This is a genomic window from Yinghuangia sp. YIM S09857 (assembly GCF_051388915.1).
Lineage (GTDB): Bacteria > Actinomycetota > Actinomycetes > Streptomycetales > Streptomycetaceae > Yinghuangia.
The window spans coordinates 325,500-366,858 of the sequence record NZ_JBPKBH010000006.1; the positions used below are offsets into that span (position 1 = coordinate 325,500).

At 71.4% G+C, this 41,359-nt stretch carries 43 protein-coding genes; 27 read left to right on the forward strand and 16 right to left on the reverse strand.

What is annotated here, in order from left to right; translation table 11 throughout:
- Window positions 1-250: 250 nt before the first annotated feature.
- Window positions 251-754 carry a hypothetical protein gene (locus ACRX5S_RS15330; protein ID WP_436773457.1) on the forward strand — a complete coding sequence of 168 codons (504 nt, stop codon included), beginning with the start codon at window positions 251-253 and terminating at the stop codon, window positions 752-754.
- Window positions 755-893: 139 nt separating this feature from the next.
- Here the strand turns inward: ACRX5S_RS15330 and ACRX5S_RS15335 are convergent, their stop codons facing one another.
- From ACRX5S_RS15335 to ACRX5S_RS15355, 5 genes are all read right to left on the reverse strand, one after another.
- Window positions 894-2,012 carry a LysR family transcriptional regulator gene (locus ACRX5S_RS15335; RefSeq protein WP_436773458.1) on the reverse strand — a complete coding sequence of 373 codons (1,119 nt, stop codon included), beginning with the start codon at window positions 2,010-2,012 and terminating at the stop codon, window positions 894-896.
- Window positions 2,013-2,272: 260 nt separating this feature from the next.
- Window positions 2,273-2,881 (reverse strand): nucleoside triphosphate pyrophosphatase, encoded by a 609-nt coding sequence (locus ACRX5S_RS15340; protein WP_436773459.1) that lies wholly within the window; start codon window positions 2,879-2,881, stop codon window positions 2,273-2,275.
- A gap of 124 nt (window positions 2,882-3,005) precedes the next feature.
- Window positions 3,006-3,128 (reverse strand): morphogenic membrane protein MmpB, encoded by a 123-nt coding sequence (locus tag ACRX5S_RS15345; RefSeq protein WP_436773460.1) that lies wholly within the window; start codon window positions 3,126-3,128, stop codon window positions 3,006-3,008.
- Window positions 3,129-3,266: 138 nt separating this feature from the next.
- On the reverse strand, window positions 3,267-3,464 hold the full coding sequence (locus ACRX5S_RS15350; protein WP_436773461.1) for an acyl-CoA carboxylase subunit epsilon: 198 nt from the start codon (window positions 3,462-3,464) through the stop codon (window positions 3,267-3,269).
- 235 nt (window positions 3,465-3,699) lie between these two features.
- Complete coding sequence (locus tag ACRX5S_RS15355; RefSeq protein ID WP_436773462.1) at window positions 3,700-5,286, reverse strand: acyl-CoA carboxylase subunit beta; 1,587 nt, start codon at window positions 5,284-5,286, stop codon at window positions 3,700-3,702.
- 155 nt (window positions 5,287-5,441) lie between these two features.
- Between ACRX5S_RS15355 and ACRX5S_RS15360 the strand changes: the two genes are divergently transcribed.
- The 4 genes from ACRX5S_RS15360 to ACRX5S_RS15375 all read left to right on the forward strand — a co-directional run bounded on the left by ACRX5S_RS15360 (window position 5,442) and on the right by ACRX5S_RS15375 (window position 8,973).
- Window positions 5,442-6,296: a biotin--[acetyl-CoA-carboxylase] ligase gene (locus tag ACRX5S_RS15360; protein ID WP_436773463.1), complete on the forward strand. Its 855-nt coding sequence runs from the start codon at window positions 5,442-5,444 to the stop codon at window positions 6,294-6,296.
- 242 nt (window positions 6,297-6,538) lie between these two features.
- Entirely contained in the window at window positions 6,539-7,150 is a 612-nt protein-coding gene (locus ACRX5S_RS15365; protein WP_436773464.1) for a PH domain-containing protein, read from the forward strand.
- Between the two features lie 51 nt (window positions 7,151-7,201).
- Window positions 7,202-8,440 carry an adenylate/guanylate cyclase domain-containing protein gene (locus ACRX5S_RS15370; RefSeq protein WP_436773465.1) on the forward strand — a complete coding sequence of 413 codons (1,239 nt, stop codon included), beginning with the start codon at window positions 7,202-7,204 and terminating at the stop codon, window positions 8,438-8,440.
- Window positions 8,441-8,520: 80 nt separating this feature from the next.
- The gene (locus tag ACRX5S_RS15375) at window positions 8,521-8,973 is read left to right on the forward strand and encodes a pyridoxamine 5'-phosphate oxidase family protein (RefSeq protein ID WP_436773466.1); all 453 of its coding nucleotides are present in this window, start codon (window positions 8,521-8,523) and stop codon (window positions 8,971-8,973) included.
- A gap of 156 nt (window positions 8,974-9,129) precedes the next feature.
- Here the strand turns inward: ACRX5S_RS15375 and ACRX5S_RS15380 are convergent, their stop codons facing one another.
- Complete coding sequence (locus tag ACRX5S_RS15380; RefSeq protein WP_436773467.1) at window positions 9,130-9,582, reverse strand: SRPBCC family protein; 453 nt, start codon at window positions 9,580-9,582, stop codon at window positions 9,130-9,132.
- A gap of 453 nt (window positions 9,583-10,035) precedes the next feature.
- Between ACRX5S_RS15380 and ACRX5S_RS15385 the strand changes: the two genes are divergently transcribed.
- Window positions 10,036-11,889, forward strand: coding sequence for a sensor domain-containing diguanylate cyclase (locus tag ACRX5S_RS15385; RefSeq protein WP_436773468.1), 1,854 nt, complete (start codon window positions 10,036-10,038; stop codon window positions 11,887-11,889).
- A 41-nt stretch (window positions 11,890-11,930) separates the two neighbouring features.
- Here ACRX5S_RS15385 and fdhD read toward each other — a convergent pair whose 3' ends face one another.
- On the reverse strand, window positions 11,931-12,755 hold the full coding sequence (fdhD, locus tag ACRX5S_RS15390) for a formate dehydrogenase accessory sulfurtransferase FdhD (protein ID WP_436773469.1): 825 nt from the start codon (window positions 12,753-12,755) through the stop codon (window positions 11,931-11,933).
- A 402-nt stretch (window positions 12,756-13,157) separates the two neighbouring features.
- On the opposite strand from fdhD, the gene hutH reads away from it, so the two are divergent.
- Both hutH and ACRX5S_RS15400 read left to right on the forward strand, forming a co-directional pair.
- The gene (gene hutH / locus ACRX5S_RS15395; RefSeq protein WP_436773642.1) at window positions 13,158-14,726 is read left to right on the forward strand and encodes a histidine ammonia-lyase; all 1,569 of its coding nucleotides are present in this window, start codon (window positions 13,158-13,160) and stop codon (window positions 14,724-14,726) included.
- Window positions 14,727-14,801: 75 nt separating this feature from the next.
- The gene (locus ACRX5S_RS15400; protein ID WP_436773470.1) at window positions 14,802-15,767 is read left to right on the forward strand and encodes a MurR/RpiR family transcriptional regulator; all 966 of its coding nucleotides are present in this window, start codon (window positions 14,802-14,804) and stop codon (window positions 15,765-15,767) included.
- Between the two features lie 197 nt (window positions 15,768-15,964).
- On the opposite strand, the gene ACRX5S_RS15405 is transcribed toward ACRX5S_RS15400, so the two are convergent.
- A complete protein-coding gene (locus ACRX5S_RS15405; RefSeq protein ID WP_436773471.1) occupies window positions 15,965-16,666 on the reverse strand; it encodes a hypothetical protein in 702 nt (233 codons plus the stop codon).
- Window positions 16,667-17,066: 400 nt separating this feature from the next.
- Window positions 17,067-17,426, reverse strand: coding sequence for a hypothetical protein (locus ACRX5S_RS15410; protein ID WP_436773472.1), 360 nt, complete (start codon window positions 17,424-17,426; stop codon window positions 17,067-17,069).
- A 169-nt stretch (window positions 17,427-17,595) separates the two neighbouring features.
- Here ACRX5S_RS15410 and hutU point away from each other — a divergent pair, with 169 nt between their 5' ends.
- The 4 genes from hutU to hutI all read left to right on the forward strand — a co-directional run bounded on the left by hutU (window position 17,596) and on the right by hutI (window position 23,333).
- Window positions 17,596-19,269 (forward strand): urocanate hydratase, encoded by a 1,674-nt coding sequence (gene hutU, locus ACRX5S_RS15415; protein ID WP_436773473.1) that lies wholly within the window; start codon window positions 17,596-17,598, stop codon window positions 19,267-19,269.
- Between the two features lie 41 nt (window positions 19,270-19,310).
- Entirely contained in the window at window positions 19,311-20,579 is a 1,269-nt protein-coding gene (locus ACRX5S_RS15420) for an allantoate amidohydrolase (protein ID WP_436773643.1), read from the forward strand.
- 80 nt (window positions 20,580-20,659) lie between these two features.
- Window positions 20,660-22,021 (forward strand): formimidoylglutamate deiminase, encoded by a 1,362-nt coding sequence (locus tag ACRX5S_RS15425; RefSeq protein WP_436773474.1) that lies wholly within the window; start codon window positions 20,660-20,662, stop codon window positions 22,019-22,021.
- A gap of 142 nt (window positions 22,022-22,163) precedes the next feature.
- The gene (hutI, locus tag ACRX5S_RS15430) at window positions 22,164-23,333 is read left to right on the forward strand and encodes an imidazolonepropionase (protein ID WP_436773475.1); all 1,170 of its coding nucleotides are present in this window, start codon (window positions 22,164-22,166) and stop codon (window positions 23,331-23,333) included.
- Window positions 23,334-23,350: 17 nt separating this feature from the next.
- Here hutI and ACRX5S_RS15435 read toward each other — a convergent pair whose 3' ends face one another.
- On the reverse strand, window positions 23,351-23,554 hold the full coding sequence (locus tag ACRX5S_RS15435; protein ID WP_436773476.1) for a DUF397 domain-containing protein: 204 nt from the start codon (window positions 23,552-23,554) through the stop codon (window positions 23,351-23,353).
- Window positions 23,551-24,375, reverse strand: a complete 825-nt coding sequence (locus ACRX5S_RS15440) for a helix-turn-helix domain-containing protein (protein WP_436773477.1) — start codon at window positions 24,373-24,375, stop codon at window positions 23,551-23,553. Before ACRX5S_RS15440 ends, ACRX5S_RS15435 begins: the two co-directional genes overlap by 4 nt.
- 476 nt (window positions 24,376-24,851) lie before the next feature.
- Here ACRX5S_RS15440 and ACRX5S_RS15445 point away from each other — a divergent pair, with 476 nt between their 5' ends.
- The 8 genes from ACRX5S_RS15445 (at window position 24,852) to ACRX5S_RS15480 (ending at window position 29,370) form a co-directional block, all read left to right on the forward strand.
- Window positions 24,852-25,256 carry an ATP-binding protein gene (locus tag ACRX5S_RS15445; RefSeq protein ID WP_436773644.1) on the forward strand — a complete coding sequence of 135 codons (405 nt, stop codon included), beginning with the start codon at window positions 24,852-24,854 and terminating at the stop codon, window positions 25,254-25,256.
- Window positions 25,257-25,411: 155 nt separating this feature from the next.
- Complete coding sequence (locus ACRX5S_RS15450) at window positions 25,412-26,632, forward strand: hypothetical protein (RefSeq protein WP_436773478.1); 1,221 nt, start codon at window positions 25,412-25,414, stop codon at window positions 26,630-26,632.
- A gap of 149 nt (window positions 26,633-26,781) precedes the next feature.
- Window positions 26,782-27,039 carry a DUF397 domain-containing protein gene (locus ACRX5S_RS15455; RefSeq protein WP_436773479.1) on the forward strand — a complete coding sequence of 86 codons (258 nt, stop codon included), beginning with the start codon at window positions 26,782-26,784 and terminating at the stop codon, window positions 27,037-27,039.
- Between the two features lie 194 nt (window positions 27,040-27,233).
- Complete coding sequence (locus tag ACRX5S_RS15460) at window positions 27,234-27,683, forward strand: JmjC domain-containing protein (protein ID WP_436773480.1); 450 nt, start codon at window positions 27,234-27,236, stop codon at window positions 27,681-27,683.
- Window positions 27,684-27,724: 41 nt separating this feature from the next.
- Window positions 27,725-28,018, forward strand: a complete 294-nt coding sequence (locus ACRX5S_RS15465) for a hypothetical protein (protein WP_436773481.1) — start codon at window positions 27,725-27,727, stop codon at window positions 28,016-28,018.
- Between the two features lie 116 nt (window positions 28,019-28,134).
- A complete protein-coding gene (locus ACRX5S_RS15470; RefSeq protein ID WP_436773482.1) occupies window positions 28,135-28,452 on the forward strand; it encodes a hypothetical protein in 318 nt (105 codons plus the stop codon).
- A complete protein-coding gene (locus tag ACRX5S_RS15475; RefSeq protein ID WP_436773483.1) occupies window positions 28,449-28,709 on the forward strand; it encodes a Uma2 family endonuclease in 261 nt (86 codons plus the stop codon). The genes ACRX5S_RS15470 and ACRX5S_RS15475 overlap by 4 nt, the downstream gene beginning before the upstream one ends.
- Window positions 28,710-28,785: 76 nt before the next feature.
- Entirely contained in the window at window positions 28,786-29,370 is a 585-nt protein-coding gene (locus tag ACRX5S_RS15480; protein ID WP_436773484.1) for a hypothetical protein, read from the forward strand.
- 31 nt (window positions 29,371-29,401) lie between these two features.
- Here ACRX5S_RS15480 and ACRX5S_RS15485 read toward each other — a convergent pair whose 3' ends face one another.
- Complete coding sequence (locus ACRX5S_RS15485; protein ID WP_436773485.1) at window positions 29,402-30,247, reverse strand: alpha/beta fold hydrolase; 846 nt, start codon at window positions 30,245-30,247, stop codon at window positions 29,402-29,404.
- A 60-nt stretch (window positions 30,248-30,307) separates the two neighbouring features.
- On the opposite strand from ACRX5S_RS15485, the gene ACRX5S_RS15490 reads away from it, so the two are divergent.
- From ACRX5S_RS15490 to ACRX5S_RS15510, 5 genes are all read left to right on the forward strand, one after another.
- Window positions 30,308-30,916 carry a TetR/AcrR family transcriptional regulator gene (locus tag ACRX5S_RS15490; RefSeq protein WP_436773486.1) on the forward strand — a complete coding sequence of 203 codons (609 nt, stop codon included), beginning with the start codon at window positions 30,308-30,310 and terminating at the stop codon, window positions 30,914-30,916.
- Between the two features lie 184 nt (window positions 30,917-31,100).
- The gene (locus ACRX5S_RS15495) at window positions 31,101-32,294 is read left to right on the forward strand and encodes an acyl-CoA dehydrogenase family protein (RefSeq protein ID WP_436773487.1); all 1,194 of its coding nucleotides are present in this window, start codon (window positions 31,101-31,103) and stop codon (window positions 32,292-32,294) included.
- A 147-nt stretch (window positions 32,295-32,441) separates the two neighbouring features.
- Complete coding sequence (locus tag ACRX5S_RS15500) at window positions 32,442-33,335, forward strand: DUF998 domain-containing protein (RefSeq protein WP_436773488.1); 894 nt, start codon at window positions 32,442-32,444, stop codon at window positions 33,333-33,335.
- The gene (locus tag ACRX5S_RS15505; protein ID WP_436773489.1) at window positions 33,239-34,132 is read left to right on the forward strand and encodes an alpha/beta fold hydrolase; all 894 of its coding nucleotides are present in this window, start codon (window positions 33,239-33,241) and stop codon (window positions 34,130-34,132) included. Before ACRX5S_RS15500 ends, ACRX5S_RS15505 begins: the two co-directional genes overlap by 97 nt.
- 674 nt (window positions 34,133-34,806) lie before the next feature.
- Window positions 34,807-35,295 (forward strand): general stress protein, encoded by a 489-nt coding sequence (locus tag ACRX5S_RS15510; protein ID WP_436773490.1) that lies wholly within the window; start codon window positions 34,807-34,809, stop codon window positions 35,293-35,295.
- 39 nt (window positions 35,296-35,334) lie between these two features.
- Here the strand turns inward: ACRX5S_RS15510 and corA are convergent, their stop codons facing one another.
- Window positions 35,335-36,423 carry a magnesium/cobalt transporter CorA gene (corA, locus tag ACRX5S_RS15515; RefSeq protein ID WP_436773491.1) on the reverse strand — a complete coding sequence of 363 codons (1,089 nt, stop codon included), beginning with the start codon at window positions 36,421-36,423 and terminating at the stop codon, window positions 35,335-35,337.
- A gap of 467 nt (window positions 36,424-36,890) precedes the next feature.
- On the opposite strand from corA, the gene ACRX5S_RS15520 reads away from it, so the two are divergent.
- On the forward strand, window positions 36,891-37,499 hold the full coding sequence (locus tag ACRX5S_RS15520) for a suppressor of fused domain protein (RefSeq protein ID WP_436773492.1): 609 nt from the start codon (window positions 36,891-36,893) through the stop codon (window positions 37,497-37,499).
- 303 nt (window positions 37,500-37,802) lie between these two features.
- On the opposite strand, the gene ACRX5S_RS15525 is transcribed toward ACRX5S_RS15520, so the two are convergent.
- Window positions 37,803-38,234: a universal stress protein gene (locus tag ACRX5S_RS15525; RefSeq protein ID WP_436773493.1), complete on the reverse strand. Its 432-nt coding sequence runs from the start codon at window positions 38,232-38,234 to the stop codon at window positions 37,803-37,805.
- A 109-nt stretch (window positions 38,235-38,343) separates the two neighbouring features.
- On the reverse strand, window positions 38,344-39,561 hold the full coding sequence (locus ACRX5S_RS15530; RefSeq protein WP_436773494.1) for an MFS transporter: 1,218 nt from the start codon (window positions 39,559-39,561) through the stop codon (window positions 38,344-38,346).
- Window positions 39,562-39,731: 170 nt separating this feature from the next.
- Between ACRX5S_RS15530 and ACRX5S_RS15535 the strand changes: the two genes are divergently transcribed.
- Window positions 39,732-40,238, forward strand: a complete 507-nt coding sequence (locus ACRX5S_RS15535; RefSeq protein WP_436773495.1) for a MaoC family dehydratase — start codon at window positions 39,732-39,734, stop codon at window positions 40,236-40,238.
- 178 nt (window positions 40,239-40,416) lie between these two features.
- On the opposite strand, the gene ACRX5S_RS15540 is transcribed toward ACRX5S_RS15535, so the two are convergent.
- Window positions 40,417-41,359, reverse strand: a 943-nt coding sequence (locus ACRX5S_RS15540) for a ribokinase (protein ID WP_436773496.1), incomplete at its 5' end; no start/stop codon positions are given.

Sequence of the window (41,359 nt, forward strand, 5' to 3'; positions counted from 1 at the left end):
GCCGGCCCCGGGCCCGGCACGGCGACTTCGCACGCCTGCCGCCCCGACGAACCACCCGGCGTTTCCCGCGAGGCGCCGGCATTGACCCCGGGGAACCCCTGGTGTGTGATCGTTGCGCGGCACCGGGCCGATTCCCGCGGCCCGGGCCGTGCATCACCGAGATAATCTCCGGGACAGCGTAGATATTCTGCGGATGAGTTAATTCCCCAGGGTTATGGGGAAGGCTTTTCCTCTCCTAGACTCACGGCTCATGACAACACCGGTTTATGGAGCACAACAGGCCTACGGTGCTGGGCCGCAGGTCGGCAAGGCACACGCCACGGTTTCCTACGTCGGCATCGGCGGCGCGATTCTCGCCGCCATCGGCTCGGCCCTCGCCTGGGTCGAGATCAGCATGGGCGGCAGCAGCGAGACGCTCAAGGGCACCGACGGCGACGACGGCATGATCGTCATCATCGCCGCCATCGCCGCGGCGGTGCTGTTCGCCCTGGGCATCGGCCTCCGCAAGGCCGTGGTCAGCGCGATCGGTGCGCTGCCCGGGCTGGCGGTGCTGGTCTTCGCGGTGCTCAACGTCGCCGACGCCGAGCGCCTGCCGACCCAGAACGCCGAGGACGACGGCGTCTCCTCGGAGGAGATCACCGAAGTACTGAAGATGGTGGACGTCTCCACGTCGTTCGGCGTGTACGTCGTCCTCATCGGCGGCCTGGTCGCCGTCGCGGCGGGCGTGATGGCCTTCCTCAAGCGCAGCGCCTGACACATCAGCGCCTGACCCGAAGACGGCAACGCCGCACACAAGGGCGGCAGCGCCCGACATAAGCGCCACCGCACCGACGCATTACGCACCTCCCGCCGAATTCACCCGTATTCCGGGACCGCCGAAAAATTCCCGGCGGTCACCGTACGGCCGTCGCCGCCACGCGGTCGGCCCGGGGAATTCGGCGGGCCAGGGCGTCCCAGAGCAAATTGAGCGGATGGTCCGGGCCGACCCGCTCGCGCTCGCCTTTACGCACGAAAATCCCGACCGCGTGCTCCACCGCGTGGCCCGGACCGCGGTCGTCCACCACCGGCAGGACGCGCAGCGCCGTACCGCCCGGGATGCGGCCCTCGCGGACCGCCCTGCCGATGCCCTCGGTGACCAGCATGCAGCCGTACATCGGCAGCCGAGAGCTGAGCAGTTCGAGGCCGAACGGCACCGCGTCGATCTCCGCCGCGATGGTCAGGTTGTCCCGGTACGCGGGCCCGAACCACGTGCGCAGGAAGTCCGCGATCAGCCCGCTCCTCGGTACCGCGAGCGGCAGCGAGGGCAGTGCACCGACGGGCACGGGGCCGTCGGGCACCCGGTCGGCCGGCAGGTTCGTCAGCAAGTACAGGTCGCCGCGGGCCAGTTCCATGACCTCGCAGTCGCCGGGCGTCGCGTCCGCCCCCACGCGCGTGACGACGCTGCCGCACACCAGGTCGATCTCCTTGGCCCGCAGCCGCTCCAGGAAGTTCCGGGTGCGCACGTGCTCGACCTTCAACTCGACACCGCGCCGCGCCAGTTCATCGGCGATGTCGGCGCAGGCGTCGGCCATCAGGCTGAGCGTGTACCGCGTCGTGCCGACGGTCAGCGTCCCGTCAACGCGGCTGCGGCAGTCGCGTATGCGCTGCGCCCAGTCGCCCAGCGTCGTGTGCGCCATGTCGACGAGGGTCCGCCCGGTGCCGGTGAACAGGACGTCCCGGCCCCGGCCCTGCTTGACGACCAGGGGTTCCCCGCACATCTCGCGGAAGTTCCGGTTGAGGGTGTCGAGTTGCTTCTGCACACTGGACTGCTCCCGGTCGAGCAGGCGGGCCGCGGCGAGCGCGGTGCCGGTCGCGTGCACGGCGACGAGCGTGCGCAACTGGTCCAACGTCGTGTCGAGCAGCGGCGCCGGCGCGCTCAGCGGTGGGCGCGGCCGATCCGCACGGGGTTGCGGCACTGGTGCCGGTGTGAGGGCTTCCGTCTGCTGCGGCCTGGTCCGGCCGGGTGCGGACATGGGGGTTCCGTCCCGAGGGGGTCGAGGGCGTCGTATGGCGTGGAGCCGGGCGAAGGACGCTACCAGTGCCGACCGGATTTCTGCCGTGCGCGGTGCGATTCGACGTGATCCGGATACCGCGAGGCCGAGGTGAGGCATGTCACCCGGCGGCCCGCATCCGACCGCCCGACGCGCGACCCGCCCGAGGTCACCGGCAACCACGCGCGACCACGCGCAAACGTCCGCAAAACCACCGGTGGACCCGCGCGGCCGCGGGTGACCTACGCCCACAAGTCGGTGATGGCGATGTCCAGTTCGGCGAGCAGCGTGCGAAGCAGCGGCAGCGACAGGCCGATCACGTTGCCCGGGTCCCCGTCGATGCCCTCGATGAACGGCGCCGACCGGCCGTCGAGGGTGAACGCCCCCGCCACGTGCAGCGGTTCGCCCGAGGCGACGTACGCCGCCACCTCCTCGTCGCTCGGTGTGCCGAAGCGCACCACGGTCGACGCGGTCGCCGACACCCGGCGGTCCTTGAGGGTGTCGACCACGCAGTGCCCGGTGCGCAGGACGCCGGAACGGCCGCGCATCGCGTGCCACCGCGCGGTCGCCTCCTCGGGCGAGGCGGGTTTGCCCAGCGCCTGGCCGTCGAGTTCGAGGACCGAGTCGCAGCCGACCACCAACTCGCCGTCCGCGCACACCTCCGCGACGACGCGCGCCTTCGCCTCGGCGAGGACCAGGGCGAGTTCGGCCGGGGTCGCCGCGGTCAGGGCGTCCTCGTCGAAACCGCTCACCCGTACCTCGGGGGCGAGGCCGGCGTCGCGCAGCAGGCTGAGGCGCGCGGGGGAGGCGGAGGCGAGGATCAGGCGGCGGATGGGCGTGCGCTGGGACATGGTCCCCAACGGTAGTGCAGCCGCCGCGGCCGCAGGGACGGCGTGTGCGGCCGTACGCCCGGCCCGTCCCGCGTGCCGTGTCTCGTGTGCCGTGTCTCGCGTGGTGCCCCGGCACACGCGACGTCTACCACGACGCCAGCATCGCCACCACGACGATGATCAGGACCGGCAGCAGATAGACGACGCGGCGCAGGTGGTCCACGGCTCGGCGCAGTTCCTCCGGCGGTTCCTCACGTATGCGGCGCATGCCGTCCATGGTCCGGCCGGGGCGCGGCCGGGCTCTTGAGTACGTGTACTCAATTCATTTGGGGGCCACCTCAGGGCACTTGAGCCCCAGGGGCACCAGGAGCGGCGCGGCGGCGGAGGCGAGACACCACCGCCGCGGTCAGCGCGTCCAGCCGCTGGCCCGCCACGCGCCCGGACCGGGCCGCAGGGGTGTGCGGACGAGGCGCGCGGGGGCGTTCCACTCGGACGGGGCCGGAGCGGGCGCGGCCGCCCCGCCGCCGGACGCCTTGGCGGCGATGACGGTGACGATCGCGGCCAGTTCCTCGGGGGTCGGCTCGCCGCGGACGATCTTGATCATGGGGTTCGTGCTCCCTGCCGGTCGTGGGCCGGGGGGGGGGGGGGGGGGGGGGGGGGGGGGGGGGGGGGGGGGGGGGGGGGGGGGGGGGGGGGGGGGGGGGGGGGGGGGGGGGGGGGGGNCGGGGGTCGGCTCGCCGCGGACGATCTTGATCATGGGGTTCGTGCTCCCTGCCGGTCGTGGGCCGGGCCGTGGGACGCGCCACCGGTGGCCGGTGCCGCATCCCACGGCGCGCCGGTCACAGCGGAATGTTGCCGTGCTTCTTCGGCGGCAGCGTCTCGCGCTTGCCGCGCAGTGCGCGCAGCGCCTTGACGACGTGCGCGCGCGTCGACGACGGCATGATGACGGCGTCCACATACCCGCGCTCGGCCGCGACGTACGGGTTGCACAGCGTGTCCTCGTAGTCCTGGATCAGCTCGGCGCGGCGCGCGTCCGGGTTCTCCGCGGCCGCGAGCTCCTTGCGGTACACGATGTTGGCGGCGCCCTGCGCGCCCATGACCGCGATCTGCGCCGTCGGCCACGCCAGGTTGACGTCGGCGCCGAGGTGCTTGGAACCCATGACGTCGTACGCGCCGCCGTACGCCTTGCGCGTGATGACGGTGACCAGCGGCACCGTGGCCTCGGCGTACGCGTAGATCAGCTTCGCGCCGCGCCGGATGATGCCGGTCCACTCCTGGTCGGTGCCCGGCAGGAAGCCCGGCACGTCGACGAACGTCAGCACCGGGATGTTGAACGCGTCGCAGGTGCGCACGAAGCGCGCGGCCTTCTCCGACGCGTCGATGTCGAGCGTGCCCGCGAACTGCATCGGCTGGTTCGCGACGATGCCGACGCTGCGGCCCTCGACGCGCCCGAAACCGACGATGATGTTCGGCGCGAACAGCGGGTGGACCTCCTGGAACTCCGCGTCGTCCACGACATGCTCGATGACCTTGTGCATGTCGTAGGGCTGGTTCGCGGAGTCCGGGATCAGCGTGTCGAGTTCGAGGTCGTACTCGCTGGTCTCCAGGTCGGCGACCTCGGGGAACGCGGGCGCCTCTTCGAGGTTGTTGCTCGGCAGGTACGAGAGCAGGCCCTTGACGTACTCCAGGGCGTCCTTCTCGTCGCCGCCCATGTAGTGGGCGTTGCCGGACTTGGTGTTGTGCGTGCGCGCGCCGCCCAGGTCCTCCATCGAGACGTCCTCGCCGGTGACCGTCTTGATGACGTCCGGGCCGGTGATGAACATCTGGGAGGTCTGGTCGACCATCACGATGAAGTCGGTCAGCGCGGGGGAGTAGACGTGTCCGCCGGCCGCGGCGCCCATGATGAGCGAGATCTGCGGGATCACGCCGGACGCGATGACGTTGCGGCGGAAGATCTCCCCGTACAGGCCCAGGGAGACGACGCCCTCCTGGATGCGCGCGCCGCCGCCCTCGTTGATGCCGATGATCGGACGGCCGGTCTTGATCGCCAGGTCGAGGACCTTGACGATCTTCTCGCCGTAGACCTCGCCCAGGGAGCCGCCGAAGATGGTGACGTCCTGCGAGAACACGCACACCTCGCGACCGTCGACCGTGCCGTAACCGGTCACGACGCCGTCGCCGTAGGGGCGGTTCTTCTCCAGGCCGAAGTTGGTCGACCGGTGCCGGGCGAACTCGTCGAGCTCGACGAACGAGCCCTCGTCGAGCAGGTACTCGATGCGCTCGCGGGCGGTCATCTTGCCCTTGGCGTGCTGCTTCTCGACCGCGCGGGCCGAGCCCGCGTGCACGGCCTCATCGATGCGGCGACGCAGGTCGGCGAGCTTGCCGGCCGTGGTGTGGATGTCGGGATCGCCCTGTACCGGGTCCATTGCGCGGGCTCCTGTCAAGTCGAACAGCGGCGATCCGTAGCGTATCCGCGCGCCGAAACACGTTCTCACCGCCCCGTCCGAACGCCCTCCCCCGGCGTCCGGCACGCGCCCCCGAGCAGCACAGGGATCCGGCGGACACGACCTAGTCTTGCCACATGACCGGAGCCCCCGAAGCCCCCCAGCCCTCCCCGTGGACCGACCTCGACCGGCCTCCCCTGCGTGAGGCGGCGCTGCGCCGGGCGCTGGAGGGCGCCGGCGGCCTGTGGCGCGAGGTCCGCGTCGTCGCCGAGACCGGCTCGTCCAACGCCGACCTGGCGGCGCGCGCCGCGGAGGACGAGGGCCTGGTGCTCGTCGCCGAGTACCAGAACGCCGGGCGCGGGCGCCTCGACCGGCAGTGGACCGCGCCGCCGCGCTCCGGGATCTTCGTCTCGGTGCTGCTCAAGCCCGAGGACGTGCCGGTGCCGCGCTGGGGGTGGCTGCCGCTGCTGGTCGGCGTCGCGGCGGCGCGGGCGGTGAGCCGGGTCGGCGGTGTGGACGTACGCCTCAAGTGGCCGAACGACCTGCTCGTCGGCGACCGCAAGCTGGCCGGGATCCTCGCCGAGCGCGCGGGCACGGGTGTGGTGGTCGGTATGGGCCTCAACGTCACGCTGCGCGAGGACGAGCTGCCGGTCCCCGGCGCGATCTCGCTCGCGCTCGCCCAGTCGATCACCACCGACCGCGACCCGCTGCTGCGTGCGGTGCTGCGCGAGCTGGAGACCTGGTACCAGGGCTGGCGCGCGGCGGGCGGGGACGCGCGGGCGAGCGGTCTGCACGCCGCGTACACCGAGTCCTGCGCGACGATCGGACGCCGGGTCCGCGTCGAACTCCCGGCAGGCCGCGTGCTGGTCGGCACCGCCACGGGCGTCGACGACGACGGCCGCATCATCGTCGCGGGCCCGGACGGCCCGGAGGCGGTGGGCGCGGGCGACGTGGTCCACGTACGCCCGGCGCAGGACGCTCCGCACACCTGAGGCCGGGTCTCGGTCGGGACGGTCGTGGTCCCTGAAGACCGTGGTCCCTGAAGATCGCGCTCCTTGAAGACCGTCGTCCTTGAAGACCGCGGTCCTTGAAGGCGCGGTCCCTGAAGATCGTGGTCCTTGAAGGGCGTGGTCCGCGAGCTTCGCGTCGCCGACGCGGCTCCGGTGTCGCACGCGCCCCTCGCTTCCCGCGTGTCCGGCGGGCCGGACTGCTCCGTTCGGCGCACAATTTTCCTGTGCGGTCCCCTGCGCGGCAGGTGTGGACGGAGGTGGGGGCGGTGGCGGCTCGGCGGCACGGTGACGAGGTCGACCTCGTCTTCCGCGAGCATTGGCGGGTCCTGGTGCGGCCCGTCGTCATGCTGTTCGCCGTGGTGGCCGTCGCGGCTTTCCTGGCGTCCATCGCCCCCGGCGGCGGGAGCGGTCGCAACTGGGCCCGCATCGCGGTGTTCGTGATCGCCGTCGCGGCCGTCGTGCACTGGACGGTCGTCCCGTGGCTGCGCTGGCTGACCGACCGGCACATCGTCGCGGACGGCCGCCTCGTCGTGCGCTCGGGGTTGTGGACGCAGGAGGGCCGCGCAATAGCGCTCACCCGCATCGAGGACGTCACCTTCACGCAGGACTCCATGGTCGAACGCGTGCTCGGCATAGGCACCCTGCGCGTCCAGTCCGACGACGGGCGCGAGCCGGTCGAGATCGTGGGCCTGCCGCGGGTCACCGACGCGCAGGCCCGGCTGCTGCGGCTGGTCGACCTCGCGCGCGACGCCGAGTACTACGCGGAGCGGGCCGGGGAACCCCGCGGCGCGCCGCCCGCACGTACCGTGCAAGATCATGACGGGGGAGCGGGCTGACCGGTGTGATGCCGGACACGTAAGGTGGGCCTGACGAGACACCCTGACCCCATGGTGGAGCGCATGCCCGAGGAGAGTGCCCGGGACGGGCACCGCGTCGACGGCCGGACGACCCCGGCCCGCGATCGCGGGAACCACGGCCCCGACGAACAGGACCGCGAGGACCCCGAGCAGAACGGCAGCGCCGCCGGTGCGTCCGGCCCGGCGAACGCCAGGGCGTCGGGCGTGCAGAAGGACAGCAGTTGGCTGCCCGACCTGGACGACGCCGAGGCCGTCCAGCACTCCATCTCCGACATGGAGGAACTGGTCCTCGGCGCCCCCCGCCGCTACACCTCGGGGCAGGTCGCGCACCTGGTCGGCGTTCCGCTGGAGGAGGCGCGGCGGCTGTGGCGCGCGCTCGGCTTCCCGGACTTCGGCCCGGCCCGGGCGTTCACCGACGCCGACGTCGAGGCGCTGCGGCACCTGCTCGACCTGATCTCGACCGGGCTGCTGCCCGAGCCCGTCGCCGCGCAGTTCGTACGGTCCGTCGGGCAGACGATGGCGCGTTTCGCCGAGTGGCAGACCGAGGCGTGGGTCGAGTACATCGGCGGCGAGCTGACCGGCGAGCGCTCCGAGCAGGTCGTCGGCGGCGCGGGCGACGTGATGCCCGAGCTGGAGTCGCTGGTGCTCTATGCATGGCGCCGCCACCTCGCCGCCGCGACCACGCGCGTCATGGAGTCGCTCACCGACCACAACACCGTCGGCCAGCGCCTCGCCGTGGGCTTCGCGGACCTGGTCGGGTTCACGCGCCTGTCGCGCAGCCTCTCGGAAGCCGAGTTGGGGCGCCTCGTCCAGACGTTCGAGGACGCGGCGTCCGACGTCATCACGTCGCTGGGCGGGCGGCTGGTCAAGACGCTGGGCGACGAGGTGCTGTTCGTCGCGTTCAAGCCGGAGTCGGCGGTCGAGCTGGGGCTGCGGATGGTCGAGGTGATGGCCGAGGAGCCGGTGCTGCCCGAGCTGCGGGTGGGGATCGCGTACGGCCAGGTGCTGTCCCGCATGGGCGACGTGTTCGGGACCACCGTGAACCTGGCGAGCCGCCTGACCGCGCTGGCGCCGAAGAACACCGTGGTCATCGACCGCGACCTGGCCGCCGCGCTGGGCGAGGTCCCGGCGTACGAGCTCCAGCCGATGTGGCGCCGCCCGGTGCGTGGCCTGGGGCTCGTCGAGCCCTGGACGGTCGGACGGCCGGGCGTGCGCGAGCCGGAGGTCGACGGCACCGCGATACCCGACCAGGCAGGGCCGGTGGGCTGAGCCGGGGAGCCGACGGGCTGAGTCTGCGGAGCCGCTACGCCCCGCCCCGGGTGTCGGTGCTCGTTGTCAGACTGCCGGGCATGGCTACGTGGAAACAGTTCGAGGCCGAAGCGGGGGAGGTCGCCCGCGACGTCCGGCAGCGGTTCGAGTCGGCCGAGACCCATGTGCTTGCGACGTTGCGCAAGGACGGGGCGCCGAGGGTGAGCGGCAGCGAGGTCGACTTCCGGGCCGGTGAGCTCTCCTTCGGCTCGATGCTGGACGCCGTCAAGGCGCGCGACCTGCGCCGGGACGGACGCTGCGCGATCCACGCGCACCCCGCCGCGAACGGCGACGCGAAGATTGCCGGTGTGGCCGTCGAGGTCACCGACCCGGACGAGAAGGCCGCGTTCACCACGGGCGGCGAACCGCCTGGCGGCTTCCACTCCTTCCGGCTCGACCTGCACGAGGCCGTGATGACCGGGGTCGAGGGGGACGAGCTCGTGGTCCGGATGTGGCGGCCGGGACGCGGCGTGGAGACGTTCAGGAGGAAGTGAGCGGCACAGGGGGGTGGTGCCGGGAGGTGCGTGCGGGGGCTCTGTAACGGCGTCGGCTTCGTTCGACGCGGCGCGGCGCGGCCCGGTCCGGCCCGACACGGTTCCTGGGGTTCGGTTCTGTTCAGCTCGGCGCAGGTTGGCTCAGCTCAGCTCAGCTCAGCTCAGCTTGCGCCGCAGTTCGCGCAGCGCCGGCCGGAACAGGCTGCGTTCGAGGTGGCGCACCTGCTCGTGCCCGCCACCGGACTCGTCCTGCGGCGCCGCCCAGGCGTACCGCGCGGACCACACCACCCGCGCCATCGTGCCGCCGATGATCGATTCGACGCGCAGCGTCGCCAGACACGGTCCGTCGAAGCGGAGGCCGCAGGGGTGCCGGTCCAGGTCGAGAATTTCGTACGTATAACGGCAATCCGGGTCGTCGTGCTCCACCAGGCGCTCGCGCAGCGTCGCGCCGCCGGGGGCGTGCACGTGGCGGATGCCCGGTTCGGCCCCGTCCGGGTGCTCGGCGAGCGGCAGCGGGTACCACGGGGACGGGTCCCGGAAGTCGCGGACCACGTCCCAGACCTGGTCGGCGGGCCGGTCTATCACGGTGGTGACGGAGAGTGTCGGCACTGGTCCTCCCTGTCCGGCACGGTACCGGCTCGGTCGGGCGGCGGGGAGGGGCCTGCCGCCGCGCGCGCAATCGGGCTGCCGCACCGCGCCGCGGGACCCGCCGGTACGCGACGGTATGGACACGCGGCGTTGCCAAGTCGGTACGGAGGAGTAAGGTGCGAAGGGCGTGGACGGAGGGTCCCGTGGGGTTTCGGCGGCGCACCGCACCCATGGGGGGTTCCCAGGGGGATGAGCACCGGCAAGTGAACGCACTGTGACGAATCGTCTACAGATGTGACCTTTTTCTGCTGCGAATACGGCAAATAGCGACATACTCTGAGTGGTGTCGGGCGGGGCCGAACGACGGCCGACACGGTGGCCCGGGCGCTGTCCCAGGCTGTTCGGCGGTGCCGGAACAGCCCCTCGGACACGCGCCCCCGGGTTCTCTCGTCGGCATACCCGTAGGGAGGCGAGGTGAGGGAAGTCGTAGCGCGCGCAGGCCCGCAAGGGCACGAACGGCCCGACCCCGGCGACCGGCGTACCGCGGCGGACGCGGCCGCCTCCGAGCCCGCGTCGCCGGACTCCGGGACCCCCGGCACAGGCCCCGCGGAGCGCCCCGGCCGCGCGGACCGCGGCGGCAACGGCGACGGCTCCGCCCCGGACGCAGCCAGACGCCTGCACGCGGTCATGGAGCTGGCCAAGGCGCTCGCCACCGCACACACCCTGATGGACGTGGTCGGGATCTCCGCTCGGCAGGCCCGCCTCGCGATGGACGCCGCCCTCGCCTCGATCTCCGTGTGGGAGCGCGACTCGGGGCACCTGCGCGTGCTCGTCAACGACGGCGACCTGGCCGAGGGCGAGGAAGCGCTGCCGCACGCCGAGACGTACGCCGTCACCGACTTCCCCGAGATCATCGACCCCGCGACCTGGCCCACCACCTGGTCCAACTCGGTCGACGAGCACGACTCCGACCACGAGCGCGTGGTGGCGCTGCGCCGCCGCGGGCGGCACGGCTGCATGGTCGCGCCGATCATGGTCGAGGGCCGCGTGTGGGGCGAGCTGTATCTCGCGCGGCACGCCGAGCAGCCGCGCTTCGACGCGGTGGACGCCGAGTTCGCCGCGGTGCTGGCGGCGCAGATCTCGGCCGGGCTCGCCCAGGCGGAGCACTACCAGCGCATCGAGAAACTGGCGTTCACCGACCCGCTCACCGGCCTGGCCAACCGCCGGGCGATCGATGCGCGCCTGGACGCGGCGATGGCCCGGCACTACCGCGAGGGCACCGTCGTCAGCCTGATCGTGTGCGACGTCAACGGGCTCAAGCGGCTGAACGACGAACGCGGCCACGACGTGGGCGACCGGCTACTCGAACGCTTCGCCGACCAGTTGTCCGCGTGCAGCGCGATGCTGCCCGGGTCGATGGCGGCCCGGCTGGGCGGCGACGAGTTCTGCGTGCTCGCCGAGGGCTTCAGCCCGGACGAGGTGGTCGCGGTCGCGGAGGACCTGTGCCGCCGGGCGCTGCGCATGCACGACGGCGAGGGCGTGGCGTGCGGGGTGGCCTCGACCGGTGATCCGGTGGGGCCGGTGACGAGTGCGGACCGGTTGTTCCGACTGGCCGACGCGGCGCAGTACCGGGCGAAGGGCAGTCGGGCGATCCACCCGGTCGTCGCGGGTCGCGGGCAGCCGCCGGACCTGACGGTGTCGCTGGCGGGCGGCGAGGCACCCGTACCGACGGATTCGGCGCCGGCCGGGATGCCGCTGCGGGACCGGCGGCGGTTCCGCGGGGCGCTGCACAACGCGGACCCCGGGCGGCTGCTCGCGGCGGTGCTGGGCGCGCTCGACGAGCGCGAGCCGGGGCGGGTGCACCGGGCGGACACGCTCGGCCGCCTGGAGATCGTCGCGGACACCTTCGCGCGCGCGTTGGACGGTGTGGCGTGGTGGATCTCGTACGTGCCGCCGCACGGCCGCTCGCTGCGCACCGTGCGCTACTCGATCCACCGCATGACCGGCTCGCCGAGCGCCGCCCGGGCGCGGTACGAGGCGACCTCGACGGAGTACGACCTGCGTGCGTACCCGGCCTCGGCGGAGGCGGTGCAGGGCGGCGGCTTCGTCCAGCAGGTGGGGGACCCGGGGAACGATCCGGCGGAGGAGGACCTGCTGCTGGTCGGCGGCTACAAGGCGATGGTCGTCGCGGGCGGCACGAACGCGGCCGGGGGGTGGCTCGTGGAGGTCTTCACGGACGGCCTGAGCCTGCCGGTACAAGGGTTGGCGCCGGTGCTGAGGGCTTTGGTGGCGGTGGCGCTGACGGGCGGGGCTTCGCTGCCGGAGTGAGTCCCAACGAGTAGGCGTACGCGGAGCTCGCCACCGGCCCCCTACAGGCGGATGCGGTCCGCGCGGGCGTAGACGTTTGCGGTCTCGCCGCGCAGGAACCCCACCAGCGTCACCCCCGCGTCCTCGGCCAGCTCCACCGCCAGCGACGACGGCGCGGACACCGCGGCCAGCAGCGGGACCCCCGCCATCGCGGCCTTCTGGGTCAGCTCGAACGACGCGCGGCCGCTCACCGCGAGCAGGTGTCCGGACAGCGGCAGCCGCCCCTCCCGCAGCGCCCACCCCACCACCTTGTCGACCGCGTTGTGCCGCCCCACGTCCTCGCGTACGCACACGAGTTCGCCGTCCGCCGTGAACAGCCCCGCCGCGTGCAGCCCGCCCGTCGCCTCGAAGACGCTTTGTGCGGCGCGGAGTTGCCGCGGGAGCGCGTACAACACCTCTGGTACGACCCGCACTTCGTCGGCCGCGACATCCCATCGCGCGATCCGACGCAGCCCCTCGATGCCCGCCGTCCCGCAGATCCCGCACGCGCTCGACGTCCACACGCCGCGCTGCAAGCCCGGGTCGAGCGGCGGCACGTGCGCGCCGAGGACCGCGTCGACCACGTTGTACGTGTTGCGCCCGTCCTCGTCCGCCCCCGCGCAGTACCGCATCCCCGCGAGGTCGCGTGTCCCGCCGATCACGCCCTCCGCGACCAGGAACCCCGCGACCAGGTCGAAGTCGTCGCCCGGAGTGCGCATGGTCACCGTCAGCGTGCGCCCGCCGACGCGGATCTCAAGCGGCTCCTCCGCCGCCAGGGTGTCGGTGCGGCGCACGGAGTCGCCGCCGTCGAGGCGGAGGATCTTGTGGCGGCTGGTGACCCTGCCCACGTGGCGGCTCCTCGTTTGCTCTTCGCTCGTCGCGCGATCGTTCCTCGACTGTCCCGCGACCATCCCGCATTCGGTCCCGGGCACACACCCTGCGGATTGCCGTCTGCGTGTACACGCCGCATTGTGCCGCCCCCAGCCTTACGCACCCGGCGACTCCGACGTGCCGCCGGTCCACGCAACCATCCCGCGGGGGTGCGCCCCACCCCGCGCGACCGCCCGACCCCGCGCCCCGGACGTCCCCCTCCCGTGCCCCGAACGCCCCTTCCCCGTGCCCCGGCGCCGCCTCCCTGCGCCCCGAACGCCCCTTCCCTGCGCTGAGAACACCCCCTCCCCGCGCAACCGCCCCCACCCACCCCCCACTCTGTCGTCAACTATGCACATAATGTGCTTGTGAATAAGGATCTGCACGGCGGCTCCGCTCCCGCCGCCACCGTCACCGTCGCCGAAGCCGGTCTGACCCCGGCCGACGTCCTCGCCGTCGCCCGCCGCGGCGCCCGTGTCGACCTGTCCACACGCGCCCTCAAGGCCATGGCCGCAAGCCGCGCGGTGGTCGACGACCTCGCCGCGTCCCCGCGCCCGGTCTACGGCGTCTCCACCGGCTTCGGCGCGCTGGCCACCCGCCACATCAGCACCGAACTGCGCACCCGCCTCCAGCACTCGCTGGTCCGGTCGCACGCCGCCGGGATGGGCCCGCGCGTCGAGACCGAGGTGGTCCGTGCCCTGATGCTGCTGCGCCTGAAGACCCTCGCGTCGGGGCGTACCGGCGTACGGCCGGACGTCGCCCAGGGCATGGCCGCGCTGCTCAACGCGCGCATCACCCCCGTCGTGCACGAGTACGGCTCGCTCGGCTGCTCCGGCGACCTCGCCCCGCTGTCGCACTGCGCGCTCGTGCTCACCGGCGAAGGCGAGGCGGAGGGCCCCGACGGCACGGTCCGCCCGGCCGCCGAACTCCTCGCCGAACACGGCCTGACGCCGATCGAACTGCGCGAGAAGGAGGGCCTCGCCCTCATCAACGGCACGGACGGCATGCTCGGCATGCTCCTCATGGCCCTCGCCGACCTCGCCGCGCTTTTCACCGCCGCCGACGTGACCGCCGCGATGACCCTGGAAGCGCTGCTGGGCACCGACCGCGTCCTCGACCCGGCCCTGCACGCCATCCGCCCGCACCCCGGCCAGGCCGCCAGCGCCGACAACATGCTGCGCGTGCTCGCGGGATCGGGCATGACCGGGCACCACCAGGACCAGAAGCCGCGCGTCCAGGACGCCTATTCTGTGCGGTGCGCACCGCAGGTCGCCGGCGCGGGCCGCGACACCCTCGCGCACGCCGCCCTCGTCGCGGAACGCGAACTGGCCGCCGCCGTCGACAACCCCGTCATCCTCGACGACGGGCGCATCGAGTCCAACGGCAACTTCCACGGCGCGCCCGTCGGGTACGTCCTCGACTTCCTCGCCGTCGCGGTCGCCGATCTCGGCTCGATCTCCGAGCGCCGCACCGACCGCCTCCTCGACCCCGCGCGTTCGCACGGGCTCCCGGCCTTCCTCGCGGACGACCCCGGGGTCGATTCCGGCCTGATGATCGCCCAGTACACGCAGGCGGCGCTCGTCTCCGAGTGCAAGCGGCTCGCGGTCCCGGCGTCGGTCGACTCGATCCCGTCGTCGGCGATGCAGGAGGACCACGTGTCGATGGGCTGGAGCGCCGCCCGCAAGCTGCGTTCCGCGGTCGACAACCTCACGCGCATCCTCGCGGTCGAACTGGTCGCCGCCGCGCGGGCCACCGACATGCGCTCCCAGTCCGGCGGCCTGACCCCGGCCCCGGCCACCGCGGCGGTCATCGCGGCGCTGCGTGCGGCGGGCGTCCGGGGCCCCGACTCCGACCGCTTCCTGTCCCCGGAACTCGTCGCGGCCGAGGAGTTTGTACGCTCGGGCGCGCTGGTCCGTGCGGCCGCCGAGGTCGCGGGGCCACTGGCCTGACGCGTTGCCCCCGGCCCGGGGGCAGCCCCGCGCGGCGACGAGAGCGCACGGAGAGCGGAAGGGAGAGGGGGAGCAATGGTGGCGGTGGACGGCACGTCCGACTCCGGAGCCGACGGGACACGCGGCTCCGTACCCGAGCCGGAGTCCGACAAGGACCACAAGTCCGGTGATCCCGGCAATCCCGGGGAGTCCGACAACCACGACAGCCCCTCCTCCCGCCTCCTCGCGCTCTTCGAGCAGCACCGCCTGACCCCCACCCAGCGCCGCATCGCGCACTGCCTGGTCCGGCACGCGGGGGAGGCGCCGTACCTGTCCAGCGTCGAGGTCGCGCAACTGGCCGGGGTCAGCCAGCCGTCCGTCACGCGCTTCGCCGTCGCGCTCGGCTTCGACGGCTACCCCTCCCTGCGCGCCCGCCTGCGCACCCTCGGCCTGCCGGTACGCACCGAGACCGAGGCCGAGGTGCACCGCAACGAGTACGTCGGCGCGGTGCACGCCGAGATCGCCAACCTGACCCGCCTCGCCGAACAACTCGCCGACCCCGGACCCGTCACCCGCGCCGCCGCCCTGCTCGCCGACTCGCGCCCGCTGATCGTCCTCGGCCTGCGCACCGGCATGGCCCCGGCACGCGGCTTCGGCTACTTCGCCGCGAAGGTGCTGCCGGACGTCCGCGTCCTCGACGAAGGCGGCTCCCTGCTCGCCGACCGCCTCGACCAGGCCCGCTCCGCCGGCGCGACCGGCGTCCTGTGCTTCGCGCTGCCGCGCTACCCGCGCGAACTGACCGACGCGCTGCGTACCGCCAAGGACATGGGCCTCCGCATCGTCACCATCGCCGACGGCCCCTTCGCCCCCGCCGCGGCCCTGTCGGACGCCGTCCTGGTCGCCGGAGTCAGCGGCCAACTCGTCTTCGACTCCTGCGGCGCCCCCATGCTCCTCGGCCAGGTCCTGCTCCAGGCCATGTGCGACATCACCCCCGGCCGCGCCCAAGCCCGCCTCGAAGAGTTCGACCGCCAAGCCGCCGACCGCAACCTCTTCGAGTCCTGACCGCCGCAGCCCCAGCCCGCGGCAGACGTTTCGACCGCCGCACCACTCCGGTCCTTCAGACCAGCGATCGCCCCGGTTCCCGGTTCGCGCGGGTTCCCCATGCCGGTGCGTTCGAGCGGATTCACGGAGCGGTCGACCTCGACTGCCTCGTACGGGGCCGGACGCTTCGAAGGCGGCCACCTGGGTGAGGGGGACGGTCACAGCTGACGCCCCACCTCGGGGCCCGATGGGGGTTCGCGCGAGGATGACGCGCCGGGCCCTTGCGCGGGAGGGAGCTGCGGCGCGGCGCCGCGTTCGCGTCGTCGGAATGGGCTTCGCGGTGGGAATCCACGGGTGAGAGCGCCCAGAAAGCCCGAGTGTTTCAGCTTGGCTGATTTCGGAGCGACAGCGGGCGCTTCACGGCCGTGTGCGGGCGTATTACTAGGGGACGTTCCCGGCTCGACGCCCAGCTCCGTGTTGATTTCTTCATTCGTCCGGTAGGTCGAGGCGATTACGCTCTTCCAGGGATCCGGGGATTTCGAGTTCTTTTGGTACAGTGAGTCGGCGGTCGGCCCCACGGGATTTCCGTACTTTTTCTTGTTGCGTTTCTCGAGCTTTTTCACTTCCCTCGGATCCATCCGATTTCGGGTTACCAGCTTAGCCGAATTGCGCATGTCCACAAGCTTCCTGGCTATTGCCTCCTCTTTCTCCCCGGCATTGCGCATTCTCGCCTCGACGTTTTCCATGTCTTGGACAAGGTCAAGGTAGCTTCTCCTCACCTCGACCAGGCGCGCGCGATCGGAAGGCTGCGCTCCCGAAACTCTGGCGGCCGCTGAGGCGATTGCGCGGGTGACGCGGGCCATTGCCGCGCCGATGCCGCCGGCCGCAGTGTGACCTGGCGGCGGGTCAGGTTGACCCATATGCGAAAACATCCTTTGCTGACGGCTCGGTGGTCGGCAGGCCGACCCGGTGCAAAGAGTAGCGCCGTCGGCACGCCACAAGAATGCGTGGAAAGCGGCAGGTAATTGCCCGCGCGGATACCGCGCGCTCCGGCGGCCGGACCGACGGCCGCTGCTGCGGCATCATCCGCACACCGAATAACTACCTGAATTCGGTCGGTGAAATCGTAGAACCCGACGACCGGGTAGGGCGGTCATGGCGCATCAGGGAATGCGTACGGCCGCCATTGCAGCCTCCGAAATTCCTCACGGAGAACCGAGAAAAGCACAGTAGGCGACGTGCGTCAGGGAAATACGTCGCAGGAGAGGATGGCGACGTCGCGCGTGATCCCTCCTGCTGGGACACGCGTCACCATCCCCGCTACCTGCGCCGTGTTCGTGGCCGTGCCGGCTGGCCGCGGCGGTTCTGGGGCCGCGGATTGCGGTCGCCGCCGCCTCGGCTCCAGGCGAGGCCGACGATCACGCCGACCAGTGCGGCGCCGCCTGCGATGAGGGTGGTGGCGGCGTAGCGGGGGGTGCTGAGGAGGAAGCCGCCGGTGCAGAAGAAGAGGCCGGTGAGCAGGATCGCCAGGGCGACGCCGCTTTCGCGTACGCGGTCGCGTCCGAAGGCCAGGAGTGCGCCGGACGCCCCGACCGCCAGGGCGCCGAGTGCCGTCAGGCCCCAGATGAGCTGCTCAAGTTGCATCGCGGTGCCGCCCGGCCCTCTCCTCGTCGTGATCACAATGCGGATCAAATCTCCCAAAAGCCTAACCGGGTGGACGACAAGACCCCTGTTCGGCTCCCTGAAGACGAGATACATTCACTCTCGAAGGCTTTGAAGATTTCCATGCAAGCCGCTCGGCGGCCGGTCCCTCCGCGGGCCGGACGGGCCGGGTGGGAGGGGAAGGGACATGACGGACCCCACGGCCGGCGCGCGCCCGGTTCGCGCCCCGCGCGGCACCGCGCTCAACACGCTCGGCTGGGCGCAGGAAGGCGCCCTGCGGATGCTCATGAACAACCTCGACCCCGAGGTCGCCGAGCACCCGGACAAGCTGGTGGTCTACGGCGGCACCGGCAAGGCCGCCCGCGACTGGCGGTCGTACGACGCCATCGTCCGTACCCTCCGGACCCTGCGCGGCGACGAGACGCTGCTCGTGCAGTCCGGGCGTCCCGTCGGCGTGATGCAGACGCACGAGTGGGCGCCGCGCGTGCTCCTGGCCAACTCCAACCTGGTCGGCGACTGGGCCAACTGGGAGGAGTTCCGCCGCCTGGAGGCCCAGGGCCTGACCATGTACGGGCAGATGACCGCCGGTTCGTGGATCTACATCGGTACGCAGGGCATCCTCCAGGGCACGTACGAGACCTTCGCCGCGGTCGCCGCCAAGCGCTTCGGCGGCACCCTCGAAGGCACGGTCACCCTCACCGCCGGACTCGGCGGCATGGGCGGCGCCCAGCCTCTCGCCGTCACCATGAACGGCGGCGTGGCGATCTGTGTCGAGTGCGACCCCTCGCGCATCGAGCGCCGCATCGAGCACCGCTACTGCGACGTCCGCGCCGACAGCGTCGACGAGGCCCTGCGCCTCGCCGTCGAGGCCCGCGACGCGCGCCGCCCGCTGTCCATCGGCCTGCTCGGCAACGCCGCCGAGATCGTCCCGCAGCTCCTCGCGATGGACGCGCCGATCGACATCGTCACCGACCAGACCAGCGCGCACGACCCGCTCGCGTACCTCCCGATCGGCGTCGCGTTCGAGGACATGGCCGAGTACGCGCGCGACAAGCCCGCCGAGTTCACCGCCGCCGCGCGCGACGCGATGGCCCGGCACGTCGAGGCCATGGTCGGCTTCCAGGACAAGGGCGCCGAGGTCTTCGACTACGGCAACTCGATCCGCGGCGAGGCCAAACTGGCGGGCTACGAGCGGGCGTTCGACTTCCCGGGGTTCGTCCCCGCGTACATCCGCCCGCTGTTCTGCGAGGGCAAGGGCCCGTTCCGCTGGGCCGCCCTCTCCGGCGACGCCAAGGACATCGCGGCGACCGACCGGGCCGTCCTCGACCTCTTCCCGGAGAACGACTCGCTCTCCCGGTGGATCAAGATGGCCCAGGAGAAGGTGCACTTCCAGGGCCTGCCGGCCCGGATCTGCTGGCTCGGGTACGGCGAGCGCGACAAGGCGGGCGAGCGCTTCAACGACATGGTCGCGAGCGGCGAGCTGTCCGCACCGGTGGTCATCGGCCGCGACCACCTCGACTGCGGGTCGGTCGCGTCCCCGTACCGCGAGACCGAGGCCATGCTCGACGGCTCCGACGCGATCGCCGACTGGCCGCTGCTGAACGCCATGGTCAATGTGGCGTCCGGTGCCTCGTGGGTGTCCATCCACCACGGCGGCGGCGTCGGCATCGGACGCTCCATCCACGCCGGCCAGGTCACCGTCGCCGACGGCACCAAGCTGGCGGGGGAGAAGATCCGCCGCGTGCTCACCAACGACCCCGGCATGGGCGTCATCAGGCACGTCGACGCGGGCTACGACCTGGCCGCCGAGGTCGCCGCCGAGCGCGGCGTGCGCGTGCCGATGCGGGAAGACGCGTCGTGAGCTCGGAAGCCACTGCTCAGTCGGCTGTCCCGTTCGAGGACATGTGGCGGGACCTGCTGCCGGTCGGGCGCGACACCCGCTCCGGCGGCTACCGCCGCTTCGCGTGGAACGCCGCCGACCTGGAGTGCCGGGCGTGGTTCCGCGCCCAGGCGGAGCGCCGCGGGCTCGCGTACGAGATCGACCGCAACGGCAACCAGTGGGCGTGGTACGGCGGTTCGCCCGCCGCGGCGAACGCCGCCTGGACCCCTGCCGACGCCCGCGACGCCGTCGTCACCGGGTCGCACCTCGACTCGGTGCCGGACGGCGGCGCGTACGACGGCCCGCTCGGCGTCATCTCCTCGTTTGCGGCCTTCGACCTCCTGGTCGAGCGCGGCGCGGCGTTCCACCGCCCGCTGGCAATCGTCAACTTCGGCGACGAGGAGGGTGCCCGCTTCGGCGTCGCGTGCGTCGGCTCGCGCCTGGCTGCGGGCGTGCTCACCCCCGAGCAGGCCCGCGGCCTGCGCGACGCCGACGGTACGCGCCTGCCCGAAGCCATGGCCGCCGCCGGGTACGACCCGGACCGCATCGGTGCCGACCCCGAACTCCTCGACCGCATCGGCTGCTTCGTCGAACTCCACGTCGAACAGGGCCGCGCCCTCGTGGACCGGGACGCGGCCGTCGGCGTCGCGTCGGCCATCTGGCCGCACGGCCGCTGGCGCTTCGACTTCCGCGGCGAGGCCAACCACGCCGGGACGACGCGCCTCGAAGACCGGCGAGACCCGATGCTGACGTACGCCACCACCGTGCTCGCCGCCCGCAAGAAGGCGCGGCTCGCGGGCGCGGTGGCGACGTTCGGCAAGGTCGCCGTCGAGCCCAACGGCACCAACGCGATCGCCTCCCTCGTGCGCGGCTGGCTCGACTCGCGCGCGCCCGAGGAAGAGGTGCTGGACGCCGTCGTCGCCGAGATCGCCAGGGCCGCGCGCGAGCGGGCCGAGCGCGACGGGACGGAGGTCGACGTCGTGCGGGAGTCGTACACGCCGATCGTCGAGTTCGCGGGCGGCCTGCGGGACCGCATCGCGGGGCACCTGGGCGGCGCGCCCGTGCTGCCGACGGGGGCCGGACACGACGCGGGCATCCTGTCGGCGACGCTGCCGACCGCCATGGTGTTCGTGCGCAACCCGACGGGGGTATCGCATTCCCCGGCCGAGTTCGCGGAGATGTCCGACTGCCTGGCCGGGGTCGACGCCCTCGCGGACGTGCTGGCCGACCTGCTCGCGGACAAGGCCGCCGATGAGGTCGCCCACACGGCCGACAACACGGCCGACAACTGAGGCCGCCCACACGGCAGACAACAACCCCACCGACCAGCCCGCCGAAAGACCGCGCACCCGATCGACAAGGGACCGACCGCGTGACCGCTCTGCCCCCCACCCGACTCCTGTGGTGCGAGATCCTGCACACCCGCACCGGAATCGAACGCGACGCCGTCATCGAGGTGCACGACGGCCGCGTCACCGCCGTACGCCCCGACACCCGCACCCCGCCGCCCGGCGCCGCCGTACGCCGCGGGCTGACCCTCCCCGGCTTCGCCAACGCCCACTCGCACGCGTTCCACCGCGTCCTGCGCGGCCGCACGCAGGCCGGTTCCGGGACCTTCTGGACCTGGCGCGAGATGATGTACTCCGCCGCGGCGAAGCTGGATCCGGACAGCTACCTGGCGCTCGCCCGCGCCGTGTACGCCGAGATGGCCCTCGCCGGGATCACCTCGGTGGGCGAGTTCCACTACCTGCACCACGCGCCGGGCGGCAGGCCGTACGACGATCCCAACGCGATGGGCAACGCCCTCGTCGAGGCCGCCCGCCAGGCCGGGATCCGCATCACGCTGCTCGACACCTGCTACCTCGCCGGCGGCATCGGCGAGAACTTGGCGGGCACCCAACTCCGCTTCGGCGACGGCGACGCCGACCGCTGGGCCGCGCGCGTCGACGCGTTGGCCGGCGCGCTCAAGGGCGACGACCACGCGCGCGTCGGCGCGGCGGTGCACTCCGTACGCGCCGTCCCGGCCGACCAGATCCCCGTCGTCGCCGCGTGGGCCGCCGCCCGCGAGGCGCCGCTGCACGCGCACGTCTCGGAGCAGCCCGCGGAGAACCACGCGTCGCTGGACGCGTACGGCAAGACCCCCATCGGGGTCTTCGAGGACGCGGGCACCCTCGGCGGCCGCTTCACCGCCGTCCACGCGACCCACCTCACCGACCGCGACATCGCCGTGCTCGGCACCTCGGGCGCGGGCGTGTGCCTGTGCCCGACCACCGAACGCGACCTCGCGGACGGCATCGGACCGGCCGGGGAACTGTCGCGGGCAGGCGTACCGCTGTCGCTCGGCACCGACAGCCAGGCCGTCATCGACATGTTCGAGGAGGCCCGCGCGGTGGAGCTGGACGAGCGCCTGCGCACCGGCAGCCGCGGCCACTTCACCACCGCGCGCCTCCTCGCGCACGGCACGGTCATGGGACAGGCCGCCCTCGGCTGGGACGACATCGGCCGCGTCGAACCCGGCATGCGGGCCGACCTGGTGACAATCGGCCTGGACTCGGTACGCCTCGCCGGCACCCTCCCGCGCCTGGCCTCCGAGTCAGCCGTCTTCGCCGCCTCCGCCGCGGACGTCACCCACGTCATGGTCGGCGGCCGGACGGTCGTCGCCGACGGCGTGCACCGGACGATCGAGGACGTCCCCGGCAATCTGAACCGGGCGATCAGAGCGCTGGTCGAGTAGTCCGACAGGCGCGCCGAGGTCCAAACACGTCCCCGTGCGGCCCGCGCCCGAAAAGTGCACGTCCGCAAAACCACCGCCCGCTCGACCGCCCCCGATCCGAGTCGCCGACCTCTCCACCCACTACCTCCCGGAGTCAGCGCCCGTGGCGTCCATCCTCATCGACAACATCGCGTCCCTCGTCACCAACGACCCGTCGCTCGGGGACGGGCCGCTCGGCGTGGTCCGCGACGCCGCCGTCGTCCTCGACGGCGAACACGTCGCCTGGGTCGGGCCGTCCGCCGCTGCGCCCCCCGCCGACACGCGGCACGACGCGTCGGGCCGCGCCGTCATCCCGGGCTTTGTCGACTCCCACACACACCTCGTCTTCGCGGGCGACCGGACCGAGGAGTTCGCCGCGCGCATGGCCGGGCAGGCGTACGCGGCCGGAGGCATCCGTACCACCGTCGCCGCGACCCGCGCCGCATCCGACGAAGCCCTCGCCGCCAACCTCGAACGCCTCGTCGCCGAGGCCGCCCGCCAGGGCACGACCGTCATCGAGTGCAAGTCCGGCTACGGCCTGACCGTCGAGGACGAGGCCCGGGCGCTGCGCCTGGCCCGCCGGGTCACCGACGAAGTGACCTTCCTCGGCGCGCACATCGTCGCTCCCGAGTACGCCGACGACCCCGCCGCGTACGTCGACCTCGTCACCGGCCCCATGCTCGACGCCTGCGCGCCGCACGCCCGCTGGGTCGACGTCTTCTGCGAGCGCGGCGCGTTCGACGGCGACCAGGCCCGCGCGATTCTGACGGCCGGGATGGCCACGGGGCTGGTCCCGCGTGTGCACGCCAACCAACTTGGCCCCGGCCCCGGCGTACAACTGGCCGTCGAACTCGGCGCGGCCTCGGCCGACCACTGCACCCACCTCACCGACGCCGACGTCGCCGCCCTCGCCGGATCTTCGACCGTGGCGACCCTGCTCCCCGGCGCCGAGTTCTCCACCCGAGCTGCCTACCCCGACGCCCGCCGCCTCCTCGACGCGGGCGCGACCGTCGCCCTCTCCACGGACTGCAACCCGGGATCGAGCTTCACCACGTCCGTCCCGTTCTGCATCGCCGTCGCCGTACGCGAGATGGGCATGACCCCCGACGAAGCAGTCTGGTCCGCCACCGCCGGCGGCGCCGCAGCCCTCCGCCGCACCGACGTAGGCCGCATCACCCCCGGCGCCCGAGCCGACCTCATCGAACTGGACGCGCCTTCCCACGTACACCTCGCCTACCGCCCCGGCGTCCCCCTGGCCCACACCGTCTGGCACCAAGGAGCCCTGATCGCCTAGCAAATGCGTACCGCGTCCTACACAGTCAACCCCGCCGTCAGCGCCACCCACGCCACACCGGAGACCAGGATCACCGGACTCGCGGCGTCCTTCGAGTCGCGGACGCCCACAACGGCCGCGCTGAAATGGGCTGCCTCCACACACTCGTTGCCACCCCCACTGCTGTGGGTGGACTTGATCCAGTGTGCAGCGGCGATCTGTTCGGGGGCGAGTGGCGTCACGCGAACTCCTTGCGGGCCTTGGCCAGGATCTTGAGCGAGTCGGGCAGCGAGGCCGCCTGCGAGCACAGGCGCTCGAAAGACTCTATGTAGTCTCCCAGTTCGGGATCCTTGTGGAAGTACAGCCCACCCTTGAGCAGTTCCACGTACACCGCGGAGGCGGCCCCGTGTCCGTCGCCGAACAGCACAAAGCTTGAGACCGCAGCGTGTGCTCCCTGCGCGTACGGCAGCATCTGGATATCGACGTTCGGCCGCTCGGCCTGTTCGATCAGGTGGCTGATTTGCTCGGCCATGACGGACGGCCCACCCACCTGACGGTGCAACAGACCCTCTTCGAGGATGACCCAAAGCCGCAGGGGTCCCGCGTTTGGTTGGGGATCGCGGGTGAGGACCTTCTGCCTCTCCATGCGGGCGTCGACCGACGCCCGGACGGTCTCCCGCGTCGCGCGGGGTTCGAGCGCAAGGTGCGTCGCCTCGGCGTAGGCGCGGGTTTGCAGAAGGCCGGGGATGTACGCGGAGGAGAACACACGTTCCGTGCTCGCCTCGGTCTCCAGACTGACGAACGGCGTCATCCACGGTGGCACTTTGCCTACCCACCAACCTGGTTCGTCCAGTTCCTTGGCGAGCGCGACCAGGGCGTCCCGCACTTCGGAGGGCGCGCCGAGGGCATCGCATAACACGCGCACGGTGCGCGGGACGATCTTCTGCGTGTTCGTCCAGTCTTCGTAGCGACTGACGGTCGCCTTGCTGACGTCTGCGCGGTCAGCCACCTGCTGTTGGGTCAGGTCACCGCGCAGGGCCTCCAGTTGCTTGGCGATCTGCATGCGTCGGGGTCCTTGCGTCGCCGTCATCTCCGCCTCTGTCCCCTGGTTGTCCTGGTCGTTGCTGTCACGGTCTCCGCCTGCGCAGGCGATCAGCCGCCGTGCGCACCATCCCGGATCACGGAGCCTGTCGGCAACTCCCCCGTACGAGCTCGACGACTCTTGGAGAGAGTTCCTTCAAGAGAGTTTCATGAAGGAAGGTCATCTGTCATACTCCACGTGTTGTCACTACTTTCCGTATCCGGAAAATCACGGAGTATGAACTCCGTTGTATCCGACGGACGTTCGTGTGCTGCTGCGGCTTGGACAGACCCGCCACCCGGGAGGTGACCGTGGATACCCGTTTGCCACGATCGGAGGCCCATGTGCCATTGCATCGCGCCCACCTGATTCCGCCGCCAACATCTGCAAGCGCCCCCACCCCGCTGCACGGGTACCTTCCGGTGTCCGCCACCTTCGACGCGACGCAGCCGCAATCAGTGAGCCAGGCCCGCCGATTCGTCGCCCTGCACTGCGCACGATGGGACGTGGACGCGAACGTGGCGGACGACGCTCGGGTCATCACCACGGAACTTGCGTCCAACGCCCATGAGCACAGCGGCAGCCCGGATTTCACCGTTCTCATGGTTGTGGCCGCGGCATTGCACGGGACCGTCGTGCACATCGAGGTGACCGACCGCGGTCGGTGGCCGGAGGCCTTCGTCGTACCGGCTCCCGACGGCCTGTGTGAGCGCGGCCGCGGGTGGCGGGTGGTCGAGGGGTACGCGGCAGCCTGCGGCGTCGCACACACTCGTGACCGCGGAACCAGGGCTTGGGCTCAGGTTCGGGTCCACTTGCCGAGGAGGGGCGCGCCTCGCTTACCACTCCCCGCTGACGGTGGCTGAGCCTCAGCCGCCGGACGAGGAGTTGACGCGCAGTGGTGTCAAAAGGTGCGCCGACGCGACTGGCGGCCGAGTTGGACCGCCTGGGCTGGAGGTACAGCCGGTTCGCTGCCGAGTACGTGCGGGCTGCGAGGGATTTGCTCGGCGCAGACGCCGCCGTGAGCGAACGCCAGTACAAGAACTGGCGCAGCGGCAACGTCAAGAGCCACCCGCGGACGACCGCGGCCCTCGTCTTGGAGCGACTGTTCCCGCCATGGACGATCGCCGAACTACTTGCGCCGCCACGTACCGTCGTACCCGGGCCGGGCAATCGACGCCGTCAGCCACACGTGTCCGCCGAAGTCGACATCGAAATCGACATCGACGACGACGCGGTCGAGGCAGTTCAGTTCGCCCAAGCCGCCGCCGCAACCAATGTCCACCCCTTGGTGCTCGATCAACTCGACGCGGACACCGCCCGTCTGGCCGACGCGTACCGGACGAGGCCCTCTGCCGAACTCGTGGATGAACTCCGTGCCGGACGCCGCACAGCGTTCCGGCTCATCGAGGGGCGGCAGTATCCCCGCCAGGCCTTGCGCCTGCACCTGGCAGCAGCCCGTCTCTGTGGCTTGGCCGGCATCATCGCGCTCGACGCCGGTCGACAGCGAGCTGCGGCGGACCTTGTTCGGACTGCGGAATTATGCGCCCGACTCGGCGGAGATCCCCTGCTGCTTGCATGGATTCGTGCCGCGCAGTCCGCAGTTGCATACGCCGAACGACGTGAGCGCGACGCCGTCGCGCTCGCGTTGTCAGGACACGAATTCCTGGGTGGCGAACGCGCAGGCACGGTGACCGCTGTTCGCCTCTTCGTGATGGAGGCCTGTGCACGGGCGCGCATCGGCGACACGCCCGGGACCCTGGCGGCGCTCGCCGCCGCACACAGCGCCCGGCAACGGTGCATGGACGAGCCTTTCGAGGTAGGCGTGTTCGCGTTCTCCATCGCCGAGCAGGAGGGCTACATGGCCGGCGCGTTGCTGGATCTCGGCGGCGAACGCCACGCGCAGGCCGCCATTGAGGCGGCTCGGCGTGCCGTCACCGCGCACGCCGCTACGCCTGCCGCCCTACAGTCTGTTCGCGATCTCGCGGCCGCACACGTTGTGTTGGCCGCCGCGTTGGTCCGCTTCGGCGAACCTCTGGCTGCTGCCCGGCAACTCGGCTATGTAGCGGAGCTTTCTCCAGCGTGCGTCAGAGCCGACACTCGCTGCCGACTCGTGGGGCTCGCCGCCCTTCCGCTCGATGCGTCCGCCCCCGGAGCCCGGGAACTGCTTTCCGTATTCGACGCCTTAACCGCGTCGTCGGCCGACTCAGACGCGGCGTCGACTGCCGGGCCGCACTCGTGACCCGTTTATTGCCCCAGCCGACTGGACTGTTGCCCCGGGCTTGCCGAAACGTCGGGAACAGACCCCTGACGATTGCCCGCTCGCCCGGCGGAAGGTGGGAACGAGCGGCCGGAGCGTCCGGGACCGCACGACAGACCAAGGAGGCACCCATGGTCGACAAGATCCGAGCCGTCCGTGTCGAGGGATACAGGAACGAGCACACCCCCGATGCGGAGTGGTACAAGTCGCCGTTCTCGAACCCGCAACACGTGGACGACTGCGTGGCGTTCAGTCCCTTGCCCAACGGTGGCATCGCGATCGCCAGCACGCGTGAGCCGGACCGAAAGCCGTTGACGTACGACGCCGGCGAGGTCCGCGCGTTCATTCAGGGGGTCGCCGCCGGTGCGTTCGACGGGCTGACCGCCTGATCACACCCGATGTGTCCGCGCTCGCGCCGCCGGCGCGAGCGCGGACAACCACCCTGCCCCTCCTGAGTCCTGGTAGGGGCGAGGCTTGCTCGCGACGACGCGGAGGCGTACATGTCCTTCCCTCACCTGGCCATGCTCACGGACGATCCGGAGGCATTCGTACAGGTCTGGCCTGACAAGCCGCAGGACACCACGTGTTCCTCGCGCAAGTGCAAGGCGCCAAACAATGGGCGGCGTGGACACCGGTCATCAGAGATCCCTTGGAGACCGACCAGTGGATCAATCGGGGATTCACCCGACAGGATCGCGACCGTATCGACGGTCCGCCGGACTTCACCGCGACCATTGCCGCCGGGGACGTTCTTTATCTGCCTCGTGGGTGGGTGCACAGCGGGCACACCACCACTGATCACTCGTTTCACCTCACTATCGGAGTGCACCTCCAGACCTGGCACTCTCTGCTGCGCGATCTCGCCATCGCCGCCGCCGAAGATCCCGCCATCAGGGGCGCTTTGCCGCCCGGCTTGGCGCGTGCTGATCCGGATGTCTTGGGCAGCACTGTGCACAAGCTGTTCTCCGATTGGGTTGCCAGGTCTCAAGCCGACCTGATCCGGCGCCTGATCCGGCTTCCAGGCCGCGGGTAGCCTTCAGACGATGGCTGCTGCGGCTCGGTGGGGGAGGGGATGTGCGTACCGGGGATCTGGACGACCTGCTGAACCAGCCCGGTGACTATCCGGGAGCGGTTCGCGTACGCCGTCTTCCTCGGCAGGTCGCACCGGGTGGCACGGTCGCGCTCGAAACGTGGGACGGAGACCAGTGGCGAACCGAGGAGTGGACCACCAGCGCCGACCGCATCCGGGAGTGGATCTCAGCGGCGGCTGTGCACGGGACCGTCACGCCGTGGACCGCCGGTACGGGCCGCCGCCGCAAGAAGCCGCAGCCCGCCCCCGATCGTGCTCAGCGCGAGCAGACTGACTGAGGCGGTTGCGCATCGCGCCTCACACAGTCAGCGCGGGCTGCACGATACCCGACCGGCGGTCCGGCACTACGCTCGGACGCGTGGCGACCGACATCCCTCTCGATGACAATCGGGCCATGTTCGACCGGCTTCTGCGCATGCTCGACGAGCACCCGGAGCTTGTCGGCGACGTCAGGTTCGAGACGACCCCGACCGGAATCGTCGCGAAGAGCCCCGCCGACCTCGCCCATGGCGCGGTCATCCGCGAGCTGCGCCGCCAGCTGGAGACCGGACTCGGCGACCGCCTCGACGTCAACCAGGACGCCGGGTTCGTCGTGGCGGGTCTGAAGAAGATCCCCGATCTGTTCGTCCTTGACTTGACTACGACCAGCACGACCCCGAGGCCGACGGCTACGTCCAGGGCGCCTCCGGGGTGTGGCTGTTCGCCGAGGTGACCTCACCCTCCACGCGTGCCGCCGACCTGGGCCTGGCGCACACCGCCGCCAACCCCGGCAAACCGTGGGTCTACGCCGAGGCCGGTGTGCCGCTGTACCTGGTCGTGGACCGCAAGGACGCCCGGGTCACCCTCCACGCCGAACCCGGGCCCGGCGGCTACGCCCCGCCCACCGTGTGCTCGGTCGGCGAACGCCTGTGGCTTCCCAAGCCGTTCGGGTTCCACCTGGACACGGAACCGTTCAAGCAGCACCTCTGACCTGCCGGAGTGCACAGCGGTCCGGGGCAGGATGTACGACGACGGTTGGACAGCAAGCGTGGGGGAACGGCCGGACATGAACGAAGAATTCATCCGTACAGCCATCACCGCGTACACGGAGCTTTACGGGGAGCCGACTTGCACGCGCAGGTTCTCCCGCTCCGACCCTGCCGGCGTCTCTGCCGTGGTGATCTATCTTCCGAACGAAATCGACCGAAAGGTGGCTGAAGACAATGTGACCTCACTGTGGACCGCGGGGTTCGGCGCAGTTGCCGTTTGCTCCGATTTCCCGTGTGAGATCGGAATGGAGATCCAGGGGTCTCTCGACGACAGCACCTCCCAGGCCATGGCCCGAGCACTGATAGACCTGGCTGCGACACCGTTGCAGACTGGGCGTCTCTTCCGAGACGGCCAGATAGTTACCAATGTCGCACTTCCCGGCTTCCCGCGATTCGGTAGTGCCATGCTCATGGACTGGGAATCTGTCTACGGGTTCCGGTTCCCCGAACCGCTCTCCGATGTCGGCTGCCTCCGCGTGGTTCCGCTATTTGACACGGAGGCTGATTTCGTGGAGTCGCACGCCGACCGGCACAGTGCGTATCGCGCCCTGAGGTTTCGAGGAATGAACGAGATGGATCCCGGCCGAGCGGCCGTAGCCTAGGCCGGGTAGCCGCCGCCGCAAGGAGTTGTGGCTACCGCAGGGCGGTGGCGAAGCCGGCGATTTGTTCGGCCAGTACGTCCGGGGCGTCGAGTTGGACGAGGGTGCGTGCGTCGGGTACTTCGACGAGTTCGGCGTTCTGGAAGGCCTGCTGGAGGCGCCGGGCGAGGGCGGGGGTGTAGGCGCGGTCGGCGGCACCCCAGACGATGCGGACCGGTCCGGGGTAGTCCTTGAGCCGCGTGGACACGTCGAGCAGGTCTTGCGGGTCGACGGCGCGGAGGAGGCGCGCGGCGTCCCGGCGGACATCCGGCTGAGTGAGCGCCGGCTCGATCCAGGACCGGGTGAGGTCGGCGTCCAGGTTCTTCGCGAGCAGTCCGAATCCCAGAGGTGAATGCCGCATGAGCCGGATGCGCATCGGAAGCAGGTTGAGCTTCATCCTCCGCGGGCCCTTGAGCAGCCTGAAGACGACGGAGAACGGGAACGGCGGGAACGTGTCGAACGCGTCGCAGTTGGTCAGCACCACGCGGCCGACCCGTCGTGCGTCGGTGTCGAGCACGAACTGGGCGAGCGCCCCGCCGGTGTCGCTGCCGACGAGGGTGACGTCGTTCAGGTCGAGTGCGTCGAGGAACGCCAGGATGTGTCGGGCGATGCCCCGAGGGGTCTGATCGGCGTCGGAGTTCATGGGCGTGGGGTGTGCGCCGAGGGGCCAGTCGGGCGCGTAGGACCGGATGCCGCGATGGGCGAGGAGGTCGGCGACGGGGGACCAGACCGCACCGTTCATGAGGAACGCGTGGACGAACACCACGGGAGGCTCTGCCGAGTCCTCGGGACCGGCGGCGCGGTAGTGGACGGGGCCTGCGGGAAGTTCGACGGTCGGCATGCGAATCTCCTTCCTTCATGAAGTAACATACAGTGTGTATGAAACTTACGGGCAGAGTGTATGAAAGAAATTCGGCGGACCCAGGAGGAGCGGACCGCGGCGACGCGCGCCGCCCTGGTCGAGGCGGGTAGGAAGCTCTTCGCGGAGCACGGGTTCGCCGGCGTCGGCACCGAGACCCTGGTGCGTGAGGCCGGCATCAGTCGAGGCGCCCTGTACCACCAATTCGGCGACAAGACCGAGCTGTTCGCGGAGGTCCTGGCCGCCGTCGAGGCCGACGTCACCGCGCGCCTGGTCGCGGCCATGCCGACGAACAGCCGCGATCTCGTCGTCGTGATGACGCGGGCGGTCGAGGCCTGGCTCGATGCCTGCGAGAGCCCCGAGGTGCAGCGGATTCTGCTCATGGACGGGCCGTCCGTGCTCGGCTGGGCGCGCTGGCGTGCCATCTGCCAGCGTCACATCCTCGGCCTCATCGACGCCGTGCTCGCCCAGGCGGCGGCCGACGGTGAACTGCTCGCCCTGCCGGTCAGACCGCTGGCACATCTCCTGCTCGCGGTCGCGGACGAAGCCGCGATGTACCTGCACGCCAGCGACGACCGGGCGACCGCGCGAGCGGACATCGTCCAGATCGTCGAGGCGCTGGTACGCGGGCTCGTCGCGCGCGACGCCTGAGATGCGACAACATGCCCAGGCTGACATTCCGTCAGCAAATTCGCGCCGCGTGTGACAGGGGTCCCTCTGTTCGGGCGCCCGGGCGTCGTACATACTGCCCGGTAACCCTCACGACCAGACGCGTGGCCGGGACCAGCCGTGGAGCAGGCCCGGACATGCGCGTTACACGAGAAGGAGGCGCCTGGTGGGCCGCCTTGCGCAGACTGACGGGCTGACCGACGTCCAGCGGGAGATCCTCGCCACCGTCCGCACCTTCGTGGACAAGCAGATCATCCCGGTCGCGACGGAGCTGGAGCACCGGGACGAGTACCCGACGGAGATCGTCGAGGGCATGAAGAAGATGGGGCTGTTCGGCCTCATGATCCCGGAGGAGTACGGCGGTCTCGGCGAGTCGCTGCTGACCTACGCGCTCGTGGTCGAGGAGATCGCGCGCGGGTGGATGAGCGTGTCGGGCATCATCAACACGCACTTCATCGTCGCGTACATGATCAAGCAGCACGGCACGCAGGAGCAGAAGGACTACTTCCTGCCGAAGATGGCCGAGGGCGAGATCCGCGGCGCCTTCTCGATGTCCGAGCCGCACTGCGGCTCCGACGTGTCCGCGATCCGCACGAAGGCGGTCAAGGACGGCGAGTTCTACGTCATCAACGGTCAGAAGATGTGGCTGACGAACGGCGGCACGTCCAACCTGGTCGCGGTGCTGACGAAGACCGACGAGGGCGCGGACTCGGTCTACCGCAACATGACGACCTTCCTGATCGAGAAGGAGCCGGGCTTCGGCGAGACGCGCCCGGGCCTGACCGTGCCGGGCAAGATCGACAAGATGGGCTACAAGGGCGTCGACACGACCGAGCTGGTGCTCGACGGCGTGCGGGTGCCCGCCGACCGCGTGCTGGGCGGCGTCCCCGGCAAGGGCTTCTACCAGATGATGGACGGCGTCGAGGTCGGCCGCGTCAACGTCGCCTCGCGCGGCTGCGGTGTCGCGCAGCGCGCGTTCGAACTGGGCGTGCTGTACGCGCAGCAGCGCGAGACGTTCGGCAAGCAGCTCCACGAGCACCAGGCGATCCAGTTCAAGCTGGCCGAGATGGCCACCAAGGTCGAGGCGGCGCACCAGATGATGGTGATGGCCGCGCGCAAGAAGGACGCGGGCGAGCGCAACGACCTCGAAGCCGGGATGGCCAAGTACCTGGCGTCGGAGTACTGCAAGGAGGTCGTCGAGGACGCCTTCCGCATCCACGGCGGCTACGGGTTCTCGAAGGAGTTCGAAATCGAGCGGCTCTACCGGGAAGCACCGATGCTGCTGATCGGTGAGGGCACGGCCGAGGTCCAGAAGATGATCATCGGGCGGCGGCTCCTGGAGGAGTACAAGCTGCGCTGATGACGGGTGACCGTGCGAGGCCCGGCTCTCCTGAGGGATGGCCGGGCCTCGGCGTTTGCCCGGCGTAGACCGAACGGGTGGCCCCGCGCCCCCTGTTCACCGCTGCGAGCGTCGCCCGGTCGGCCCGTGCGTGAGAGCCTGGACGGGATGATCACGAACCGCCCGGCACGGGTGATTTCGCCCGCCGCCGCGTTGCTGCTGGCGGTCGCCGCGGTGGCGTACAGCTCGTGGGTCCTGGAGGCGGCGCTGCCCACCGGGCTCAGTACGGTCGACGGCTTCGCCAGCGAGTTGTTCGCGGCCGACCAGCCCTACCGCTGGTTCTTCGGCGGGCTCGACATCGTCGCGGGCGCGTGCGCGGCGCTCGCCGGGCTGCTCGTGCTGCGCCTCGTCCGGGGGAGGCCACCCGGTCTGCGCTGGGCGTACGCCGGATGGGCCGCACTCGTGGTCTTCGGCGTCGCCACCATCCTGGACGTCGTCTTCCCGCTCGACTGCGCGCCCTCGCTCGCGCCCTGCGACGCACTCGAACAGGCCGGGCGGCTGTCGTGGCGGCACGACGTGCACCTGGTGACGAGCGTGATCGCCAATGCCGCTGGGCTCGCGGCCATAGCGGCGCTGTGGTGGTCGGCGCGCGGCGGCGCGGCGCGCCCGGTGCCGTCCCGTCGTTGGGGCGGCGGGCTCTTCTGGGGCGCACTCGTCATGACGTCGGCGACCATGCTGCTGAGCCTGCACGACATGCACTACGACGTACCGTCGTTCCTCGCCGACGGCCAGGGCGTCCCGCAGCGGATCCAGGTCGGGCTGCTCGCGGTCTGGCTGGGCCTCGCGGCCGCGTCGCTGCGCCGAACCGGAGCGGACGGCGGCGATGATGGCCGTGGTCACGGCCGTGGTGACGGCGCCGCGCGCACGGGGGAACCGACGGACCCGGCAAGAGCGGGGAGAACGACATGGCAGGCGAAGGACGGCCGCCCGGTGAGTTCGTCGAGGTGGACGGCGTGGTCCTGCACGTCGTCCGGGACGGACGCGGCGACGGGCCGACCGTAGTCGTCACGAGCGGCCTCGGCGGGGCGTGGTGCGACTGGGACCTGGTCGCCCCCGAACTCGGCCGGGAGTGCCAGGTGGTCCGGTTCGACCGGCCCGGCCTGGGCTTCAGCGCGCTGGATCCCCGGCCGCAGACCGTACGCGGCGAGGCGGAGCGCATCGCGGCGCTGGTCGCGAAGCTGGGCGTGCGGGGGCCGTACGTCCTGGTCGCGCACTCCTTCGCGGCCTTCCACGCCGAGGGGTTCGCGCGCCTGTACCCCGAGCAGGTCGCGGGGCTGGTCCTGGTCGACCCCAGCGTCGAGGCGTCCCCGCGCGCACGGCCCGCCGCCGACCTGCGCGTCAAGGCCGCGCACGCCGCGGGAGCCGCGTTCCGGCTGACCGGCCTCAGCCGCCCGCTCGGCCCCGCGCTCCGGTGGCTGGCCGTCCTGGCCCTTTCCCGCCGCGGCCGCGACGTCGCCGCCGATCCGCACTGGGCCCGGAAGGCGTACGGCTCCGGCCGCTTCCTGGCGGCGGCCTTCGCCGAGAACACCGTCTACCGCGACCAGGCCGCCGAACTGGTGGCCCTCCGCAAGAGCCGCCCCCTGCCGGACGTACCGCTGCGCGTCCTCGCCGGCGCGGGCGGCCGCGAGACCCTGGCCGTACGCGCCCGCTGGCTCCGCGCCCAACGCACCCTCGCCGACCTCGCCCCCCAGGGCCACTGCACCGTCCTCGACGACGCGGCACACCTGCTGATGATGGACCGCCCCGACGCCGTGACGGCGGCCGTACGCGAAGTCCTCACCGAACCCAAGCCCGACTGACCACCACACCCCCCGAGTCGCCGCGCGGTCTCCTGCGCCGTTGCCCGCATCACCCGAGCGCCCTCTCGCGCCGCCGCCCTCGCAACCACCCGTGCCACCATCCGCGCCGCCTGCGTCGCCCCGCTGGACCAGCAGCGGCGAAGGTCGATGAGATAGCCGCTCGGAGCGACGGCGGCGTGCGTCCGCCCGACCCGACCACCCCACCGCGCCGACGCCGCGCCGCCCGCGTCGTCCCCGACCCGACCACGCCACCTCACCTCACCGCGCGGCCGTGCCGCTCCGACCCGACGACCCCACCGCACCGCGCCGCCCGCGTGGTCCCCGGCCCGACCGCCCCACCCCGCCTCACCGCGCGGCCGTGTCGCCCCGACCCGACGACCCCACCGCACCGCTCCCCACCCACCCCGCCTCACCGCGCGGCCGTGTCGCCCCGACCCGACGACCCCACCGCACCGCTCCCCACCCACCCCACCGCACCGCGCCGCCCGCGTCGTCCCCGACCCCGACCCGACCACGCCACCCCACCTCACGGCCGTGTCGCGCCCCCGGCTGGTTATTGCCGTGGTCGGAGGGAACCGCCGATGGGGACGGTGTGCTTTTTTGATGTTCGGGTAAATGGTGCGAACTGGGTTATCCCACCCGGTTCCACCGTCCCCGAGCTTGGAGAAGACACGATGTTCGGACAGGAGAGGATTCCTCCGTCGGCCGGCGCCAAGCCGGTCAGCGGCGAGGTCATCGCGTCCTACACGGACTACGCGGGCGCACAGCGTGCTGTCGACTACCTGTCCGACAACGAGTTCCCGGTCGAGCACACGGCGATCGTCGGCGGGGACCTGCGGCTGGTCGAGAACGTGCTCGGCCGGCTCGACGCCAAGAAGGCGGCACTCGCCGGTGCCGCGAGCGGCGTGTGGTTCGGTCTGCTGATCGGGCTGTTCCTCGGCATCTTCGCGGAGCGCGCGACCGGGTGGATCTGGATCGTGCTGATGGGCGTCGTGTGGGGTGCGCTCGCGGGCGCCCTGTTCGGCTGGATCGGCTACCGCAGCATGGGCGGGAAGCGCGACTTCGTGTCGACGAGCCAGCTCGTCGCGGCGCGCTACGACGTACTCGTCGAGACGCAGTACGCCGAACGCGCCCGCAACATCGTCGGCCGCCTGAGCCTGTAGCAAGCCCAGACCCCGGGGCTCAACCGTTCGCCCCCGCCCTCACAACCACCCGTTCCGCCGGAACCCCCGGTGGATCATGAGGCACACCGTCAGAGTCACCCCGAGCACGGTCGGATACCCGTACTTCCACTGCAACTCCGGCATGTGGTCGAAGTTCATCCCGTAGATCCCGGCGATCATGGTCGGCACCGCGAAGATCGCCACCCACGCCGAGATCCGCCGCATGTCCTCGTTCTGCGTGACCGTCACCTGTGCCAGGTTCGCCTGGAGGATCGAGGTCAGCAGCTCGTCGAACGACGCGATCTGCTCGCTCACGCGCGCCAGGTGGTCCTCGACGTCGCGGAAGTACTCGCGGATGTCCGGGTGCACCTGCCGCATCGGGCGCTCGGCGAGCGTCTGGAGCGGCCGGGCCAGCGGCGTCACCGCGCGCCTGAGCTCCAGGAGTTCGCGCTTGAGCTGGTAGATGCGCCCGGCGTCGCCGCTGCCGCGCCCGCCGAAGACCTCGTTCTCGACCTCGTCGATGTCGTCCTGGAGCGACTGCGTGACGTCGAGGTACGCGTCCACCACCCGGTCCGCCACCGCGTGCAGCACGGACGACGGCCCGGCGCCCAGCAGTTCGGGGTTGCCCTCCAGGCGGTGCCGCAGCTCGCCGAGGCCGCCGTGCAGGCCGTGCCGGACCGTGATCACGAAGTCGCGGCCGAGGAACACCATGATCTCGCCGGTCTCGACGACCTCGCTGGTCGCGGTCAGGTGCTCGTGCTCGACGTACCGCACGGTCTTGAAGACCGCGAAGAGCGTGTCGTCGTAGCGCTCCAGCTTGGGCCGCTGATGGGCCTTGACGGCGTCCTCGACGGCGAGGGGGTGCAGGTCGAACCGCTCGGCGATGCCCGCGAGTTGGACCGCGGTGGGCTCGTGCAGGCCGATCCACACGAAGCCGTCGCCGCGCGCGTGCACGTCGTGGATCGCCGCCTCCGGCCCGGCGCAGCCCGACTGCCGGGTGCCGTCGCGGTACACCGCGCAGTCCACCACGCAGTCGCCGTCCACCGGATCCGGGAGGGCGGTGAGCAGCGGCGTTCGGCGGGCAACGTGCGGGCGTACGGCGGCACGCAGGTCGCGGATCATCGACATGGCGGGCTCCTTCACAGGAGGGCGCGCGTCAAGGCAGGCGTGTTCCCGGTGCACGCAGGCGTGTCGCGGTGCTGCGGGAACGCGGCCGACCCCGGTGCGGGCGGCAATAGGGCACCGCCCAGCCGGTCAGGCTGGGGGAAGGACAGGTGTGCCGTCCGGTGGCCCGGATGTCGCGGTACGCGGCGCCTTCCGGATACCGCCCGGATTCACGGGCGAGGGAAGGAACGGCGGGGAACCGCGGTGCGGGTCAGGCGGTATGGGCGCGGGCGGCGTATCGAGGGAGGTCGGGTGAACCGCCGGTACTGCACGATGGACTGGTATGCACCACAACCACCTCCCTCGGCCTGTCCCCGCTGGGGGTACGACTCGACGCCGCGCCCCGACGTTCCGGGGTGGGCCAGCAAATCAGGGTAGCAGGCGGCAAGTTGCCGCACGGTCACGTTCGGCGTTCCCCGTACCATGACCGGATGTTCGACTTGACGCCGCACCACGAGCCGCCCGACCCCGTCCCCGCGGTGGAGGCGCATCTGGCAGCGGCGTTCGGCGAGCCGTCCGGGCGCGCCGGGGTGACCTTCGTCGGCACCGACCGCATGGAGGTGCTGCGCTTCGGTCCCGACGAGAGCGGCGTGGTGCGCTACGCGACCCTCGGCATGTCCCGCGTGCCCATGACCGATCCGGCGGCCGCGCTGGCCGACCCGGTCCGCGGTCCGCGCGCGGAACTCGTGCTGTCGGTGCGCGGCGGTCAGGACTCGGTGCTGCGCCCGCTTGCCGTGCTGGCGGCGTCGCCGCAGGTCGAGGGGATCGTGGTGGCCCCGGGCGCGTCGCTGGACGTCGGCGGTCCGCTGTGGGACGGCGCCGCGTTCACCGCCGTCCTGGTGGCCGAGCCGGGCGGGCTGGTCCCGGACCTCGCGCTGCCGGAACCCGCGGAAGCCGTACGCTTCCTGCCGCTGCTGCCGATGACCGCCTCCGAGACCGCCTGGAAGCGCGTGCACGGCGCCGACGCGTTGCAGGAACTCTGGCTCAAGCACGGGACGGACCTGCGCGACCCACGGCGCAGGGCGGTCCCCCTGAGCTGACGGCACGGCACGGCAGGGTCAGTTCAGGCGTTTCGACAACGACAGGCTCAGCTGGTGCCCCCCAGGGCGGTGCATTCCCAAATGCGGCGTCGTCGGCGTCATGGTGCCCTCGAACGACAATTCGACGGATAGTCCGACGGGTGACATGACACCCAGCCGGACGGACAACTCGACGCACAACGCGCCCTGGGATCCGTTCGGTCCGGGCCGGACAGGTCTCCCGATGTGCAGTCCACACGGTCGGTCGACCTGTCGGGCCGGGCCGACGACAGGATCCGTAAGTCCGCCTGTCTCGCAGGGGACTTACGGCACCAGCAGTACCGGGCACGGGGCCCGGTGCACGACCGCGTCGCTGACGCTGCCGAGGAACAGCCGCGCCATGCCGTGGTGGCGGCGCGCGCCGAGCACGAGGATGTCGGCCCCGTAGTCCTTGACCTGGTCGAGGACGGCGTTGGGCACGTCGCTGCGCAGGGTCTCGCCGGTCCAGCCCTCGACCGTCCCGACGCCCGCCGAGCGCAGCACCTCGACGGCGTCGGTGACGACCTTCTTCGCGGCGTCCGCGTCCTCCTCCTCGACCACGCCGCCCACGCCTCCGCCGCCGTCGATGACGTCGACCGTCTGCACGTGCAGGACGCGCACCACGGCACCGAGCGGCTTGGCCAGCGCGGCGGTGGCGGCGAGGACGTCGGAGGTCTCGGGGGTGGAGTCGACGGCGACAAGGATGCGCTCGTACATGGTTCCTCTTCCTGTGCGTTCTGCTGTGCGTGTTGGTGTCGGCCGGTCGTGTCGACAGGGTCTTCACCCATACCGGCCGGCGGTGGTTCAGGCGGCGGCTCAGCCGGTCTCAGCTCGCCGCGGGCACGGGGCGTGGTGCCTGGGGGACCGGGTCCGCGTGCTCGGCGGCGGTCGCGAGCAGCCGGCGCGCCCCGGCCAGCACGCCCGCCGCGACGAGGCAGGTGGCCGTCGCCACCAGGAACGGCACGTGCACGTTGAAGTGCTCGTGGAGCTTCGGGGCGAGGTACGGTGCGGCCGCCGCGGCGAACCAGCGCACGAAGTTGTACCCGGCCGAGGCGACCGGCCTCGGCGCATCCGACACCTCCAGGGCCAATTCCGTGAACACAGTGTTGTTTACGCCGATCAGCGCGCCCGAAACGATGACTCCCGTCACGATCACCGCCTTCGACCCGTACGCGATGACGGCCAGGTCGGCCGCGAACAGGACGAGGCTCCCGGACGCGACCGCCACCGACCCGAAGCGCCCCTGCAACCGCGGCGCGACGAGCACCGAGAACAGCGCGAGCAGGATGCCCCACGCGAAGAACACCGCGCCCGACTTGTACGGGCTCATGTCGAGCACGAACGGCGTGAACGCCAGCACCGTGAAGAACGCGTAGTTGTAGAAGAACGCCGACCCGGCCGTCGCCGCGAGCCCCTTGTGCCCGAGGGCCTTCAGGGGGTCGAGCAGCCCGGTCTTCCGTGCGGGCCGGGGCTGTTCCTCGAGGAACACCGTGATCGCCGCGAACCCGATCGCCATCAGCGCCGCCGTCCCGTAGAACGGGTAGCGCCAGGACGCGTCCCCGAGCACCGCGCCGAGCAGCGGTCCGCAGGACATGCCGAGGCCGAGCGCCGATTCGTACAGCAGGATGGCCGCCGCGCTGCCGCCGCTCGCGGCGCCCACGATGACGGCGAGCGACGTGGACACGAAGAGCGCGTTGCCGAGGCCCCAGCCGGCGCGGAAGCCGACGAGCCGGCCGACCGAGTCGGACGTCCCCGACAGGGCCGCGAACACCACGACGAGGGCGAGGCCCAGCAGCAGCGTGCGGCGCCCGCCGATTCTGCTCGACACGAATCCGGTCACCAGCATGGCCACCGCGGTGATCAGGAAGTAGCTGGTGAACAGCAGCGACACCTGGCTGGGCGAGGCGTCCAGGCCCTTGGCGATCGAGGGGAGGATCGGGTCGACCAGGCCGATGCCCATGAACGCCACGACGGCGGCGAACGCGGTCGCCCACACGGCCATGGGCTGCTTCAGGGTGCCGCCGGTGTGCTCGCCCGGTGCCATGTCGTCCTCCCATCGTTAGCCACGCTAATAAATGTAGCGTACACCTAAATTTCGGGGAGTCCAGACGGGTCCGCGATTCCCGGCGGGGCCGCCTACCTGTCGGTAACCGGGGTCGGGGATGATGTGCCGCAGAACCCCACGGGGCTCCCCGAGAGAGGACCGCATACACCATGCAGTTTGGCCGCTACTACGAGGAGTTCGAGGTCGGTGCGACCTACAAGCACTGGCCCGGCAAGACGGTCACCGAGTACGACGACCACCTGTTCTGCCTGCTCACGATGAACCACCACCCGCTCCACATGGACGCCAACTACGCCGAGAAGACGACCGACTTCGGCAAGAACGTCGTCGTGGGCAACTACATCTACTCGCTGCTGCTCGGCATGTCCGTGCCGGACGTGTCCGGCAAGGCGATCGCCAACCTGGAGATCGAGTCGCTGCGGCACGTCGCGCCGACCTTCCACGGCGACACGATCTACGGCGAGACCAACGTGCTCGACAAGTGGGAGTCCAAGTCCAAGGACGACCGGGGCGTCGTGTACGTCGAGACCAAGGGCTACAAACAGGACGGCACCCTGGTCTGCATCTTCCGCCGCAAGGTGATGGTGCCGAAGACCTCGTACGGCGAGGCGCGCGGCGGCGAGCAGCCGGGCCGCCCCGAACTGCGCGAGGACTGACCCCGGCGGACGCGGACCCGGGGGGCCGACCGCACCCGCGGCNGGTGCCGAAGACCTCGTACGGCGAGGCGCGCGGCGGCGAGCAGCCGGGCCGCCCCGAACTGCGCGAGGACTGACCCCGGCGGACGCGGACCCGGGCCGCCGACCGCACCCGCGGCGGCGGCCCGGACCCGTCCTGTCAGTGAACCGGCAGGTCCGCGGCCGTGGGATAGGAGGGCTGCGCCCCCTCGGCGGTGACGGCCGCCGCACCGACGCGTACCGCGTACGCGACCGCCTCGGCCAGCGCGTCGCCGAGCGCGAGACGCCAGGCAAGAGCACCGGTGAAGGCGTCGCCCGCGCCCGTCGTGTCGACCGCGCGCACCGGCGGTGCGGGGACGTGCACGAGGTCGCCGCCGCTCTCGGCGCAGACCGCGCCCGCCGCGCCCAGCGTCACGACCAGCGACCGGGGCTCGGCACCCGCGGCCCGCAACGCGAGAACCGACCGCCGTGCACGCCCCACCGGATCACCGGCCGCGCCCTCCTCGGCGGCGTCCTCCACGACCGCAGCCTCCTCGACCGCACCCTCCGGAGGCGTCGACGGCACGATGCCGCGGGCCTCGTGCTCGTTGACCACCAGCGGATCGCACACACGCAGCGCGCCCGCCGCCAAGGTCCACGGGCCCGGCGACGGATTCAGCACGACGCGCGTGCCGGACTCCGCGCAACGTCGCAGCACTTCCGCCACCGTCTCGTGCGGGATCTCCAGTTGCAGCGACACGACGCGCGCCCGGCGCAGGGCCGGTTCGAGCGCGATGACGTGCGCGGGGGAGAAGCGGCCGTTCGCGCCGGGGGAGACCGTGATCGCGTTCTCGCCGTCACCGTCCACGGTGATCAGGGCCGCGCCGGTCGGCCCTTCGTCCGTCGCGACCAGCGAGGTGTCGACGGCTTCCCGCCGCAGCGCGCCGAGCAGCAGCGGGCCGTACGCATCCGCGCCGACCCGCCCCGCGAACGCCGCGTTCGCCCCGAGCCGGGCCGCCGCCACCGCCTGGTTCGCGCCCTTGCCGCCGGCATGCACCGCGAGGTCGCCGCCGAGGACCGTCTCACCGGGCCGGGGGGGGGGGGGGGGGGGGGGGGGGGGGGGG

Coding starts and splice junctions, on each gene's coding strand:
- ACRX5S_RS15355 (WP_436773462.1), bottom strand. CDS start 5,286: ATGGACCCGGTACAGGGCGATCCCGACATCCACACCACGGCCGGCAAG.
- ACRX5S_RS15440 (WP_436773477.1), bottom strand. CDS start 24,375: ATGCAGATCGCCAAGCAACTGGAGGCCCTGCGCGGTGACCTGACCCAA.
- corA (WP_436773491.1), bottom strand. CDS start 36,423: ATGTCGATGATCCGCGACCTGCGTGCCGCCGTACGCCCGCACGTTGCC.
- ACRX5S_RS15530 (WP_436773494.1), bottom strand. CDS start 39,561: ATGGCACCGGGCGAGCACACCGGCGGCACCCTGAAGCAGCCCATGGCC.
- ACRX5S_RS15330 (WP_436773457.1), top strand. CDS start 251: ATGACAACACCGGTTTATGGAGCACAACAGGCCTACGGTGCTGGGCCG.
- hutU (WP_436773473.1), top strand. CDS start 17,596: ATGACGGACCCCACGGCCGGCGCGCGCCCGGTTCGCGCCCCGCGCGGC.
- ACRX5S_RS15360 (WP_436773463.1), top strand. CDS start 5,442: ATGACCGGAGCCCCCGAAGCCCCCCAGCCCTCCCCGTGGACCGACCTC.
- ACRX5S_RS15340 (WP_436773459.1), bottom strand. CDS start 2,881: ATGTCCCAGCGCACGCCCATCCGCCGCCTGATCCTCGCCTCCGCCTCC.
- ACRX5S_RS15405 (WP_436773471.1), bottom strand. CDS start 16,666: ATGGGTCAACCTGACCCGCCGCCAGGTCACACTGCGGCCGGCGGCATC.
- ACRX5S_RS15455 (WP_436773479.1), top strand. CDS start 26,782: ATGGTCGACAAGATCCGAGCCGTCCGTGTCGAGGGATACAGGAACGAG.
- ACRX5S_RS15370 (WP_436773465.1), top strand. CDS start 7,202: ATGGTGGAGCGCATGCCCGAGGAGAGTGCCCGGGACGGGCACCGCGTC.
- ACRX5S_RS15500 (WP_436773488.1), top strand. CDS start 32,442: ATGATCACGAACCGCCCGGCACGGGTGATTTCGCCCGCCGCCGCGTTG.
- ACRX5S_RS15375 (WP_436773466.1), top strand. CDS start 8,521: ATGGCTACGTGGAAACAGTTCGAGGCCGAAGCGGGGGAGGTCGCCCGC.
- ACRX5S_RS15485 (WP_436773485.1), bottom strand. CDS start 30,247: ATGCCGACCGTCGAACTTCCCGCAGGCCCCGTCCACTACCGCGCCGCC.
- ACRX5S_RS15535 (WP_436773495.1), top strand. CDS start 39,732: ATGCAGTTTGGCCGCTACTACGAGGAGTTCGAGGTCGGTGCGACCTAC.
- ACRX5S_RS15520 (WP_436773492.1), top strand. CDS start 36,891: ATGTTCGACTTGACGCCGCACCACGAGCCGCCCGACCCCGTCCCCGCG.
- ACRX5S_RS15350 (WP_436773461.1), bottom strand. CDS start 3,464: ATGATCAAGATCGTCCGCGGCGAGCCGACCCCCGAGGAACTGGCCGCG.
- ACRX5S_RS15480 (WP_436773484.1), top strand. CDS start 28,786: ATGAACGAAGAATTCATCCGTACAGCCATCACCGCGTACACGGAGCTT.
- ACRX5S_RS15470 (WP_436773482.1), top strand. CDS start 28,135: ATGTTCGACCGGCTTCTGCGCATGCTCGACGAGCACCCGGAGCTTGTC.
- ACRX5S_RS15490 (WP_436773486.1), top strand. CDS start 30,308: ATGAAAGAAATTCGGCGGACCCAGGAGGAGCGGACCGCGGCGACGCGC.
- ACRX5S_RS15400 (WP_436773470.1), top strand. CDS start 14,802: ATGGTGGCGGTGGACGGCACGTCCGACTCCGGAGCCGACGGGACACGC.
- ACRX5S_RS15525 (WP_436773493.1), bottom strand. CDS start 38,234: ATGTACGAGCGCATCCTTGTCGCCGTCGACTCCACCCCCGAGACCTCC.
- ACRX5S_RS15345 (WP_436773460.1), bottom strand. CDS start 3,128: ATGCGCCGCATACGTGAGGAACCGCCGGAGGAACTGCGCCGAGCCGTG.
- ACRX5S_RS15510 (WP_436773490.1), top strand. CDS start 34,807: ATGTTCGGACAGGAGAGGATTCCTCCGTCGGCCGGCGCCAAGCCGGTC.
- ACRX5S_RS15420 (WP_436773643.1), top strand. CDS start 19,311: ATGTGGCGGGACCTGCTGCCGGTCGGGCGCGACACCCGCTCCGGCGGC.
- ACRX5S_RS15505 (WP_436773489.1), top strand. CDS start 33,239: ATGGCAGGCGAAGGACGGCCGCCCGGTGAGTTCGTCGAGGTGGACGGC.
- ACRX5S_RS15335 (WP_436773458.1), bottom strand. CDS start 2,012: ATGTCCGCACCCGGCCGGACCAGGCCGCAGCAGACGGAAGCCCTCACA.